Annotated in this window: 58 protein-coding genes and 1 pseudogene (2 of these 59 running past the window's edge); 28 read left to right on the forward strand and 31 right to left on the reverse strand. The window is 66.1% G+C overall.

Annotated features, from left to right (window positions below):
- From QOL68_RS09790 to QOL68_RS09805, 4 genes are all read left to right on the forward strand, one after another.
- Positions 1-75, forward strand: partial view of a DsbA family oxidoreductase gene (locus QOL68_RS09790; protein WP_282948539.1) — the end only. 615 nt of this gene lie to the left of the window's left edge; only the last 75 of its 690 coding nucleotides appear in the window; the start codon falls outside the window, past its left edge; its stop codon occupies positions 73-75.
- A gap of 58 nt (positions 76-133) precedes the next feature.
- Positions 134-460: a hypothetical protein gene (locus QOL68_RS09795; RefSeq protein ID WP_282948537.1), complete on the forward strand. Its 327-nt coding sequence runs from the start codon at positions 134-136 to the stop codon at positions 458-460.
- Positions 461-748: 288 nt separating this feature from the next.
- The gene (locus QOL68_RS09800) at positions 749-1,312 is read left to right on the forward strand and encodes a thermonuclease family protein (protein WP_058457136.1); all 564 of its coding nucleotides are present in this window, start codon (positions 749-751) and stop codon (positions 1,310-1,312) included.
- Positions 1,313-1,448: 136 nt separating this feature from the next.
- On the forward strand, positions 1,449-1,688 hold the full coding sequence (locus tag QOL68_RS09805; protein WP_058457137.1) for a DUF2171 domain-containing protein: 240 nt from the start codon (positions 1,449-1,451) through the stop codon (positions 1,686-1,688).
- A gap of 238 nt (positions 1,689-1,926) precedes the next feature.
- On the opposite strand, the gene QOL68_RS09810 is transcribed toward QOL68_RS09805, so the two are convergent.
- Both QOL68_RS09810 and QOL68_RS09815 read right to left on the reverse strand, forming a co-directional pair.
- Positions 1,927-2,406 (reverse strand): hypothetical protein, encoded by a 480-nt coding sequence (locus tag QOL68_RS09810; protein ID WP_282948533.1) that lies wholly within the window; start codon positions 2,404-2,406, stop codon positions 1,927-1,929.
- 131 nt (positions 2,407-2,537) lie between these two features.
- Positions 2,538-2,702 (reverse strand): hypothetical protein, encoded by a 165-nt coding sequence (locus tag QOL68_RS09815; RefSeq protein WP_282948530.1) that lies wholly within the window; start codon positions 2,700-2,702, stop codon positions 2,538-2,540.
- A gap of 129 nt (positions 2,703-2,831) precedes the next feature.
- Here QOL68_RS09815 and QOL68_RS09820 point away from each other — a divergent pair, with 129 nt between their 5' ends.
- On the forward strand, positions 2,832-3,341 hold the full coding sequence (locus QOL68_RS09820) for a hypothetical protein (RefSeq protein WP_282948529.1): 510 nt from the start codon (positions 2,832-2,834) through the stop codon (positions 3,339-3,341).
- Positions 3,342-3,397: 56 nt separating this feature from the next.
- Here the strand turns inward: QOL68_RS09820 and QOL68_RS09825 are convergent, their stop codons facing one another.
- From QOL68_RS09825 to QOL68_RS09865, 10 genes and pseudogenes are all read right to left on the reverse strand, one after another.
- Positions 3,398-4,093, reverse strand: a complete 696-nt coding sequence (locus QOL68_RS09825) for a hypothetical protein (RefSeq protein ID WP_282948527.1) — start codon at positions 4,091-4,093, stop codon at positions 3,398-3,400.
- A gap of 216 nt (positions 4,094-4,309) precedes the next feature.
- Entirely contained in the window at positions 4,310-4,624 is a 315-nt protein-coding gene (locus tag QOL68_RS09830) for a GIY-YIG nuclease family protein (protein ID WP_282948525.1), read from the reverse strand.
- 174 nt (positions 4,625-4,798) lie between these two features.
- Positions 4,799-5,323: a hypothetical protein gene (locus QOL68_RS09835; RefSeq protein ID WP_282948524.1), complete on the reverse strand. Its 525-nt coding sequence runs from the start codon at positions 5,321-5,323 to the stop codon at positions 4,799-4,801.
- 138 nt (positions 5,324-5,461) lie between these two features.
- A pseudogene (locus QOL68_RS18960) lies at positions 5,462-5,707 on the reverse strand (HNH endonuclease); the annotation flags it as partial.
- A complete protein-coding gene (locus QOL68_RS09840; RefSeq protein ID WP_282948523.1) occupies positions 5,629-5,859 on the reverse strand; it encodes a hypothetical protein in 231 nt (76 codons plus the stop codon). The pseudogene QOL68_RS18960 and the gene QOL68_RS09840, both read right to left, overlap by 79 nt.
- 115 nt (positions 5,860-5,974) lie before the next feature.
- Positions 5,975-7,039 (reverse strand): ribonucleotide-diphosphate reductase subunit beta, encoded by a 1,065-nt coding sequence (locus QOL68_RS09845; protein WP_058457461.1) that lies wholly within the window; start codon positions 7,037-7,039, stop codon positions 5,975-5,977.
- A gap of 69 nt (positions 7,040-7,108) precedes the next feature.
- Positions 7,109-7,486: an endonuclease domain-containing protein gene (locus QOL68_RS09850; RefSeq protein ID WP_058457462.1), complete on the reverse strand. Its 378-nt coding sequence runs from the start codon at positions 7,484-7,486 to the stop codon at positions 7,109-7,111.
- Between the two features lie 67 nt (positions 7,487-7,553).
- Complete coding sequence (locus tag QOL68_RS09855; protein ID WP_282948521.1) at positions 7,554-9,506, reverse strand: ribonucleoside-diphosphate reductase subunit alpha; 1,953 nt, start codon at positions 9,504-9,506, stop codon at positions 7,554-7,556.
- Positions 9,507-10,162: 656 nt separating this feature from the next.
- Positions 10,163-12,454, reverse strand: a complete 2,292-nt coding sequence (locus tag QOL68_RS09860; RefSeq protein ID WP_282948519.1) for an EAL domain-containing protein — start codon at positions 12,452-12,454, stop codon at positions 10,163-10,165.
- A gap of 115 nt (positions 12,455-12,569) precedes the next feature.
- Positions 12,570-14,312, reverse strand: a complete 1,743-nt coding sequence (locus QOL68_RS09865) for an acyl-CoA dehydrogenase family protein (protein ID WP_282948517.1) — start codon at positions 14,310-14,312, stop codon at positions 12,570-12,572.
- A 72-nt stretch (positions 14,313-14,384) separates the two neighbouring features.
- On the opposite strand from QOL68_RS09865, the gene QOL68_RS09870 reads away from it, so the two are divergent.
- Positions 14,385-15,317 carry an L-threonylcarbamoyladenylate synthase gene (locus tag QOL68_RS09870; RefSeq protein WP_282948515.1) on the forward strand — a complete coding sequence of 311 codons (933 nt, stop codon included), beginning with the start codon at positions 14,385-14,387 and terminating at the stop codon, positions 15,315-15,317.
- Positions 15,318-15,407: 90 nt separating this feature from the next.
- Here the strand turns inward: QOL68_RS09870 and QOL68_RS09875 are convergent, their stop codons facing one another.
- From QOL68_RS09875 to QOL68_RS09895, 5 genes are all read right to left on the reverse strand, one after another.
- Positions 15,408-16,310, reverse strand: a complete 903-nt coding sequence (locus QOL68_RS09875; RefSeq protein ID WP_282948513.1) for a DMT family transporter — start codon at positions 16,308-16,310, stop codon at positions 15,408-15,410.
- A 72-nt stretch (positions 16,311-16,382) separates the two neighbouring features.
- Complete coding sequence (locus QOL68_RS09880; protein ID WP_282948510.1) at positions 16,383-16,751, reverse strand: hypothetical protein; 369 nt, start codon at positions 16,749-16,751, stop codon at positions 16,383-16,385.
- On the reverse strand, positions 16,751-18,352 hold the full coding sequence (locus QOL68_RS09885) for a S10 family peptidase (protein ID WP_282948508.1): 1,602 nt from the start codon (positions 18,350-18,352) through the stop codon (positions 16,751-16,753). Before QOL68_RS09885 ends, QOL68_RS09880 begins: the two co-directional genes overlap by 1 nt.
- Before the next feature lie 110 nt (positions 18,353-18,462).
- Positions 18,463-19,242, reverse strand: coding sequence for an SDR family NAD(P)-dependent oxidoreductase (locus tag QOL68_RS09890; RefSeq protein WP_282948506.1), 780 nt, complete (start codon positions 19,240-19,242; stop codon positions 18,463-18,465).
- Between the two features lie 10 nt (positions 19,243-19,252).
- Positions 19,253-19,747, reverse strand: coding sequence for a thioredoxin family protein (locus tag QOL68_RS09895; protein WP_282948504.1), 495 nt, complete (start codon positions 19,745-19,747; stop codon positions 19,253-19,255).
- A 56-nt stretch (positions 19,748-19,803) separates the two neighbouring features.
- Here QOL68_RS09895 and QOL68_RS09900 point away from each other — a divergent pair, with 56 nt between their 5' ends.
- The 4 genes from QOL68_RS09900 (at position 19,804) to QOL68_RS09915 (ending at position 24,007) form a co-directional block, all read left to right on the forward strand.
- A complete protein-coding gene (locus QOL68_RS09900) occupies positions 19,804-21,321 on the forward strand; it encodes an acyl-CoA carboxylase subunit beta (RefSeq protein WP_282948502.1) in 1,518 nt (505 codons plus the stop codon).
- Positions 21,322-21,438: 117 nt separating this feature from the next.
- Positions 21,439-22,596: an acyltransferase family protein gene (locus QOL68_RS09905; protein WP_282948500.1), complete on the forward strand. Its 1,158-nt coding sequence runs from the start codon at positions 21,439-21,441 to the stop codon at positions 22,594-22,596.
- A gap of 11 nt (positions 22,597-22,607) precedes the next feature.
- The gene (locus QOL68_RS09910; protein WP_204991714.1) at positions 22,608-22,808 is read left to right on the forward strand and encodes a hypothetical protein; all 201 of its coding nucleotides are present in this window, start codon (positions 22,608-22,610) and stop codon (positions 22,806-22,808) included.
- A 77-nt stretch (positions 22,809-22,885) separates the two neighbouring features.
- Positions 22,886-24,007: a S41 family peptidase gene (locus tag QOL68_RS09915; RefSeq protein WP_282948497.1), complete on the forward strand. Its 1,122-nt coding sequence runs from the start codon at positions 22,886-22,888 to the stop codon at positions 24,005-24,007.
- A 19-nt stretch (positions 24,008-24,026) separates the two neighbouring features.
- Here the strand turns inward: QOL68_RS09915 and QOL68_RS09920 are convergent, their stop codons facing one another.
- The gene (locus QOL68_RS09920; protein WP_282948495.1) at positions 24,027-24,494 is read right to left on the reverse strand and encodes a nuclear transport factor 2 family protein; all 468 of its coding nucleotides are present in this window, start codon (positions 24,492-24,494) and stop codon (positions 24,027-24,029) included.
- A 332-nt stretch (positions 24,495-24,826) separates the two neighbouring features.
- Between QOL68_RS09920 and QOL68_RS09925 the strand changes: the two genes are divergently transcribed.
- Positions 24,827-25,576 (forward strand): class I SAM-dependent methyltransferase, encoded by a 750-nt coding sequence (locus tag QOL68_RS09925; protein WP_282948493.1) that lies wholly within the window; start codon positions 24,827-24,829, stop codon positions 25,574-25,576.
- 6 nt (positions 25,577-25,582) lie between these two features.
- Here the strand turns inward: QOL68_RS09925 and QOL68_RS09930 are convergent, their stop codons facing one another.
- A complete protein-coding gene (locus QOL68_RS09930; RefSeq protein ID WP_058457474.1) occupies positions 25,583-26,068 on the reverse strand; it encodes a GNAT family N-acetyltransferase in 486 nt (161 codons plus the stop codon).
- A gap of 31 nt (positions 26,069-26,099) precedes the next feature.
- Complete coding sequence (locus tag QOL68_RS09935) at positions 26,100-26,516, reverse strand: hypothetical protein (RefSeq protein WP_282948490.1); 417 nt, start codon at positions 26,514-26,516, stop codon at positions 26,100-26,102.
- Positions 26,517-26,933: 417 nt separating this feature from the next.
- Here QOL68_RS09935 and creD point away from each other — a divergent pair, with 417 nt between their 5' ends.
- Entirely contained in the window at positions 26,934-28,421 is a 1,488-nt protein-coding gene (gene creD, locus QOL68_RS09940; protein ID WP_282948489.1) for a cell envelope integrity protein CreD, read from the forward strand.
- Between the two features lie 134 nt (positions 28,422-28,555).
- On the opposite strand, the gene QOL68_RS09945 is transcribed toward creD, so the two are convergent.
- The 4 genes from QOL68_RS09945 to QOL68_RS09960 all read right to left on the reverse strand — a co-directional run bounded on the left by QOL68_RS09945 (position 28,556) and on the right by QOL68_RS09960 (position 33,694).
- The gene (locus tag QOL68_RS09945) at positions 28,556-29,704 is read right to left on the reverse strand and encodes an alpha-hydroxy acid oxidase (RefSeq protein WP_282948488.1); all 1,149 of its coding nucleotides are present in this window, start codon (positions 29,702-29,704) and stop codon (positions 28,556-28,558) included.
- Positions 29,705-29,728: 24 nt separating this feature from the next.
- Entirely contained in the window at positions 29,729-31,003 is a 1,275-nt protein-coding gene (locus tag QOL68_RS09950) for an FAD-dependent oxidoreductase (protein ID WP_282948486.1), read from the reverse strand.
- Positions 30,984-32,636, reverse strand: a complete 1,653-nt coding sequence (locus QOL68_RS09955) for an amidohydrolase (protein WP_282948484.1) — start codon at positions 32,634-32,636, stop codon at positions 30,984-30,986. The genes QOL68_RS09950 and QOL68_RS09955 overlap by 20 nt, the downstream gene beginning before the upstream one ends.
- Positions 32,637-32,815: 179 nt before the next feature.
- Positions 32,816-33,694 carry an NAD(P)-dependent oxidoreductase gene (locus tag QOL68_RS09960; protein ID WP_282948482.1) on the reverse strand — a complete coding sequence of 293 codons (879 nt, stop codon included), beginning with the start codon at positions 33,692-33,694 and terminating at the stop codon, positions 32,816-32,818.
- Between the two features lie 57 nt (positions 33,695-33,751).
- On the opposite strand from QOL68_RS09960, the gene QOL68_RS09965 reads away from it, so the two are divergent.
- Complete coding sequence (locus QOL68_RS09965) at positions 33,752-34,999, forward strand: threonine ammonia-lyase (RefSeq protein WP_282948480.1); 1,248 nt, start codon at positions 33,752-33,754, stop codon at positions 34,997-34,999.
- On the forward strand, positions 34,996-35,388 hold the full coding sequence (locus tag QOL68_RS09970) for an acyl-CoA thioesterase (protein WP_282948478.1): 393 nt from the start codon (positions 34,996-34,998) through the stop codon (positions 35,386-35,388). The genes QOL68_RS09965 and QOL68_RS09970 overlap by 4 nt, the downstream gene beginning before the upstream one ends.
- A gap of 286 nt (positions 35,389-35,674) precedes the next feature.
- Here the strand turns inward: QOL68_RS09970 and QOL68_RS09975 are convergent, their stop codons facing one another.
- The 5 genes from QOL68_RS09975 to QOL68_RS09995 form a co-directional block, all read right to left on the reverse strand.
- Positions 35,675-35,995, reverse strand: a complete 321-nt coding sequence (locus tag QOL68_RS09975; RefSeq protein ID WP_282948476.1) for a hypothetical protein — start codon at positions 35,993-35,995, stop codon at positions 35,675-35,677.
- A 45-nt stretch (positions 35,996-36,040) separates the two neighbouring features.
- Positions 36,041-36,781, reverse strand: coding sequence for an esterase/lipase family protein (locus QOL68_RS09980; protein ID WP_282948474.1), 741 nt, complete (start codon positions 36,779-36,781; stop codon positions 36,041-36,043).
- A gap of 55 nt (positions 36,782-36,836) precedes the next feature.
- A complete protein-coding gene (locus tag QOL68_RS09985; RefSeq protein ID WP_282948472.1) occupies positions 36,837-38,012 on the reverse strand; it encodes a PQQ-dependent sugar dehydrogenase in 1,176 nt (391 codons plus the stop codon).
- A gap of 73 nt (positions 38,013-38,085) precedes the next feature.
- Complete coding sequence (locus QOL68_RS09990) at positions 38,086-38,721, reverse strand: sigma-70 family RNA polymerase sigma factor (protein ID WP_282948470.1); 636 nt, start codon at positions 38,719-38,721, stop codon at positions 38,086-38,088.
- Positions 38,721-38,975 carry a hypothetical protein gene (locus QOL68_RS09995; protein ID WP_058457314.1) on the reverse strand — a complete coding sequence of 85 codons (255 nt, stop codon included), beginning with the start codon at positions 38,973-38,975 and terminating at the stop codon, positions 38,721-38,723. Before QOL68_RS09995 ends, QOL68_RS09990 begins: the two co-directional genes overlap by 1 nt.
- A 143-nt stretch (positions 38,976-39,118) precedes the next feature.
- Between QOL68_RS09995 and QOL68_RS10000 the strand changes: the two genes are divergently transcribed.
- From QOL68_RS10000 to QOL68_RS10010, 3 genes are all read left to right on the forward strand, one after another.
- Positions 39,119-39,532 carry a BLUF domain-containing protein gene (locus QOL68_RS10000; RefSeq protein ID WP_282948468.1) on the forward strand — a complete coding sequence of 138 codons (414 nt, stop codon included), beginning with the start codon at positions 39,119-39,121 and terminating at the stop codon, positions 39,530-39,532.
- A gap of 144 nt (positions 39,533-39,676) precedes the next feature.
- Positions 39,677-40,231, forward strand: a complete 555-nt coding sequence (locus tag QOL68_RS10005) for a sigma-70 family RNA polymerase sigma factor (protein WP_156416633.1) — start codon at positions 39,677-39,679, stop codon at positions 40,229-40,231.
- Between the two features lie 41 nt (positions 40,232-40,272).
- Positions 40,273-42,033, forward strand: a complete 1,761-nt coding sequence (locus QOL68_RS10010) for a tetratricopeptide repeat protein (protein WP_282948466.1) — start codon at positions 40,273-40,275, stop codon at positions 42,031-42,033.
- On the opposite strand, the gene QOL68_RS10015 is transcribed toward QOL68_RS10010, so the two are convergent.
- Positions 42,030-42,824 carry a response regulator gene (locus tag QOL68_RS10015; protein WP_282948464.1) on the reverse strand — a complete coding sequence of 265 codons (795 nt, stop codon included), beginning with the start codon at positions 42,822-42,824 and terminating at the stop codon, positions 42,030-42,032. The genes QOL68_RS10010 and QOL68_RS10015 overlap by 4 nt on opposite strands.
- 270 nt (positions 42,825-43,094) lie before the next feature.
- Between QOL68_RS10015 and QOL68_RS10020 the strand changes: the two genes are divergently transcribed.
- From QOL68_RS10020 to QOL68_RS10055, 8 genes are all read left to right on the forward strand, one after another.
- On the forward strand, positions 43,095-44,570 hold the full coding sequence (locus QOL68_RS10020) for a sensor histidine kinase (RefSeq protein ID WP_282948462.1): 1,476 nt from the start codon (positions 43,095-43,097) through the stop codon (positions 44,568-44,570).
- Between the two features lie 60 nt (positions 44,571-44,630).
- The gene (locus tag QOL68_RS10025) at positions 44,631-45,881 is read left to right on the forward strand and encodes a putative DNA modification/repair radical SAM protein (RefSeq protein WP_282948460.1); all 1,251 of its coding nucleotides are present in this window, start codon (positions 44,631-44,633) and stop codon (positions 45,879-45,881) included.
- On the forward strand, positions 45,878-47,305 hold the full coding sequence (locus QOL68_RS10030; RefSeq protein WP_282948458.1) for a UdgX family uracil-DNA binding protein: 1,428 nt from the start codon (positions 45,878-45,880) through the stop codon (positions 47,303-47,305). Before QOL68_RS10025 ends, QOL68_RS10030 begins: the two co-directional genes overlap by 4 nt.
- Positions 47,305-48,318, forward strand: coding sequence for a ligase-associated DNA damage response exonuclease (locus tag QOL68_RS10035; RefSeq protein ID WP_282948456.1), 1,014 nt, complete (start codon positions 47,305-47,307; stop codon positions 48,316-48,318). Before QOL68_RS10030 ends, QOL68_RS10035 begins: the two co-directional genes overlap by 1 nt.
- A complete protein-coding gene (locus QOL68_RS10040; protein ID WP_282948454.1) occupies positions 48,315-49,883 on the forward strand; it encodes a cisplatin damage response ATP-dependent DNA ligase in 1,569 nt (522 codons plus the stop codon). Before QOL68_RS10035 ends, QOL68_RS10040 begins: the two co-directional genes overlap by 4 nt.
- 183 nt (positions 49,884-50,066) lie before the next feature.
- On the forward strand, positions 50,067-50,681 hold the full coding sequence (locus QOL68_RS10045; protein WP_282948452.1) for a superoxide dismutase: 615 nt from the start codon (positions 50,067-50,069) through the stop codon (positions 50,679-50,681).
- Between the two features lie 168 nt (positions 50,682-50,849).
- Positions 50,850-52,229 carry an L-serine ammonia-lyase gene (locus QOL68_RS10050; RefSeq protein WP_282948450.1) on the forward strand — a complete coding sequence of 460 codons (1,380 nt, stop codon included), beginning with the start codon at positions 50,850-50,852 and terminating at the stop codon, positions 52,227-52,229.
- A 13-nt stretch (positions 52,230-52,242) separates the two neighbouring features.
- Positions 52,243-52,533 (forward strand): hypothetical protein, encoded by a 291-nt coding sequence (locus QOL68_RS10055; RefSeq protein WP_283404292.1) that lies wholly within the window; start codon positions 52,243-52,245, stop codon positions 52,531-52,533.
- A gap of 147 nt (positions 52,534-52,680) precedes the next feature.
- Here the strand turns inward: QOL68_RS10055 and QOL68_RS10060 are convergent, their stop codons facing one another.
- The gene (locus QOL68_RS10060; RefSeq protein ID WP_282948447.1) at positions 52,681-52,974 is read right to left on the reverse strand and encodes a hypothetical protein; all 294 of its coding nucleotides are present in this window, start codon (positions 52,972-52,974) and stop codon (positions 52,681-52,683) included.
- A gap of 343 nt (positions 52,975-53,317) precedes the next feature.
- On the opposite strand from QOL68_RS10060, the gene QOL68_RS10065 reads away from it, so the two are divergent.
- The 3 genes from QOL68_RS10065 to QOL68_RS10075 form a co-directional block, all read left to right on the forward strand.
- Positions 53,318-54,430 (forward strand): S-(hydroxymethyl)glutathione dehydrogenase/class III alcohol dehydrogenase, encoded by a 1,113-nt coding sequence (locus QOL68_RS10065; protein WP_282948445.1) that lies wholly within the window; start codon positions 53,318-53,320, stop codon positions 54,428-54,430.
- A 142-nt stretch (positions 54,431-54,572) separates the two neighbouring features.
- Positions 54,573-55,433, forward strand: coding sequence for a formyltetrahydrofolate deformylase (gene purU, locus QOL68_RS10070; protein WP_282948443.1), 861 nt, complete (start codon positions 54,573-54,575; stop codon positions 55,431-55,433).
- 50 nt (positions 55,434-55,483) lie between these two features.
- Positions 55,484-55,500, forward strand: the beginning of a protein-coding gene (locus tag QOL68_RS10075; protein WP_058804174.1) for a VOC family protein. Its footprint extends 361 nt past the window's final position; only the first 17 of its 378 coding nucleotides appear in the window; the start codon lies at positions 55,484-55,486; the stop codon falls past the right edge of the window.

Below are 55,500 nucleotides of genomic sequence, written 5' to 3' on the forward strand. Positions count from 1 at the left end.
ATGGTGCCGGGCGCGCAGGATCCCGACATGTTCATCCGCGTGATCGAGAGCAAGGTGCTGGCCGCGGCGGCCTGAGGAACGGCCCGGTCCCGCCGCGCGTTATCTGTTGATCCTGGCAATGGAGGCGATGACGATGGCCGACGACCCCCGTGACGATGAATCCCTTGATGGCGATGACCAAGCGCCCGAAGCGCTGAACCGCGAACAGGAGGACGAGGACGCGCAGGCGCAGACGGTCGCCGAGGCGGCGCGGCGCGAACGCCCGCTGGGGGAGAGCCGCAAGGCGAAGGCGCGCTACGAGGATCGCGACACGCCCGATCTGGTCGATCATATGCGCCAGATGGAGCGGTCGGGCCGAATCGACATGGACGCCTATCGCGGCGAACGCAGCGACGATGACGAGGACGGCGAACTCGGCGAGGACGGGATCGACGATGACGCGCCGCGCGGCGCGCCCTGACGGCCGGCGCCTAACGCCGGTTTCGGATCAGGTCGGCGAGCGCGATCGGGCCGAGGACGAGCAGGAAGCTGCCCACCATCGCGGTGAAGATCAGGACGGGGCCTTGCAAGAGCGGATTGGTCATGACGGGTCTCCTTGACTGGTGACCCCGTCTGGCGCCGCGCCGCGCCTTTTTCTTTGATATCGGTCAAAACGGTGCCGCGCCGGATACGATCAGTGGCGTTTGCCAGCCATGGCGGAGCCGCCGCGTTGGGACTTTGCTAAGCCCTTTCGGGCAGGCTGCCCGCCATGGCCCACCGTCGATATGTCCGAAAACCGCCGCGCCCCGGGCGCCGTGCCTATCCGAAGCGGCCGCGGCGGCGGCGCAGCTTCGGGCTGTCGCTTGCGATGGTCGTCGCGGGCGGATTCGTCGGCACGCTGGGTGCGCTGAACATGACGCCGGGCGGACGCGAGGCCGCGGCCGGCATCCCGCTGCTCCGCGAGGGGGCCGCGGCGCCCGACACGCTCTCGGCCCGCTTCGGGCTCTGCCACAGCGGCGGCGGGCGCAATTGCGTCGTCGATGGCGACACCTTCTGGTTCGAGGGGCAGAAATATCGCGTCGCCGACATCGACACGCCCGAGACACACCCCGCGCGCTGCGCCGAGGAAGCCGAACTGGGCGAGGCGGCGACCGGGCGCCTGCTCCGCTGGCTGAACGCCGGCGCCTTCACGCTCGAAAGCGTCGATCGCGACACCGACCGCTATGACCGCAAGCTGCGGATCGTCACCCGCGGCGGCGACAGCGTCGGCGACATGCTGGTGGGCGAAGGGCTCGCGCGGCGGTGGGAGGGACGCCGCCGCCCCTGGTGCTGACCGGCCAGCTGGTGGCGGTGCCGATCGCGGCGCCGACCCTGTCCGCGGGGCGCTTCGTCGGAGGGGGTGGAGCCGACTCGCCTTTCGGGCGTATGGTGAATGCGCTCCCCCTCCCGGAGCGGCAAGGAGACAGACGATGGCCGAACATGACCACAGCGCGATCAAGGAAGATATGAATGTCATCGGCGCCGACGGCGTCCATCTGGGCACGGTCGACCATATCGACGGCGAACGCATCAAGCTGACCAAGGCCGACAGCGTCGACGGCAAGCATCATTATCTTCCCGCCGGGCTGGTCGCCGCGGTCGAGGGCGACACGGTGCGCCTGTCGGCCACCGCCGCCAACGCGATCGACCTGTTCGAGGAAGCCGAATAGTCCATCCCCCGGACATAGATGGCGGGGGCGCAATCCGGCGTCCCCGCACCTTGAAACTGGCCCGCCCTGTCCCCTGGGGCGGGCCGTTTTCATAGGGCAAAGCCGGCCCGAAAAGCATGACCCAAACCGACAAAGGAAACGGAGCCGGGGTGGTTCGTCCCGGCTCCGTCCTGTGCCCGCGTCCACGATTTTCCCGCGAGGGGCGACCCACGCGGAAGCGGGCGGTGGGGAAGGCGCGTCAGTGCGACTTGGCGTCCGCGCTGGCCTGCGCACTGCCGTGCGCATGGGCCGCGATCTCGGCGCGCGACAATTTGGTCACCAGCGGCCCGGTGACGCTGTTCGCCTTGCTGTAAAGCGCCGCGAGCGGGATGTTGTAGAGCTTGCCGCCGTCGACCACGACCGCATTGTCGCCGTCGAGGCTCTGGACGGTGCCGATGCTGTTGCCCTTGGCATCGGTGATCTGCGCGCCGGCGCGGACCTGTTCGCGGGTCGCGGCGGTGAGCCTTGCCGAGTCGATCGCACCGTTGACGGCGCCGTCGGCGCGATCGACGCTATTGCCGAGCTGGCCGGTGACGTTGCCGACGGTGTTCCCGACCGCGCCGGTGCCGACCTGCGCCGTCGTGTCGACCGTGCCGCCGACCACTCCGCCAACCTGCGCGATGGCGGGGGCGCCGAGCAGCGCCGCACCCGCGGCGAGCAGCGTGAGGGAATTGCGCATGGGGTGTCTCCTGTCCTGCGGGCAGCCGGGAGCGGCCGCTCGTCCGGCAAGAGAAACCGGCGGATGCGGCGAATGTTGCGCGGGCGGGCGACGGGGCGCCGCGCGTACGCGACGAACCGCCCGCCGATATTTCAGTGCGTTTTGACGGACTTGCCGGCGAGCTTGTTGCCAACCAGCTTGTTGAGCGTCGCGATCCGCATTCGCGCCGCGCTCCAGTCGCGTTCGGGATGCGCCTGGATCTGCGCGAGCAAGGTCGCGAGCTCCTTGCGGCGGTCGCCTTCGGTTACGGCCTGCATGGGCTTTCTCCTTTCGCCTTGCTTATAGCATCGCTGCGACGCTTTTGCAGGCGGCTCGCCGCGCGGCCGGGGCGCATTGTCCCGCGCCTCGCGACTGGCGCGGCGCCCCCGCCATCCCTATCTGTCGGCATGATGCAATATCGGGACCGGAAGATGATCGTCGTCGCGCGGCTGAAGGCGAAGCCGCTGCTCGCGGGGCAGGTGATCGCCGTGCTGGCGTTCGTCGCGCTCGCGTGGGGGCAGGCGGCGCCGGTGCGCGCCGACGGGGCGGGGGCGATGATCCGCGCGCTGCTGTTCGGCGATGCCGTGGCGACGGTGGCGATGCTCGCCGCGGCCTTCGCCTTCTGGACGTGCCTGCGGCTATGGCGCCAGCGCGAGAGTTACGTATTCCACGATGGCGTGCGGCTCTATCGCGGCAGCAGCCTGTCGTGGCCGCTGGCGGCGATCCGCGACGTGGTGATCGAGCGCGACCGGCTGGGCTTTCCCGTGCTGCGGCTGGTCGTCGACGACGACAGCGAGGTGACGCGCGCCCTGGTGCCGCTGCCGCTGCTCGACGGATCGGCCGAGGCGGTGCGCGGCGGGGTCTTGTTCGCGGCGGGCGGTCTGCGCGGGGTGCCGGTCGGGGTCACGGTGAATTGAGGGGGCGCGGCGGCGGTTCGCGCCCCGCCGAGTTTCGGGCCAAAGTTCAGTAAAGTTCAGCCTTGTGGCGGTCCGGTTTCGGCATCGCGGGGGAGGGCCGCGAGCCGCTCGTCGGCATCGCCGGCGTCGTCGCGATACCAGCGCGGCAGCTCGCCATCGCTCAGATCGGCGACCTCGAGCGCGACCGCCAGGTCGTCGGGGGCCATCAGCGCGGCGGGCGCGGCCGGCGGGGCGGGGTGGAGATGCGCCAGCGCCTCGGCCACCGGCGGGGCGGCGGGCGCGGTGTCGGTTCGCGGCGCGGCGGCCGTGCGAAGACAGTCGGGGCCATAGGCGCGCAGCAGGAACATGAGGAGCCGGTCGCTCTGGCGCAGGCGGCGGCCGACGCGGTTGCCGTCGCGGTCGAACACCGGCTCCTCGCTGCCGATCAATGCGCGTTCGAACGCGGCGTCGATCAGTTTCTTCGACGCGGCCTCGATCGCGGCGCACCAGGCGCGGTCGAACGCCTCGGCGCCGGGCGAGCGGCGCAGGCGATAGGCGGAGGATTCGGACATGCCGACGGCGCGCGCGGCATTGGCGACCGACCCGCCGTCGGCGAGCGCCTCGATAAAGGCGCGCTGCTTGTCCGGCGACCAGCCGTCCTTGCGGCGCTTTTTCAGCACCGGCACCCAGTCATAGGCGGCGGGGTCGTGGCCGTGCGCGTCGAGCGCGGGGGCGGCGGGATCGGGCGAGGGGATGGGGGCGATGTGGCTCATCCGCCAGTTTGGAGCATGGCGGGGGAATGTAGGAAAGGGGGTTTGGGGGTGGGGTGTGCGAAATAGGATTCGGGGGTGATCGAGTCTCACACAAAGACACGAAGACGTTTGACATTCCCCCCTTCGTCACCCCGGACTTGATCCGGGGTCCATGCTTCGGCCGCGGCTATGGATCCCGGATCAAGTCCGGGATGACGATGGTAGGGAAGGTGGCGCTTACCCGCCCAGCGGCGGCAGTCCCAATTCCTCCGCCAAGTCGCGCCAGTCGGGATTGCCTGCCTCGATCAGCTCGATCTTCCATTTGCGCTGCCAGTTCTTGATCTGCTTCTCGCGCGTGATCGCCGCGTGCATCGTCCCGGCGAGTTCGAACCAGACGAGCGTCTTGACGCCGTAGCGCTTTGTGAAACCGTCGAAGCCGCCGTCCCGATGCTGGCAGATGCGCTGGATCAGGTGCGAGGTGACGCCGGTGTAGAGCGTGCCGTGCCGCGCACTCGCCATGATATAGGCGCAGGGCTGGAAGTCGGCGTGCATGGGGTGGAGGCTAGGGCGGCGATGGACCCCGGATCAAGTCCGGGGTGACGAAGATTGGGTCGAACCGGATGCTTCTCTTCACATCGTCATGCCGGACTTGATCCGGCATCCATGGGGTCGGGAGATGTGTAGCTGTTTGAGAATTGGCTAATTGGTTGCCGTGTTCGCGGTAGTTCAACGTGATTTAAGAGTCTCCAGAAGAGAGAATGTCGGCGTTCCGACGACAGCTACGAAAGGCGTGACACCGTACCTCCCAAACAGCTGTACCTGTGCAACGAGATAGCCATTTTGCAAGTTTAGCTGAACATGGTGGAGAGCCGAGCGGAGCGGCCAATGCTGTTCTTTGTCGCTCCCGACCAGCGTTGATATATAGGGATCGCGGTTCCGAACGACATCGCACAGCAAGGGCTCGAATTGATCCAGCCCCAACATGGCGACCGCCGAACCGTGGGCTATCTTGGCCACGAATTTACAGATTGCATCCGGCCCGAACTGTATGAAATTTGCTTGGCGCAATCCGTCAGGTCGCCGTTCATCCGGAACCGGCCCATTGAGGTGCCGTACGCAAAATCCGACCACATCAAATGTCGGAGAAGGCTCCAAGCTCGACAATAGCCGAGGCGGCGCAAAGACCGGGAGTATGATTTGCGCGGGATGATCTGCAACGGGCAGGTTTTCCCATTCCAGATTGTCGGTCAAGTCTGGCCACTGTCCCGCATCACCGCGAAACACGCCCATTCTTAAATCGGTGGGTCGATGGCCGGACGGGAGTCTTAGGAACGTCCTGGCCTGGATGAACGTGTAGTTCAGAACCGGGGGTTCATATTCCTTCACCTTCATCTGGCAGGGCGCGCACGACGCTTCTGGGAGAATAACCTCGCCACCTAAGGCTCGAGGAATGATATGCTCGTCAGTGAGTTTGCCACTCGTTTGGCCGCAGTAGATGCAGCGCCCAACTGGACAGTATAGCTCTTTATCCGGAAGTACCCCTAATTTCAATTGCTTCAAACCGAAAACCCGCCCGCATTGCGCCGGTTCGAGCTTGCCGCCAGCACCTTCTTGCCCGTCGGGGTCAGCGCCCATTTCGCGCCCTGTTGCACCACCAGACCCAGCGCGACGAGTTCGTCGCGGACGGGGTCGGTCTGCAGTTGCGGGCGGCGGTTCGAGAGGCCTTCGAGCGTCGCGCGCTGGGGCTGGCTGAGGGTCAGGAGTTTGAGCTTTTTCTTGTCGGTCATTTTGGCCTCTGACTTCTTGTTTTGTCTCGCGGGGCGTTTTGGCCTCGCTGGGCCCCGGCTTTCGCCGGGGTTCGCGAAGGTAACGCCCCTCCCACAAGGGGAGGGGTTTGGAACATTATTCGGCGGCGATGCCCGCCTTGGCGAACATATCTTCGCCCTCGTCGCTCGCTTCGATCGCCGCGGCGCCGTCGTCGTTGGCTTTCGCCTTCTTGCGGTTGTCGAAGCTGGTCCAGACCTGGTTCCAGTCGCCGCGCGTCGCGGCCTTGCTGTATTCGGTGGCGCGGGTTTCGAAGAAATTGGCGTGCTCGACGCCGTTCAAGAGCGGGGCAAGCCAGGGGAGCGGGTGCTCGTCGATCATGTAGATCGGCTGGAAGCCGAGCTGCCCCAGGCGCCAGTCGGCGATGTAGCGGATGTAGCGCTTGATCTCCTTCGGCGTCATGCCGGGGACGGGACCCTGTTCGAAGGCGAGGTCGATAAACGCGTCCTCGAGCCGCACCGTCTTCTGGCAGCAGTCGATGATGTCTTCCTTCACCGCCTTGGTCAGGCAATCGCGTTCCTTGACGAAGGCGTGGAACAGGCGCGTGATCCCCTCGCAGTGGAGGCTTTCGTCGCGCACCGACCAGCTGACGATCTGGCCCATGCCCTTCATCTTGTTGAAGCGCGGGAAGTTCATCAGCATCGCGAAGCTGGCGAAGAGCTGCAAGCCTTCGGTAAAGCCGCCGAACATCGCGAGGGTGCGCGCGATATCCTCGTCGCTGTCGACCCCGAAGGTGCCGAGATAGTCGTGCTTCGCGCGCATCTCGTCATATTCGAGGAACATGCCATATTCGCTCTCGGGCATGCCGATCGTGTCGAGCAGGTGGCTGTACGCCGCGATATGGACCGTTTCCATGTTGCTGAACGCGGTCAGCATCATCTTGATCTCGGTCGGCTTGAACACGCGGCCATATTTGTCGTGGTAGCAATCCTGCACCTCGACATCGGCCTGGGTGAAGAAGCGGAAGATCTGCGTCAAGAGGTTGCGCTCGTGATCGCTGATCTTCTGCGCCCAGTCGCGGCAATCCTCGCCCAGCGGCACTTCCTCGGGCATCCAGTGGATCTGCTGCTGGCGTTTCCAGAAATCATAGGCCCAGGGATATTCGAAGGGCTTGTAGGTCTTGCGGGCTTCAAGCAATGGCATCGGCGTACTCCAGTCGAAACTCGGTCCAGATTCCCTCTCCCCTTGTGGGAGAGGGAGGGGCCCAAGGCGTCAGCCTTGGGAGGGTGAGGGGGTGAGTGCGGTTTCAACCAGCATCAGCACGCCCTCGATATTCGTCATCACATCGTCATTCCAGAAGCGGATCACCCTGTATCCTTCACCCTCGATGAAGCGTGTCCGCGCTTCGTCGTAGGCGACCGCTTCGCCATGCTGTCCTCCGTCGACCTCGATCACCAGCCGCGCGGCGTGCGATGCGAAATCGGCGAAGAAGGGCCCGAGAGCTTGCTGGCGGCGGAACTTTGCGTGAGGAAAAGCCTCTCGCAAGGCGCGCCACATGCGCTTCTCGGCATCGGTGGCTTCGCGGCGGAGCGTGCGCGCTCTTTCGGTCGTCCACCGGGGGAGGTCGGCCTTGCGGCCTCTTCCCCTCACCCTCCCATCGCCGCTCACGCGGCGACGGGCCCCTCCCTCTCCCACAAGGGGAGAGGGGTTTTATGCTTTACTGACAAGCCAGACACTCGTCGTAATCGGTGCTTTCGGCGCTGAGTTCATATTTCGGCGCTTCGGCGGTGTTGTCAGCCTCGACCCCGCCCGCGAAGCCGGCGCGCTGCACCGATTTCGAGCGGAGATAGTAGAGCGATTTGATGCCGAGTTCCCACGCGCGGTAGTGGAGCATCAGCAGGTCCCATTTCTCGACGTCGGCGGGGATGAACAGGTTCAGCGACGCGGCCTGATCGATATAGGGCGTGCGGTCGGCGGCGAGTTCGAGCAGCCAGCGCTGGTCGATCTCGAAGCTGGTCTTGTAGCAGTCCTTCTCGTCCTGCGTCAGGAAGTCGAGGTGCTGGACGCTGCCGCCCTTTTCGAGGATCGAGTTCCACACTGCGTCGCTGTTCTTCGCCTTGTCGACGAGGAGCGCCTCGAGGTGCGGGTTGCGGATCGAGAAGCTGCCCGAGAGCGTCTTGTGCGTGTAGATGTTCGCGGGGATCGGCTCGATGCACGCGCTGGTGCCGCCGCAGATGATGCTGATCGACGCGGTCGGCGCGATCGCCATCTTGCAGCTGAAGCGCTCCATCACGCCCTGATCGGCGGCGTCGGGGCAGGGGCCGCGTTCCTTGGCGAGCAGCATCGACGCCTGATCGACCTGCGCGCGGATATGCTTGAAGATGCGCAGGTTCGACGACTTCGCCATCGCGCCCTCGAACGGCAGGCCGCGCGCCTGCAGGAAGCTGTGGAAGCCCATGACGCCGAGGCCGACCGAGCGTTCGCGGCTGGCGCTATATTTGGCACGCGCCATTTCGGGCGGGGCGCGGTCGATATAGTCCTGGAGGACATTGTCGAGCATGCGCATGACATCCTCGATGAACAGCTTGTCGCCGTTCCATTCGTCCCAGGTTTCGAGGTTCAAGGACGAGAGGCAGCAGACCGCGGTGCGATCGTTGCCGAGATGGTCGCGCCCTGTGGGTAGCGTGATTTCGGAGCAGAGGTTCGAGGTCGAGACCTTGAGCCCAAGGTCGCGATGATGCTTCGGCATCATGCGGTTCACCTGGTCGATGAAGATGATGTAGGGCTCGCCCGTCGCGAGGCGCGTTTCGACGAGCTTCTGGAACAGCGAGCGCGCGTCGACGGTGCCGCGGACGCTCTGGTCCTTGGGGCTGCGGAGGTCGAATTCCTTGCCGTCGCGCACCGCTTCCATGAACTCGTCGGTGATGAGGACGCCGTGGTGGAGGTTCAGCGCCTTGCGGTTGAAGTCGCCCGAGGGTTTGCGGACCTCGAGAAACTCCTCGATCTCGGGGTGCGAGATGTCGAGATAGCAGGCGGCCGAACCGCGGCGGAGCGAGCCCTGGCTGATCGCGAGGGTGAGGCTGTCCATCACGCGGACGAAGGGGATGATGCCGCTGGTCTTGCCGTTGAGGCCGACGGGTTCGCCGATGCCGCGCACCGCGCCCCAATAGGTGCCGATGCCGCCGCCGCGGCTGGCGAGCCAGACATTCTCGTTCCAGGTGCCGACGATGCCCTCGAGGCTGTCGTCGACCGAATTGAGGTAGCAGCTGATCGGCAGGCCGCGGCCGGTGCCGCCGTTCGAGAGAACGGGGGTGGCGGGCATGAACCACAGCTTCGAGATATAGTCGTAGAGGCGCTGCGCATGATCCTGGTCGTCGGCATAGGCCGAGGCGACGCGCGCAAAGAGGTCCTGATAGGATTCGCCGGGGAGGAGGTAGCGGTCCTCGAGCGTCTCCTTGCCGAAGTCGGTGAGCAGCGAATCGCGGCTGCGGTCGACGGCGACGTCGAATCGGCGCGCGTGCACCGCGGGCTCGCCCGAATCGTTAAGCTTCGCAGGCGTTTCCGCCTTGCCCTCCGCCTTCGATTCGGTGGCCGCCGGGGCGTCCGTCTTCGTCAGTTCCATCGTTGCCACGTCGTTCGTCTCCACCCGCTCTGTTTCGCGAAAATCCATCTAGATCGCCCCCATTTCCCGACGCGCGCGCAGCGCGTTTGTTCCCGTCCTGTTCGACTCGGGGCGAAGCCCCAGTCTTAGCATCTCCAGCGACCGTCGGGGCACTTATTTTCGGGCGCAGAAGGGGTTTTCCCGTGTCCATATGGGATGGACGACGGAAATCCGCCACTTCCGGCCAAATACTATTTGTTGGGGTGCCCCCGTGGTCTACCCACCATCCATAGTGCCACGTCGGCGCGTCGATGCAAGACGCTAAATGACAGCTTCGCGACTCAACTCGTCGATATTTTGATTCGCTTCGTCGACGGGATCGCACACTTCACAGCGCGATCGCCCGCGTTTCCGCGGGGTTTGGCGCGCTGTGGCAAAAGAGGCACGGCGGCCCGAAAAAATTCGGGGGGTGACCGCAACGTCTGGTGGGCATTCGGCGGGCATAGAAAAAGGGCCCCGGAAACATCCGGGACCCTTTTGATCTCTATCCTGGCTTACGCGTCGCCGCCGCCGTTACCGGTGCCGCCGCCGCCCAGGAACTTCCAGAACCAACCCATGTCAGATCTCCTGTTGGCACTGCCCACGAAGAACAGTTAACGCAGCATATACCTTAATCGATATGGTAAAGCGAGTCTTAACCTTAACAATTACGGCCATTTTGGCGGCTAGGCGGTGCGGCTTTGCGGGGTGGCGGCGAGGCTGTTGACCAGCTCGGAAAATAGTTGCGGCTTTCCAAGCAGATATCCCTGGCCGATATCGCAGCCCAATTGTTCGAGCAGGGCCAAAGTCGGTGCATCTTCAATGCCTTCGGCCACCGCGACGGCGCCCAGGCGATGCGCAAGTTCGATCGTCGATTTGACGACCTCGAGGTTGCGCTGCGAATCGCGCATCGTCATCACGAATCGCTTGTCGATCTTGATCTCGTCGGCTTCGATTTCGGTCAGATATTCGAGGTTCGACTGGCCGGTGCCATAATCGTCGATCGACAGGCGGATGCCGGAACGGCGGAACTGGGCGAGCGTCTGGCGCGCCTCGCGGCTGTTTTCGATCTGCGCGGTTTCGGTGACCTCGATCGTGAGCAGTTCGGGCGGCAGATGATGCGCGGTGAGCATGACGCGGATCGTGCCGACAAGGTCGCGATGGTCGAGCAAGGTCGCCGACAGGTTCACCGACATATGCGCCGATATGCCCCGCTCGCGCAGCTGCGCCGCCGAGCGGATCGCCTGATCCATCACGAACAGGGTGAGGCGATAGATGTCCTGGCTCTTTTCGGCCTGGACGATGAACTCGTCGGGCGGGATCGGCCCGCGCGTCGGGTGCGTCCAGCGCACCAGCGCCTCGATCCCGACGAGCCGCTTCGACGCAATCTCATATTGCGGCTGGAAGGCGACCCAGATGTCGCCGCCGGTGAGCGCATCCTCGAGCTGCGAGTGGAACGACAGCTGCCAGCCGGCATCCTCCTTTTCGCGCGGCGTATATTTGGTCCACAGCGAGCGCGTGCGAATCGACTGTTCGGCGGCGACGAGCGCGGCGGCGAGGCGCTGCGCGTTCGACCCCTCGAACTCGTCGTTGACCCCGAAAGCTATCGCGACGTCGACGCGGAGCTCGCCGATCGTCAGCGGCGCGTTGAACAACGCGGCGAGCCCCGCGAGCTGCCCCTCGATCTGGCTGTGCTGATAATAAGGGACGAGCCACGCGAAGGTGCCGTCGAGGTCGTGGTGCAGCACGGTGCCCTGCGAGGCGAGTTGCAGGCGGCGGGTGACCTGTTCGACGAGCTGGCCGATGCCGTCGCCGGGGATGAAGGCGGCGAGATCCTCGAAATTGACGACCTTCGCGGCGACGACGGTCGCGCTGCCGAAAGGCGTTTGCGAGCGCAGCGCCTCGAAATTGGGAAGCCCCGACACGGGGTTTTCGCGCTGTGCCGAGTCGCGGCGACGGGTGCGCGACACATTGGCGCTGAGCGTTGCGATCAGGAAGCAGGCGGCGCCGATCTGGGTCGACACGAGCGAAAGGCTGAGCGCCACCTTGGCGGCGATCAGGGCGAGCGTCATCGCGAAGGCGATGCGAACGAACCAGCGGCCGTGGCGAAAAGCCAGCGACGCCATCATCGCCACGAACGTCAGCGCAAGCCCGGGCAGGAAGCCGAGATCGATGGGAGTGCCACGCTTCAACGCTTCACCGGCGATCAGGTGAATATAGGCGCCCGCCATGGTGTCATGGCCGGGCAGGAAATGCTGGTCGAACGCCGCCGAATTTGTCGGCGCGAAAATGACGTCTTTACCGCGAAGTTCCTTGGCGCCCACGCGGCCCGTGAGCAGGTCGACCGCACTATATTCCTTTATGGTCGAAGTGTCGTAGGAATAATCGAGCTGAAACACCGACGGCTTGTCGAGCGGACGGTTGGCAAGCAGCGCGGCGAAGCTGGGCAGGACGCGGCCGTCGACCGACACCGCAAGCGGCACCCGCCAGACTTGCCAAAATTCATACTCCCAACAGATACAGGCGCGTTTTGCCCGATCCCCCATCGAGGCGGGAGGCCAATAGTCGACCTTGACCTCGGTGCCTTGTATTTTGGCCGCGGGAACCGCGAGGATGATCCGGTCCCCCATCTGATGCACGGCCGCGGCGACCTTTAGCAGATCGGGGTCGGTCAGCCGACGCCGATAGGAAAAGTCAACGAATAGGCGCTTTGCGCCGGCAGCGTTGATAGCGCGGATGATTTTTGCGTGATTGGCAACGGTGAGCTCCTGATTCTGGAGCGATTGCAGCGTCTTGTCATCGACGCCGACGACGACGGTTTCGCCCGATACCGGGCGCCACGCGACGCGGCCGATCGACGCCTCGATGACGCGGTCGACGGGCTCGCCGACCGACGACAGGCCGACGACGACGCTGAGCAGCAGCGACAGGCCGATCGTGCGCCAGCTGATAATCAGACTCTTTACCGGAATGGGCACGCACGTCTCCAGCAATTGCCGGAACGTCCTAGCCGCCGATGGTTAGCATCGCGTTAATTATGAATCTTTCCGCGCCCTCCGGCAGGTCGCCGGAGGGCGCGGAAATCCTGATGTTTCAGGCGATCGCGGGAACGGGCGCGAGCGCTGCGTCGCCGGCGAGCGCGGACGCCGCGAGGCCGGTCGCCGCGGGCACGATCTGCTGGAGGTAGAAGCGCGTCGAGACGAGCTTCGCCTGGAGGAAGGCGGCGTCGCCTTTGCCCGATGCCAGCGCGGCCTCTGCCACCTTGTGCTGCGTCGCCATCAGCCAGCCGCAGGTCGCGGTCGACAACATGGTGAGATAGGGATAGCTGCCCGCGAGCCGGTCGGCGATGCTCGCGGTTTCGAGCCAGCCGGTAACGTGGCGGCACGCCTCGGCGAGCTGCGCCAATTCGGGGAAATCGGCGGCGCCGCGCGCGATATCGTCGATCAGCGAGCGTATCCCGTCGCCGCCCGCCATGCCGAGCTTGCGCCCGACGAGGTCGGCGGCCTGGATGCCGTTGGTGCCCTCGTAGATCGGGGCGATGCGCGCATCGCGATAATGCTGCGCGGCGCCGGTTTCCTCGATGAAGCCCATGCCCCCGTGGACCTGCACGCCGATGCTCGCGACCTCGCAGCCGATGTCGGTCGCGTGCGCCTTGGCGAGCGGGATGAGCACCTCGGCGCGCAGCGCGGCGGCTTCGTCGCCGAGCTTGCCGAAATCGGTCTGCGCCGAGGCGTAATAGATGAGCGCGCGGGCGGCTTCGGTCTGCGCGCGCATCCGCCAGAGCATCCGCTTGACGTCGGGGTGGTGTTCGATCGTCACCGGGGTGCGGTCGGCGCTGCCCGCGAGCGACGACTGGACGCGCTCGGCGGCATAGCGCTGCGCCTGTTGCAGCGCGCGCTCGGCGATCTGGACGCCCTGGCAGCCGACCATCAGCCGCGCGTTGTTCATCATCACGAACATCGCGCGCATGCCGCCCATCTCGTCGCCGACGATCTCGCCGAGGCAATCCTCGCCGTCGCCATAGACCATCACCGCGGTCGGTGAGCCGTGAATGCCGAGCTTGTGCTCGATCGAGGCGCAGTGGACGCCGTTCGAAATCGTCGGATTGCCGTTCGCGTCGAGGCGATATTTGGGGACGAGGAAGAGCGAGATGCCGCGCGTCCCCTCGGGCGCGCCGGGGGTGCGCGCGAGGACGAGGTGGACGATATTGTCGGTGAGGTCGTGCTCGCCGAAGGTGATGAAGATCTTTTGGCCCTTGATCCGGTACAGGCCCGCGTCCGGTCCTTCGGTGACCTTTTCGGCGGTCGAGCGGAGCGCGCCGACGTCGCTGCCCGCGGCGGGCTCGGTGAGGTTCATCGTGCCGTTCCATTCGCCGGTGACGAGCTTGGGCAGCCAGGTCTGGCGCTGCTCCTCGGTGCCATAGGCCATCAGCGCGTGGATCGCGCCGGGGGTCAGGATGCTGCAGAGCGTGAAGCCCATATTGGCGGTGCCGAGCGCCTCGATCACGACGGTCGCAAGCGTGAAGGGCAGATCCTGCCCGCCATATTCGCTGGGGCCGTCGAGGCTGCCCCAGCCGGCCTCGACGAACTGTTTATAGGCTTCCTTGAAGCCCGGGGGCATGGTGACCTTGCCGTCCTGCCATTTCGGGTTGTTCGTGTCGCCGACGCGGTTGAGCGGCGCGTAAACCTCGGCCGCGAAGTCGCCGATGCCGGTGACGATCGCCTCGACCATGTCGGGGGTCGCGGCGGCATATTTGTCATGGGCGGCCATCGCGTCGATGCGCGCGATATGGTCGAGGACGAACATCTGTTCGGTGACGGGCGGCGTATAAGTCATGCGGTGCCGACTTTCCTGATGAATATCGTTGCGCGGGCGCTATAGCGCGGCATGGCCGACGATCAAACGCCCATGACCACCCTTATCTGTCCCTTCGGCCCGGAGGCAATCGCGCGCGCCGGGGGGCTGATCGGGGAGGGGCTGCCCGTCGCGGTGCCGACCGAGACCGTCTATGGCCTTGCCGCCGACGCGCGCAACGCAGAGGCGGTCGCGCGCATCTATGCCGCGAAGGGACGGCCCGATTTCAACCCGCTGATCGTCCATGTCCCGAGCCTTGCGGTCGCCGCGACGCTGGGGGTGTTCGGCGATGCGGAGCGCAAGCTGGCCGAGGCCTTCTGGCCGGGGCCGCTGACGCTCGTCGTGCCGCGCACGCACGACTGCCCGGTCGCGCGTATCGCGACGGCGGGGCTCGACACGATCGCGATCCGCGTGCCCGCGCACCGCGCGATGCGCGCGCTTCTCGAGGCGACGGGGGCGCCGCTCGCGGCGCCGAGCGCCAATGCGAGCGGGGGTGTCAGCCCCACGAAAGCCGCGCATGTCCTGACGAGCCTTGGCGGGCGGATTGCGCTGGTGATCGATGACGGGCCGACGAGCGCGGGCGTCGAGTCGACGATCGCGCGGGTGAAGGACGGCGCGATCGAGATCCTGCGGCCGGGGCCGGTGACGGCGGCAATGCTCGGCGCGGCGAGCGGCGTGCCGGTGACGGGCGCGACGGGTTCGAAGATCGTCGCGCCGGGGATGCTCGCGAGTCACTATGCGCCGGGGAAGCCGGTGCGGCTGGGCGCGGCGGACTTTGCGGACGAAGAGTTCGGGATCGGGTTCGGCGATCTTTCGGGCGATTATAATCTGAGCGCGGCGGGCGATTTGACCGAGGCAGCCGCGCGATTGTTCGATGCGCTTCATGCGGGGGCGGCGAGCGCGAAGACGCGGATCGCGGTCGCGGCGATTCCGGGCGAGGGGCTGGGCGCGGCGATCAACGACCGGCTGGCGCGCGCCGCGGTTTAAGCCCCCCTCCCGCTTGCGGGAGGGCCTGTTTCGGCAACGCCCGACATCGACATGCCCTCCCCCGACCGCTCCCATAAATGGGAGGGGAGATCAGGCGGCAGCCGGCTCGACGGGATCGCCGTGCGGGGTCTTGCGCGCGACGATCAGGCAGGCGGCGACGATCAGCAGTGCGCCGGCGATCGTCGGCAGGGTGACCGGCTCGTTGTAGAAGATCCAGCCGAACAGCATCGCCCAGAGGAAGCCCGTATATTCGGTCGTCGCCAGAATCTGCGCCTCGGCGCGCGCATAGCCCCAGCTCAGGAGCAGCAGCGAGACGGTCGCGAGGATCGCGGCGCCGGTGATCGCGGGGGCGTGGTCGATGCCGGGGACGACCGCGAACCACGGCGCGCCGAAGGCGAGGAAGAGCGTCACGAAGAAATTCTGGAAGAAGGCGATCTCCATCGGCTCGGCCATCTTCGCCTGCCGCCGCGCGAGGATGAGATTATAGGCGTAGAAGATCGCCGAGAGGAACACCGCGCCGACCGCGAGCAGCGCTTCTTCGCTATAGGAGCCTTGCCCCAGCTTGCCCGCGACGATGATGACGACGCCGACGAGCCCCAGCATCGACGCGGCGATCGAACGCGGGCCGATCGTCTCGCCCAAAAAGATCGCGGCCATGTAGAGCGTCATCAGCGGCGCGACGAAGGCGAGCGCGATCGCCTCCGCCATCGGCAGACGGGCGAGCGCCCAGAAGAAGGTGATCGCCATCCCCGCGACGAACAGCGCGCGCCACGCGTGGATGCGCATCGTCGTCCGGTCGGGGAGCGCAGGACGCATCGCGAGATAGGCAAGGCCGCTGAGCAGGGTGCCGGTGCCGGTGCGCCAAAGCACCGCGTTGTAGGCGCCGATATCGATCGACAGCCGCTTCATCAGCACGTCCATCGCCGAAAAGGTCGCGATGCCCGCGCAGGCGACGAGGAAGGGCAGGACGGGGGAGGCCGAATCGGGACGCATGGTGGGGCTTTAGCGAGGCCTTTTATCCTGCGCGAGGCATGTCATCATTTTCGACCGACGGCCGATCGCGACTTAATAGACGATCATGTCGGAAGGGTTGTCCGAGGGCCGGATATGGCCGCACTCAAATGGACCTTCCATCGAATGCAGGATCAACCGCTGGCCATCGTCGAAAATGAGGGAGAGCTGCAACGGCGCAACGTCAAGAGACTCGATGGTTCTGGCGATCAGGCGGTGCAACAGGAGCGGCGGACCCTTATGAGCCGTGCAATCATAGCGACTGGAATGCTCAGCCCCCGCCACATGATCGAATTCGTACTCGATCTGAATTCCGCCACCGTTCAAGAAATGCAACTGCACCGAATGGGGGTCGAGGCAAACCTGCCCCAGCTCTTTTCCGATCAGGAAATTGAGGTCGGCGGCTGGCGGGAAGCGGTGCATTATTCGCCAATCCCGTCGGTCCGCCGGATGAAGTCGCCGACGTCGCGGTGCATCTCGGCGAGCAGCGGGACATTGACGTAGATCATGTGGCCGGCGGGGTAATATTGATAGGCGATGTTCGCCTGCAGCTCCTTCGGGACGGGCAGGTGCTGCAGTTCGAACCGGCCCGCATAATAGGGCGTCGACACGTCGAAATAGCCGCCGGTCACGAGCAGCTTCATCTTCGGATTCTGCTTCATCGCGACGGCGAGGTCGGGAAGGACGTTGGGCAGCGCGATCAGCGCGCGGCCGGCGCCGGGCGGCTGGTGCCTGTAGTCCCAGCTTTCATAGACATCGAGCGCGCCCTCATAATGCTGGCCCGCGCCATAGCCGAGCGTGCCGCGCGCATAGTCGTTGAAGGCCGCGGTATAGGCCGCGCCGATCGCCGCGCCCTGCGGGTCGTTCGAGGCGACCTTCGAGAGCGGGTCGAGCGTGATGCCGGTGAAGCGGGTGTCGAGCGTGCCGGTGGTCAGCCCCTTGTCGGCGAGCAGTTCCTTTTGCAGCGCGCCATATTCGATGCGGAGATTGGTCCTGAGCAGATAAGCGACCGGCAGGCCGGTGTAGGCGTGGAGCCGCGCCGCGATTGCCTCGCGCTCTGCGTCGGGGAGGCTGTTCCCCTTCATCAGCGCGAGAGCATAGTCGCTCGTCGCGAACGTCTCGACCTCGCGAAGGAAGGGCTCGAGCTCGCGTCCCGCGCCCGCGCGCTTGTGATACCAGGCGGTCGCGGCATAGGTCGGGAGCGCGACGACATAAGGCAGATCGACGCCCGGGTTCGCCTGCGGATCGTCGGGCAGGAGATCCCAGTTCAATATGTCGGAGAGCAGGATCACGCCGTTGAGGTCGATGTCCTGTCGTTGCAGCGCGAGCGTCATCCCGGCGGCGCGCATCGTGCCGTAGCTTTCGCCGAAGATATATTTGGGCGATTTCCAGCGGCCATATTTCGACAGGAAGTCGCGGACGAAGACGGTGAAGGCGTGGATGTCCTGGTCGACGCCATACCACGCCTTTTCCTTATCCTTGCCCGCGACGCGGCTGAAGCCGGTGCCGGGCGCGTCGACGAAGACGAGGTCGGAGGCGTCGAGCAGGCTGTAGGCGTTGGGAATTGTGCGATAGGGCGCGGAGCCGTGGACCAGATCGGGCGTTTCGACGCGCATCGGCCCGAAGGCGCCCATGTGCAGCCATAAGGTCGGTGACCCGGGGCCGCCGTTGAAGAGGAAGGTGATCGGGCGGTTCTCGGCGGGCGCGCCGTCCTTGAAATAGGCGGTGTAGAACATCGAGGCTTCGGATGCGGGGACGTCGCCGCCGGCATCCTTGTCGCGCTTGCGTTCGTTTGGGAGGGTGTCGGTCCAGCCCTTCGGATGGACGATGAGCGTTCCCGCGATCGCCTGATACGCAATCGCGGAGCCGCCCACCGTGACCGAGCCTGACGAGCGGGCTTCGGCCGGCGTGAAATAAGGCTGGTCGGCGGGTGCGGTTTCGGACGCGGGGCGCGGTTCCTTCGACTGCGCGGCGGCGCAGCCGGCGAGCGCGAGGGCGAGAGTGGCGGCTGTGACGAACTTCATTTGATCGATCTCATCTGCATTGGTCCGTCATTGTGAGCGGAGCGAAGCAATCCAGGGTGGCTTGCCCCCTCTGGATTGCCACGCGGCTTCGCCGCTCGCAATGACGAGCGTTACCGGAACGAGGCCTGTCCGGCGCCGTCGATGTTGAGCTTTTGCCCCGAGCAATAGGGGTTCGCCTCGCTCACGAACCAGACGACGGCGGCGGCGACATCGTCGGGGGTGGGGACGCGGCCGAAGGGGAATTTGGTGTCGAGGTGATGGATGTCGTCGTTGCCGGTGATCGCGCGCGCGAGGCGTTCGCCCATGTCGCTGACCGTCAGCGACGGTGCGACGATGTTGACGCGCACGCCGTTCTTCACCTCCTCCTTCGCGAGCGTGAGCGCGAGCGCTTCGCCCGCCGCCTTCGCCATATTGTAGGGCGCGCCATTCGGGGCGTGGTGGAGCGTCGCGATGCTCGAGATGATGACGATGTCGCTGCGGTCGTGCTGGCGGAGTTGCGGCAGCGCGAGGCGCGACAGCCGGTGTGCGCCGACGGCGTGGATCGCGAGCAATTTCTCGACCTCGGCGGCATCGGTATCGGCGACGCTCCGGCCGCGGCTGGCGATACCCGCATTGTTGACGAGGATCGACAGCGGACCGAAGTCGGCTTCGATCGCCGCGACCATCGCGGCGCTGGCCTCCTCTTCGGCGACCGAGGCCTGATAGGCCTTCGCCTTGCGGCCGAGCGCCTGAATCTCCGCGACGGTTTCGGCGGCGGCGTCGCCGTCGCGGGTGTAGTTGACCGCGATATCCGCCCCCGCCTTCGCGAGCGCCAGCGCGATGCCGCGCCCGATCCCGCGCGAGGCACCGGTGACGAGCGCGGTGCGGCCCGCGAGGTTCATGTCGGTCATCGCTCTCTCCCTATCGCATCAGTTCTGCATAGATTTCGTCGTCGCTGCGGCTCGCGGCGTTGCGCCATCGGGGTGCGGCCTTGCGGTTGCGCACGCGGCCTTCGGCATCGAGGATCGCGACGGTCGGCGTTCCCCTGATCCGGAAGCCGAACCGCCTCGGCACATCGGGGTTGCGGCCGAGGCCGCGGACGTGCGGCATGCCGATGTCGGCATAGACGATCGCGTAGCGGTCGCGGACGCGAGCGAAACGGTCGGTCGCGAGCAGGTTCGCGAGCCAGGCGCTGTCGTGGCATTCGTTGGCGCCCATGACGAGCAAAACAGGCTTGCCGGAGAGCCTGGCGTTCGCCAGTTCGGCGTCGATCTGTGCGATCGGGTCGGCGGCGCGATTGAAGGCCTCCGTCTTATAGGGATCGATGACGCCGGGGATCGTCCGCGTTTCGGCCGCCGATACCGCCCCGAGGGGGAGCATCGCGGCTGCGAAGGCGAAAGCGATGTTGCGCATCATGGCGCGACGATAGGTTTCGGATGACGTTTCCGTCAACGTAAGATAGCCTCCCTTCCATGAGCTGGGAAAAAGAAGTGGGCGAGCTCGGACAGCGCCGGGCGATGGCCGAGAAGATGGGTGGGGAAGAAAAGGTCGCGCGGCAGCATAGTCGCGGCAAGATGGACGCGCGGGCGCGGCTCGCGGGTATCGTCGATCCGGGCAGCTTTCGCGAGATCGGCAAGATCGCAGGGCGCGGCCGCTATGGCGCAGACGGCGAGCTGGAAGATCTGGCGGCGTCGAATTTCATCTTCGGCCGCGCGAATATCGACGGCCGGCCGGTCGTTGCCAGCGCCGACGATTTTACCGTGCGCGGCGGCGCGGCCGATGCGGCGCTGCACCGCAAGTTCGTGCAATGCGAGGCGATGGCGCACGAATATCGCCTGCCGCTGATCCGCATGATCGACGGCACCGGCGGCGGCGGGTCGGTCAAGACGCTGGAGGAGATGGGATATACCTATATCCCTCATGTTCCCGGCTGGGACCAGATCATCGCGAACCTCGACACGGTGCCGGTGGTCGCGCTCGCGCTGGGGCCGACCGCGGGGCTGGGCGCAGCGCGCGTCGTCGCGAGCCATTACAGCGTGATGGTGCGCGGGCTGTCGCAGCTCTTCGCGGCGGGGCCGGCGGTCGCGGCGGCGATCGGCGACACGCTCGACCGCGAGGAACTGGGCGGGAGCGATGTGCATACGCGCAACGGCGTCGTGGACGACGAGGTGGCGAGCGAGGCCGATGCCTTTGCGGCGGCGCGGCAGTTCCTGTCCTATCTGCCGTCGTCGATCCATGATCGGGCGCAGCGCACGCCGTGCAGCGATCCGGTCGACCGGCGCGAGGAGAGCCTGCTGTCGGTCGTGCCGCGCGAGGCAAAGCAGGTCTATTCGATGCGGCGCATCGCGAATGCGGTGTTCGATACGGGCAGTTTCTTCGAGATGGGCGCGCGTTGGGGGCGGGCCGCCATCACGGCGTTCGCGCGGCTCGACGGCTATCCGGTTGCGGTGCTGGCCAGCGACCCGTCGTACCTCGGCGGATCGTGGGACGCGAAGACGAGCGAGAAAGCCGAGCGCTTCGTCAAGCTCGCCGACCAGTTCCGGCTGCCGATCGTCCATCTGGTCGACAATCCTGGCTTCATGATCGGCGGCGAGGCCGAGCGGACGGGGACGATCCGCTATGGCGTGCAGGCGATGAACGCGATCTACCGTGCGACCGTGCCGCTGGCGTCGGTCGTCGTGCGGCGCGCCTATGGCATTGCGGGCAGCGCGATGTCGAACGCCGAGCGGTTCCAGTATCGTTTCGCGTGGCCGTCGGGCGACTGGGGCAGCCTGCCGATCGAGGGCGGGGTCGAGGTCGCGTACAAGAGCGAGCTCGAGGCGGCCGAGGATCCGGCGGCGCATCTGGAGGCGATCCGCGAGCGGCTCAATCGCGTGCGCTCGCCGTTCCGGACGGCGGAAAAATTCGGGGTCGAGGACATCATCGACCCGCGCGATACGCGGCCGCTGCTTTGCGAATTTGCGGATTTGGCGTGGCGAGTGGTGAGGTAGCCTCTCCTTGTCGTCATCCCGGACCCTTCGACAGGCTCAGGACAGGCTTGATCCGGGATCTATTTGCGCGATGGTGTCTGGATCCCGGATCAAGTCCGGGAAGACGAGGGGAGGGGGATGGGACTGAGCATGACCGGCGGACGCCATTACGGGATGGACTGGCTCCGCATTGGTGCCTTCGCGCTGCTCATCCTCTACCATATCGGCATGTATTTCGTGCCGTGGCATTGGCATGTGAAGATCGATCCGACGATCGACTGGGTTGCGATCCCGATGCTGGCGACGAATGGCTGGCGGCTGGCGTTGCTGTTTCTCGTGTCGGGCTATGCCAGCGCATCGCTTTCGGGCAAGCTTGGCGGGGCGGGGGCATTCGCCCGGTCGCGGAGCGCGCGGCTGCTGATCCCGCTCGCCTTCGGCATCGTTGTCGTCATTCCGCCGCAGCCGTGGATCGAGCTGGCCGGCCAGCATGGCTATCCGCACGGCTTTCTCCATTTCTGGCTGCACGATTATTTCCGGTTCGGCGCGCTCGACGGGATCATCCTGCCGACCTGGCAGCATCTGTGGTTCGTCGTCTATCTGTGGGCCTATACGATGCTTGCCGCGGCACTGCTGGCGCTCGTCCCGGGCGAGACGCGCGCGAGGGTCGCCGATGCCGGCGCGCGGCTGCTGCGCGGCTGGGGTTTGCTGATCGTCCCGATGCTGTGGTGGCTCGCGGTCTATGGCGCCTTTCCTCACCATGACGAGACCCACGCTTTGCTCGACGACGGGCCGTCGCATCTCCATTATCTGATGGCGTTCGGGGTCGGCTGGCTGCTGCGCGTCCGCCCGGTGCTGTTCGACAGCGTAGCCCGCTGCTGGCCGGTCGCGGCGGTGCTGGCGGTGCTTGCCTTCGTTCCGATCGCATGGGTCGAATGGACCTGGCCGGGCGATACGATCGCGCCAGACTGGGTTTTCCTGCCCTATCATGCCGCGCGGCAGGTGCAGGGCTGGGCGACGATCGTCGCGCTGGTCGGGATTGCCGACCGTTTCTGGAACCGCGATCATCCGAAGCGCGCGATGCTCGCCGAGGCGGTGTTCCCCTTTTACATCATCCACCAGACGATCATCGTCGTCGCGGGCTGGTACCTGCTGCACGCCGGGGTCGCGGCGCTGCCGTCTTTCCTGATCCTGCTGGCGGCAACGGTGACCGGATGCTGGCTTTTCTATGCGATCGGGCGCAGCATCGGCTGGCTGCGGCCGCTGATCGGATTGCAGCGGAGACAAGAAGGCAGATAGGGGAGGGACTGATGGGCGCACTCAAGGGTATCATGGCGATCGTCGGGATCGCGGCGATTTTGGTTGGCGGGCTGTGGATATTGCAGGGGCTGGACATCGTGCGCTGGCCGGCGAGCAGCTTCATGCTCGGCGATCCGACCTGGACGCGCAATGGGGCGGTGCTGGCGGTGGTCGGCGCCGTGCTCGTCTGGTTCGCGCGGCGCCGTCCGTAGTCGACTACAAACGTAGTTGATCTGTATTGTAACTCTGATACACCTCGCGCCGAACCGGGAGTGGATTGGAGACAGAGATGATTCGTTCCTCGCGCCTTTTGCCCGGCCTGCTCATGGCCGCCGCGATGATTGCAGTGCCCGCGATCGCACCGCCGACGGCGTTTGCGGCCGACGAAGCGGCCGCTGAAAGCATCGGCGATGCGGTGGCGGAGAAATATGCCGCGCTGCTCGAACGCGACTATGTCTATCCCGAGACGGGGAAACGCTATGCCGCGGCGCTGCGCGCGGGGATCAAGGCCGGTCGCTACCGGACGCTGACCGGCGAGGCGCTGGGCGCGGCGATCGACGCCGATGTGAATGGGGTCGCGCCCGACGGCCATTTGCGGCTGCGCGTTCCCGAAGGCGCGGCGGCGGCGCCGGCCGCTTCCGGTGCTGCGGCGCCGACGACTCCGCGCCCGCGCAAGCCGCCGGTCGAGCAGGCGGGCTGGATCGCGCCGGGGATCGCCTTCATCCGCTTCAACCTGTTTCCCGACGATGCGGCGGTGACCGAGGCGGCGGCGAAATTCATGGCCGACCATGCCGATGCCAAGGCGATCATCTTCGATATCCGCAGTCACAATGGCGGCGGGCTCGAGCAGATGGACGTGATCTTTCCGTGGCTGTTCGCCGAGCCGACGCGGCTGGTGACGATGGCGACGCGCGCCTCGGTCGACGCCGAGGGCGGATCGCCGATCGACGGTGTCGCTTCGCTGCGCCTTGTGAAGGGCGACCCCGGCATGGTTGCGCGCGAGCATTGGGCGACGCCGAATGGCGACAAGAGGCTGCACAAGGCCAAGGTCTATGTGCTGACCTCGGGCGCGAGCGGATCGGCGGCCGAGCATTTCGCGCTGGCGATGAAGCACACGCATCGCGGCATCCTGGTCGGCGCGCCGACCGCGGGCGCCAATCATTTCGGGCGCGGCGAGGAATTGGGCGGCGGCTATGCGGCTTTTATCCCGGTCGGGCGCACCTATGACCCCGCGACCGGCAAGGATTGGGAAGGCGACGGCGTGCAGCCCGACATCGCGGTGCCGCCCGCCGACGCGCTGGTCCGGGCGCTGACCGACCTCGGCGTCGCGCCGGCGGAGGCGAAGACGCTGTCCGACGCGCATATGCCGGCGTGGCCGATGGAGCGGCGGAAACCGCGCGGGGCGCGCTGACCGCCGCTCCGCCGCCGCGCTATTTCTCGAGCGAGAAGCTGGTCGAGGAGAGGAATTTCCAGCCCCCGCCGCTGCGCACCAGCGTCTCGACGATTGCTTCCTTGCCCCAGTCGGGCTTGTCGGTGCCGCGCTGCGCGACGATGGTGAGCGCATAGGTCACGACCGCCGTGTTGCCGCTGAGTGAGATCGACTGCGGCGCCAGTTCATATTGCAGCACCTTGCCCTGCGAGTTCTGGAACTTGGTCCAGCGGACGGTCGCGTCCTTGCCGCGCGGGGCGGCGAATTCGGCCGACCACGTGACCATTTGCGGATCGGCGTATTCGGCGGGCCATTTGCCGTTCTGCGCGACATCGTCGACCCAGCTTTGCTGGACGAATTTCCACACTTCGCCCTGTTCGGCGGACCAGGTGGGCATCTGGGCGTGCGCCTGCGGCGCCGCGCCCATGAGCAGGAGGGCCGCCGAAGCGGCAAGCAATTTGATGGTCATGCGATTTCCCCGTCGTTGCCGGTCCCCGTATCGGGTGACCGAATCGTTCGCAAAAAAGCGCGAACTGCCCGCGGCCCGGCGGCAGGGAACCATGAATTGCACTGGCAGGCAAATGTCGGCGGTAAGTGACTGGAATCGCAGGATTTCGGGGCGGCACCGATCGCCTCATGCGCGCGCGACGCCGCCCGTCGTTCGCCCGTCCGTCGGCTTCGCATGTGTGTTGATCGAATAATACAGTAGGCGGCCGCGCGATTCATCTAGACCGGCGATGCATCCAATCGCCGCGTTGCTCGCGTCTAGCCGATGTCCAATCGACTCTCAGGGAGGTTCCTATGCCGATATCGCCATCACTCCGCCGCCGCTCGGCTTTTCTGGCCGCCTGCAGTCTCGCGCTCGGTGCCGTTGTCGCCTTGCCTGCGATGTCGGGCGTCGCGGGAGCGGCTCTTTCCCGGCCCGACCGCCCGGCCAGCGACATTGCGCAGGACGCGCTGCGCAAGCCGGCGATGATGATGAAATTCACGGGGGTCCGGCGCGGCCAGACGGTCGTCGAAATCCTGCCGGGCGCCGGCTATTTCACCCGCGTCTTTTCGAATGCCGTCGGGCCGACCGGCAAGGTCTATGCTGCCGCGTCGCGCGAGTCGGACGAACTCAAGGCGCTCGTTCGCGAACCCGGGCGCCAGAACATCAGCCTGCACGTCGGATCGCTTGCCGAGATCGCGCCCGCCGGTTCGGCAAACCTGGTGTGGACGTCGCGCAACTATCACGACCTCAAGGGATCGAAAGCACCCGCGGATGCGGCGGCAACGGTCAACAAGGCGGCCTTCGCAGCGCTGAAGCCCGGCGGCTATTATGTCGTGCTCGACCATAGCGCGGCCGCCGGATCGGGCTTTCGCGACGTCGACACGCTGCACCGCGCCGATGCGGACGCGGTGAAGGCCGAAGTGTTGCAGGCGGGCTTCGTCTTCGATTCTGAAAGCAAGCTGCTCGCGAACCCCGGCGACGACCGGAGCAAGCCGGTGTTCGATCCGGCGATCCAGGGCAAGACCGATCAGTTCGTCCTGCGGTTCCGCAAACCGAAATAAGCGCGGTCAGGCGGCGCTGGCGGCAAGACCGGTCAGCGCCGCCCCGTCGACGCGCATCACAGTCCATTCGTCCATCAGCTTCGCGCCGAGGCTTTGGTAGAAGCCGATCGACGGGGTGTTCCAGTCGAGCACCGACCATTCGAGGCGCGCGCAATCGCGTGTCACGCAGAGTGTCGCGAGATGCGCGAGCAGCGCCTTGCCGAGCCCCGAGCCGCGCGCGCCGGGGCGCACGAACAGATCCTCGAGGTAGATGCCGGGGCGCCCCTCGAAGGTCGAGAAATTGTGGAAGAAGAGCGCGAAGCCCTGCGGCTGCCCGTCGATCTCGCCGATGATCACCTCGGCATAAGGGCGCGGGCCGAAGAGTTTTGCGCCGAGCTTCGCCTCGTCGAAGCGGACCTCGTGCGCGAGCTTTTCATAGTCGGCGAGGTCGCGGATGAACTGCGCGATCAGCGGCAGGTCGGCGGGCGTGGCGGAGCGGATCGAGAGGGTCATGCCGCTGCTCTGTCGGGCGGCGGCGCGGCTGTCAAATACGCTTTCGCCCGCGCAGGATGAGCAGCGCGGCGATAATGAGCCCCGGCTGGCCGAGTACGGCGGGCGCGTCGGCCCAGAAGGTCGCGGGGCCGCAGATGCCGGCGGCGACCTCATAGAGATGGAGCAGGCCGTGCAGCGCCAGCCACAGCCCGCCGATGACCGCAGCGCGCCAGCGGAGGACCGGGTTCGTGGCGGCGTAGAGCAGGATCAGCCCCGACGCCGCATAGGCGAGGCCGATGTCGCGGATGAAATGGGCGTTCGGCGGACCGGTGGTGACGACGGTGGGGATGAAGACATACCAGTCGAGCGGCTTTGCCAGCATGAAGAGGCCGTTGGCGACCGTCGTGATGGCGGCGATCAGCAACAACAGTTGGACCAGCCGGTCGAGCGCGTCGAATTTTTCGGGCATGTGAGCCTCCCCCCGCGATGTTTTCGGTGATGCTAGAGGGTGCGGTCGGTGTTTCAAAGGCGATGTTGCGGTGGGGTGTCGGGTTTCGGGCGAGAGATGGCATTTGCGACCGTTCGGGATGCGATGGCAGGAGTCGACCGGAGGCTGGCCTGTCGTTCATCGTCACCCCGGACTTGATCCGGGGTCCATGACTTCGCCGCCGCCGTGGATCCCGGATCAAGTCCGGGATGACGAATGAGGATCAGCGAACGTCCGCTCACCACCCCAAACCCGCCGTAGGTGCACACCATGCCCAACACGGCGCTTCGGCGGAGTGCGGATCGCCAACTCGGTGGCGCTTCGTCTCAACACGGCTTGACGCTATCGGTGAACCGTGCAATTTCATCGACGAGTTGAAGTAGCTGGAGCGAAACCCCCATGCCTCAAGCGTCTCAATCCCCCCAAAGCGTATCGGTTCCCCCCATTCCCCCCGCCCGCGGCGGCGGCGAGCGTAGCCCCGGCGTCAAGCTGGTGATCGCGGTGCTGATCGCGGTCGCGCTGATGGTGCCCTTGCTGATGGTCTATGGCCTGCTCTGGGATCGCCAGCAGCAGGCCGAGACCGCGCAGGCGTCGATCGGGCAGGGCTGGGGCGGCCAGCAGACGATCGGCGGCCCGGTGATCGTGATCCCGTACCGCGCCACCGAAACGCAGACCGTGCAGGAAAATGGCCGCGACGTGACGCGGACGGTCAACACGATCCGGAATCTCTATCTGTCGCCGCAGGCGAACAAGGCCGAGGTCGCGATCAAGCCCGAGAAGCGCAAGAAGGCGATCTACGAGACCGTCGTCTATGAAAGCCAGATCGCGGGCAGCGCCGATTTCGTACTGCCCGCCGATATCGCGCGCTATGGCGTGACGCGCGAGGCGCTGATGCTCGACCGCGCCGAGGTGCGCCTCGGCGTCAGCGACGCGCGCGGGCTGGTCGACGGCAACAGCCTCGCGGTGAATGGCACGCCCGTGCCGCTGCAGCCGGGCAAGGGGCTCGCCTCGACGGGCAATTCGGGCACCTTCGCCTTCGTCGACTGGACCGCGGGCGCGCCGCTCAAGGTCGATTACAGGATCGGCGTGCGCGGGCTTGGCGATTTCAAGCTGATCCCGCGCGGCGTCGACACGCGCTGGACGGTCAAGTCGAGCTGGCCGAACCCGAGCTTCGGCGGCGATTTCCTGCCCGCGAAGCGCAGCGTGACGGCGAGCGGCTTCACCGCGACCTATGCCATCCCGAACCTCGCATTGGGTCAGGCGCAGGTGTTGACCGGCGACCTGTCGCCGCCGGTCGCAACCAATTACGGTACGCGTGATGCCTATGCCGTCGAGGTGTCGGCGCCCGCCGCGAACGATGGCAGCGGCACGATGGAGGCCTCGGGCGGCACCGCGAAGGCGATCGCGATCAGCCTGATCGAGCCCGTCGACCTGTACAGCCAGGTCGATCGCAGCATCAAATATGGCTTCCTGTTCATCGGCTTCACCTTTGTTGCCTTCCTGATGTTCGACATCATCGCGGGCGCGCGGGTTGCGGCGGCCGAATATCTGCTGACCGGGGTCGCGTTGGTGCTGTTCTTCGTGCTGCTGCTGGCGTTCGCGGAAGTGATCGGCTTCACGCCGGCCTATATGCTCGCGTCGGCAGGGATCATCGGGCTGCTCACCTTCTACAGCGCGGCGGTGCTGAAAAGCTGGAAGCGCGCGCGCTTCCTCGCGGCGATGCTGATCGGGCTCTATGCCTTGCTCTATGTGCTGCTCAACCTCGAAGCATACTCGTTGCTGATCGGGTCGGTGCTGATGTTCTTCGCGCTCGCGGGCGTGATGTACATGACGCGCAACATCGACTGGGGCGGGCTCGGCAAGAAGGAGGAGGTTGCGGCGGCGTAGGCGAAAAATCCTCCCTGTCGCGAAGCGATGGGGAGGTGGCAGCCCGCAGGGCTGACGGAGGGGCTGCCGCGTTGCGGCCCCTCCACCACCTTCGGTGGTCCCCCTCCCCACGACTTCGTCGCAGGGAGGATTTTTTACCGCCAGCGCAGATTGTGGGAGCCGAGATCCGCGAGGGTCTTGGCCCCCATCAGTTTCATGCCGCGCTCGATCTCGGCGCGAAGCAGGCCGACCGCGCGGCTGACGCCGTCCTCGCCCGCCGCGGCGAGCGCATAGAGATAGAGACGCCCGCCCGAGCAGGCTTTCGCGCCGACCGACAGCGCCTTCAGCACATGCGTGCCGCGCGTGATGCCGCCGTCGCAGATCACCTCGATCCGGTCGCCGACCGCGTCGACGATCTCGGCGAGGGCGTCGAAGGGCGCGATGCTGCCGTCGAGCTGGCGCCCGCCGTGGTTCGAGACCATGATCGCGGTCGCGCCGATATCGACCGCGCGCTTCGCATCCTCGACCGCGGCGATGCCCTTCAGGCAGAAGGGGCCGTTCCACTGCTTGCGGATCGCCTCGGCGCGCTTCCAGTCGAGGCTCTGGTCGAGCATCGAGGTGAAATATTCGGCGACCGATTTGGGGACGCTCGAGCCTTCGGAGACGTGCGTCGCAAGATTGGGCAGGCTGAATTTTTCGCGGAGGACATAGTTGAGGCCCCAGCCGGGCTTGATCGCATAGCTCAGCATGTTGCGCGCCGTGAAGCGCGGCGGCGAGGTGAACCCCGAGCGCAGGCAGCGTTCGCGGTTGCCGCCGACGATTGTGTCGACGGTGAGCGCGACGGCGTCGAATTTCGCATCGCGTGCGGCGTCGAGCATCGCCTTGTTGAGCCCCTCGTCGTGGTGGACGTAGAGCTGGAACAGCTTGGGGCCGTCGGTCAGCGCGCCCGCTTCGGCGAGGCTGATGGTGGCGAGGCTGGAGATACCGGCGACCGTGCCGGCGTTCGCTGCGGCGCGCAGCACGGCGCGTTCGCCCTGCCAGTGGAACAGGCGCTGGAGCGCGGTCGGCGAGAGGAAGAGCGGCATCGCCATCTCGCGCCCGAACAGCGTGGTCCGCATATCGATGCTCTCGACCCCGGCAAGGACGCGCGGAACGAGGTCGCAGCGGTCGAAGGCGTCGCGGTTGCGGCGGCGCGTCACCTCGTCGTCGGCGGCGCCATCGATATAGTCGAACACCGGCCAGGGCAGGCGGCGCTTCGCGAGCGCGCGGAAATCGTCGATATTGTGGCAGTCGGTCAGGCGCACCCCGGTTCCCCGTTCGTTGTTAAGTCAGAACACCGTCCGCGCGGCTACCGCACCCTTGGTCGCATAGCTGAAGCGCGGTTCGACCGGCAGCGCGGGGTCGAGGATATGCGCGGCGACACGCTTGCCCACCGCGGGTCCGTTCTTGAACCCGTGACCCGACCCGCCGCCGACCAGCCAGATGCGGTCCTGTCCGGGCAACCGGTCGATCAGATAGTCGCCGTTCGAGCTGTTCTCATACTGGCAGACGCGCGCCCCGATCAGCGGCGCGTGGGTGAGGCCGGGGAAGCGCTGCGCGAGATAGGCGCGCGCCTCGGCAATGCCTGCGGGGGTCGGGGCGCGGTCCTGCGTGTCGGGGTCGACGACGGGACCATGCACGTCGATCGCGATCTTGAATCCCGCGCCCTCGATGTCGGGGATGCCATAGACGATGCGGCCGTTGTTGAAGTCGGCCCAGACGGGAAGCTCGGCAGGGGTGAAGCGCGTGTCGCCCTGCGGCGCGCCGAAATGATAGACCTCCTGCCGCGTCGCGACGATCTTGCCGCCGAGCTGTTGCGGGAAGAGTTCGGCAAGCCAGGGGCCGGCGCAATAGACGAGATGGTCGGCGGTGCCGCCGTCGGGCAGACCGTGCTTGCGGATCTTCTTGGCGATCAAGGGGGCGGGCATGACGACGCGCTCGACCTCGACCTGCGCGTCGGCGATGACTTCCTGCACGCCGCGCCCGGCGATCAGCGCGCCGCCATCCTTTTCGAGGATGCCGGTCTCGCCCTGATAGAATTGGATCTGGCGCCAATTGTCCTGCAGCCAGCGCACGTCGCCATGATCATGATCGACGCGGTTCGCCTTGAACCAGTCGAGCGATTGCCGCGTGTAGCTGTCACCCTGCGGCGCGAACCAGAGGACGCCGGTGTTGTGGAAGATCGGCAGGCTCGCGGTGTCGGACAGGTCTTTCCAGTACGGAAGCGACTCCTTCGCCATGTCCGAGTAAATGGTGTCGGCGCCATAGCCCATGCGAATGACGCGGCTCTCGCCCCCCGACGAGGCGCGCCAGTGGCCCGCGCCATAGGCGTCGAACAGCCGGACCGACTTGCCCGCGCGGACGAGGTGCCACGCGGTCCACGCGCCGAATACGCCCGCGCCGATGATCGCGACATCGACGTGCTGGATCTTCGGGCGCGCGGGTTTGCGCTTTTTCGATGGACGCCCTTTGCGCTCGGCGGCGGCCGCGGTCGCGACAGGGAGCGCGGCAAGGCCAGTCAGTACGGCGCGGCGCGACGGCACGTCACCGGCCAACGGTCGCACCCTCGCTCTTCTTGTAATAGCGATAGCCGCCGATCCAGGTTTCGAGCGGGGTCATCTTGCGGATCTCGTCGGGGCTGGCGAGCAGCGGATCGGACTCGAGCATCACGAAGTCGGCGCGCATTCCGGGCATCAGCGTGCCGAGCCGGTCTTCGGCGAAGGCGGCATAAGCGGCGGTGCGCGTGAAGCCGTCGAGCGCGGTCTCGCGCGTCACCGTCTCCTCGGGGCGCCAGCCGCCAAGGGGCTGGCCCGCGGCGTCGGTGCGCGAAATCGCGGCGGCGATGCCGGGGAAGGGGTTGGCGCTCTCGACCGGCACGTCGGAGCCGAAGGCAAGGCGGACGCCGGCCTTTTCCATGCTGCGCCACGCATAGGCGCCCTTCAGCCGGTCGGGGCCGAGGCGGGCTTCGGCCATCATCCGGTCGCTGGTCTGGTGCACGGGTTGCATCGACGCAATGACCTTGAGCTCGGCGAATTTCGGGATGTCGAGCGGGTCGACGATCTGGGCATGTTCGATGCGCCAGCGGCGTTCGCCGGGCAGGTCGCGGGTGAGGTCGGCGATGGCGCTCAACGCCTCGGCATTGGCGGCGTCGCCGATCGCGTGGATCGCGACCTGAAACTTGTCCATCGAGGCGCGCACCATCTTGTTGCGGAGCTGCGCGGGAGTGAGCAGGGGCAGACCCTTCTGCCCCGGCGCGTCGCTGTACGGCGCCTTCAGCCACGCGCCGCGCGAGCCGAGCGCGCCGTCGAGATAGAGCTTCACCCCGACCATGCGCAGCTTGTCGTCGTAGAGCCACGGCGTCGGTTCGGACCCCGCGATGATTGCCATATTGTCGATGTCGCCACCGTAGGAGAGAATGCGCACCGCGAGCTGCTTCTTGTCCCCGGCGCGGCGGTACGCCTGCCATTCGGCGATCGTCGTGCCCATGTCGGCGATGCTCGTAATCCCCTGCGATATCAGCTTCTGCTGCGCGAGGAGGAAGGCGCGGTCGAGGTCGCGCGCCAGCGGCTTGGGCTTCGCGCCGTCGATCAGGCCCATCGCGGCGTCGACGAAGACACCCGAGGGTTTGCCGCCCGCCATTTCGATGCGGCCGCCCTCGGGAGCTTTGGTAGCGGCGGTAATCTTTGCGGCGGTCATGGCCGCCGTATTGGCCCAGCCGGCGTGGCCATCGACGCGTTCGAGCCAGACCGCGCGGTCGGGGACCGCGGCGTCGAGATCGGCGGCGGTCGGGAAACGGCCGAGCCCCCATTTTTCCTGATTCCAGCCGAAGCCAATGATCCACGGCATTTCGGGATTTTCGGCGGCATATTTGCGGATCGCCGCCTGTGCCTCGGCGAGACTGTTGGTGCCGCTGAGGTCGAGCAGCATCAACTGGAAGCCGAGGCCCATGACATGGCCATGCGCGTCGATCAGGCCGGGGATCAGCGTGCGGCCCTTGCCGTCTTCCTTGAAATCGGGGCGTTCGGGGCGCTTGTCCTTGCGGTCGAGGAGCTGCTTGACCTTGCCGTCGCTGCCGATGACGAGGCCGGTGAAGCGGACGAGCTTCCCGTCCTTGTCGAGCGTGATGCCGTTGACATTGTCGACGAGCGTGTCGGCGTGCGCGGGGGTTGAGATGGCCAGGGCGAGCAGGGCTAACAATCCCCTCCCGCAAGCGGGAGGGGCAGCGAGACTTGCGAGCTTGCTCGCTAGTCGCAGCGGGGTGGGCAGGATGCGAGGTAGGCTGGCCCTCCCCGCTGCAACTAGGCCCGGCTGCGCCGGACCGAGTTTCGCTGCCCCTCCCGCAAGCGGGAGGGGAGGGGTTTGTTCGATCCGGCGGCTCATTTCGGCAACCTCGTCACGAGCGAGCTGGTGTCGCGGCGGCCGTTGCCGAGTTTCTGCACATCGGCGTAGAATTGGTCGACGAGGCTGGCGACCGGCAAGGTCGCGCCGTTGACGCGCGCTTCCTCGATCGCGAGGCCCAGATCCTTGCGCATCCAGTCGACCGCGAAGCCGAAGTCGAATTCGTCCTTCGCCATCGTGCCCCAGCGGTTGAGCATCTGCCAGCTCGCCGCGGCGCCGCCCGACACCGCCTCGAACACCTTGTCGGTGTCGAGGCGCGAGGCCTGCGCGAAACGCAAGGCTTCGGAAAGACCCTGCAGCACGCCGGCGATCGCGATCTGGTTGACCATCTTCGTCGTCTGCCCCGCGCCGGGGCCGCCGATATGGACCATGCGCGCCGAATAGGATCGCATCACCGGCTCGGCCGCCGCGAAGGCGGCCTTGGTGCCGCCGCACATCGCCGACAGCGTGCCGTTCTGGGCGCCCGCCTCGCCGCCCGAGACGGGGGCATCGACGCAGAGCAGCCCAAGCCCGTCGGCCTCGACCGAGAGCTGGCGCGCGATGCGCGCGGAGACGGTCGTATGATCGATGAACAGCGCGCCCTTCTTCATCGCGCGAAAGGCGCCGTCGCGGCCGAGCGTCACCTGCGCGAGATCATCGTCGTTGCCGACGCAGGTCAGGACGACGTCGGCGTCTGCCGCGGCCGCGGCGGGGGTCGATGCCGCCGCGCCGCCATAGGTCGCGACCCAGGCATCGGCCTTCGACCGGGCGCGGTTATAGACGGTGAGGTCGTGCCCCGCCTTTGCGAGGTGCCCCGCCATCGGCCCGCCCATGACGCCGGTGCCGATGAAGCTGATGCGCAATTTCTGTTCGCTCATATGGGGTCCATAGCATTGTTTGCTTCGCGCGCCAGATGGGCTAGGGCCAGCCGCGTTATGACAGACCTCGCAACCGCTCCCGCTGCCGATCTTCCGGTGATCTCGCTCGACGATGTCCGTGCGGCTGCGGCGCGAATTAACGGCGCGGTCGTGCGGACGCCGACGCTGAAATCGCAGACGCTCTCCGAGCTGGTCGGCGCCGAAGTGTGGCTGAAGTTCGAGAATCTGCAATTCACGGCGGCGTACAAGGAGCGCGGCGCGCTCAACGCGCTGCTGCTGCTCAGCGACGAGGCGAAGGCGCGCGGCGCGATCGCGGCGTCGGCGGGCAATCACGCACAGGGCCTCGCCTATCATGGCAAGCGGCTCGGCGTGCCGGTGACGATCGTGATGCCGAAGACAACGCCGCAGGTGAAGGTGTCGCAGACCGCGAGCCACGGCGCGACGATCGTGCTGCACGGCGAGACGTTCGACGACGCCTATGCCCATGCGCGCGAACTGGAGGTCGAGCGCGGGCTGACCTTCGTCCACCCCTTCGACCATCCGCATGTCGCGGCGGGACAGGGGACCGTGGCGCTCGAAATGCTCGAGGATGTGCCCGAGATCGACACGCTGATCGTGCCGATCGGCGGCGGCGGGCTGCTCGCAGGGATGGGCACCGCGGCGCGCGGGATCAAGAACGACATGCGCCTCGTCGGTGTGCAGGCCGAGCTGTATCCGTCGATGTACGCCGAGCTCAACGGCGTCGACATGGCGTGCGAGGGCGACACGCTGGCCGAGGGTATCGCGGTCAAGGAACCGGGGTCTTACACCCGTAAGCTGGTCGCCGAACTCAACGACGATATCGTGCTGGTGGCCGAGCGGCACCTCGAGCGCGCAGTCAGCCTGCTGCTGCAGATCGAAAAGACGGTGGTCGAGGGCGCGGGCGCCGCGGGACTCGCGGCGATGCTGGCGCATCCCGAGGAATTTGCGGGGCGCAAGGTCGGGCTGGTTCTGACCGGCGGCAATATCGACACGCGGCTGCTCGCGAACGTGCTGCTGCGCGACCTTGCGCGGTCGGGCCGCATCGCACGCCTGCGCATCCGCCTGCAGGACCGCCCGGGCGCGCTGTTCAAGGTGATGAAGCTGTTCGACGAGAAACAGGTCAACATCATCGAAATCTATCACCAGCGTATCTTCACCACGCTGCCCGCCAAGGGCCTGATCACCGACATCGAATGCGAAGCGCGCGACCGCGAGCATCTCGACAGCCTCGTCGCCTCGCTGCGCGATGCGGGCTATATGGTGACGACGGTCGAGCTGGCGTGAAGGAATTCACCCGCGAGTTCGTCGCGACGCCCGAGAGCATCGACGAGCTTGGTCATGTCAACAATGCGGTGTGGGTCCAGTGGATCCAGCAGGTCGCGACGGGGCATTGGGACGCCGCTGCGCCGCAATCGCATAAGGACACTTTTGTCTGGGTCGTGGTGCGGCACGAGATCGACTATCTCCGCGCGCTCGGCCCCGGCGAGACGGTCACCGCGCGGACGTGGGTCGCCGACAAGCCGCAGGGCGCTAAGTTCGACCGCTTCATGGAATTCACCGGCGCGGACGGAAAGGTGCATGTCCGGGCACGGACGGTATGGGCGCTGCTCGACAAGGCGAGCGGTCGGCCGCTGCGCGTGACCGACGAGATTGTCGCGCCGTTTTTGGGGTAGGGCGGATTTGGCAGTGGATTCCAGACATTCGTCACCCCGGACTTGATCCGGGGTCCACGACTTCAACGCCGCGATGGATCCCGGATCAAGTCCGGGATGACGAAGAAAGGAATATCCTCCCTGCGGCGCAGCCGTGGGGAGGGGGACCGTCGCCGCAGGCGATGGTGGAGGGGCGGCAACGTCGCGCCATTTGCGCCTCCGTCAGCGCTTCGCACTGCCACCTCCCCATGGCTTCGCCACGGGGAGGAACCAAACGGCAACCTCCGGTCGCAACCCGCCGTTCGCTCTAGCGCTCGCTGATGATCCGCCGCCGTTCGATCCAGCCTTCGGCGCAGGTCGAGCCCGCACGCGCCGGGCGGCTGCCGATGCCGCCGCAGCTGTGGCGGCGGTCGGCGAAGCGGACGAAGATCCATACGCCCCGCGACCCGCAGAGAAAAACGGGCTGACCGGGCTTTACCCGCGCGGTGCGGCGGGCGCCGGGCGAGGGGGCGAGCGACACCCAGATACGCGTTTCGCGCGGATCGCCCGCGATCCGGCCGAGCGAGCACGCCGGCGCGGGAGCGCCCTGCATCATCAGGGCGATCGCGGCGGTCGTGACGGTCAGCATGGAATCATTGTCCTTCGAAGGGGGGAGACGCCGCCGCTTGCCCGATCAACCTATCTCTTCGGTTAACGCCTTGACGATAGCCGCCACAGACGTCGGCGCATAGGCGAAGCCCATGTGGCCGCAATCGACCTCGACCTGCCGGTCGCTTTCGTGCGGCGCCCCGCGCGCGCTGTTCACCGCGATCACGCCGTCGTGCCGCGACCAGAGCGCGAAGGTCGGCATCGAGGGGCGCGGCGCCGGGTGGAAGTCGATCGGCGGATTGTCGACCGGGTGGCGCGCGACGAGATGGTACAGCCGCCAGGCGCGGTTGGCGCGTCGGCTGCCCGAAAAAGGCGAACCGAGCGTCACGACGCGCGCGACCTTGTCGGGATGATGCTTGGCATATTCGCGTGCGTAGATGCCGCCGAGGCTCCAGCCGACGAGCGCGGGGGCATAACCGGTGCGGTCGATGATCCACTGCACGCGGCTGTCGATGCGCTCGATGATGTCAGGAGTCGCGCCGCGATTGAAGCCGAGGCCCCAGGCGTAGCAGCGAAACCCTGCGCGGCGGAGGTCGCCGCGCAGCGCTTTGGTGGCCCAGTCGCCCGAAAGGAAACCGGGCAGCACCATCACCGGCGGATGCTCGCTGTCGGGATTGGGTTCGGGCGGCATCGGCCGGATACGGCCGGCGATCGCGCGCAGCAGCGCCCCGACCTCGCGCCACAGCAGCGAGAGCGGCGGGGGCGCGTCGGGATCGGGAATGCGCGCGGGCCATTCGGCGCGCCGGGTGAGGAAGCCGCGGATCATTATTGGCGCCTATACCAGATTTTGTGCCCCTGCGAAGACGGGGGCACGGCACGGCTCATCCCTTGGGAACCAGCCGCAGCAGCTTGCCGTCTTCGCCATCGGTCAGCAGCCAGATCGACCCGTCGTCGCGCACCGCGACCTCGCGGATGCGGGTGCCGAAATCCCAGCGGTCGGATTTGTGAAGCGTGTCGCCGTCGATCGCCATCCGGATCAAACCCTCGCCCGACAAGGCGCCCATCAGCAGGCTGTTCTTCCAGCCGGGATAGAGATCGCCGCCGTACCACACGAGCCCGGCGGGCGAGACCGACGGGTTCCACCACAGTTTGGGCGCCGCGAATTCGGGGCGGGTCGGATGATCGGGGATGTCGCGGCCGTCATAATGGTTGCCGTTCGATACGATCGGATAGCCATAATTCGCTTTTGCCTCGACCAGATTGACCTCGTCGCCGCCCTTCGGCCCCATTTCCTGCTGCCAGAGCTTGCCCGTGCCGTCGAAGGCGAGGCCGAGAATGTTGCGGTGGCCGAGCGACCAGATCTGCGCGGTCACGCCGCCTTGCGCGGCAAAGGGATTGTCGGCGGGGATGCTGCCATCGGGATTGAGGCGGACGATCTTGCCGAGATTGGACTTCATGTCCTGCGCGGGATCGAACTTCTGCCGCTCGCCCGAACCGATGAAGAGATATCGGCCGTCGGGCGAGAAGGCGAGGCGGTGCGAATAATGACCGCGGCCGGTAACTTTGGGATCCTGCTTCCAGATGATCTGCAGGCCGTCGAGGTGCGGCGCGGCGCCCTGTACGAGGTTCGCCCTGGCGACGACCGCGCCTGCGGTGCCGCCTTCGCCGGCTTCCGCCCAGCTGAGGTAGATCGCGCCGCTGGTCGCGAAGTCGGGCGCGAGGATCACGTCGCCGAAGCCGCCCTGACCGCCATAGGCGACTGCGGGAACCCCCGCGACGTCAAGCGTCGGGCCGTCCTCCTGCCACAGTTTGAGCTTGCCCGACCTCTCGGTGACGAGCGCCTGCTTGCCGCGCGGCAGGAAGGTCATCGCCCAGGGTTCGTCGAAGCGGGCGATCTCGCGGACCGCGAAGGGCGCTTCGGTGAGCGGGGCCGCGGGCTGTGCGCCCGAAGCGTCGAGGCTCACGCTGTCGGCGGGCGCGGCGTTGCTTGTCGTGCCGGCCGAGCAGGCGGCAACGATCATCGCCGCGGAGAGGGCGGCGGCGGAGATTGTCTTCATGGATTGGCTCGCTTTGCTGGGGGGAGGCAGAGAATCTAGTGTGGCGCGCCCCGGCGGCAATGTCGAGAGGGGGTCAGCCGCCCGACGCCTCGCGGCGCGCGGTGATTTCCTCGACGCTGTCCATGATCGCGTCGATCGCCTCGCTTGCGGGCGGGGCATCGGCGCGCTTCTGCGAGAACTGGCCGCTGTCCATGATCGCCTCGAGCGCCGAACGCGCGCGCGACACGCGGCTCTTCATCGTGCCGAGCGCGCAGTCGCAGATGCTCGCGGCTTCCTCGTAGGACATGCCGCCGGCGCCGACGAGGATCAGCGCCTCGCGCTGGTCCTGCGGCAATTCCATCAGCGCGCGTTGCAGGTCGGTCATCTCGCCGGCGTCCTCCTGGCTCGCTGGGGTCGACAGCGTGCGTTCGACCGCAACCTCGTCATAGTCGCCGTGAAATTTGTTACGCCGCATCTGCGACAGGAAGGTGTTGCGCAGGATGACAAAGGTCCACGCCTTGATCGACGTGCCGCGCTCGAAGCGCTCGCGCGAGGCCCAGGCCTTGACCATCGTGTCCTGCGTGAGATCGTCCGCAAGGTCGGGGTTGCCCGACAGGCTGCGGCCATAGGCGCGCAAATGGGGAATGACGCCCGCCAGCAGGGCCTTGAACTCGCTGTCCGAAAGGGAGCTATTGTCCTGCGGCAGCGGCGCAGTGCTGGTTCGCGCCATTATTGTTCGGGGCTCTCGTGGTCGAGCTTCGCAAGCAGGTCGAGCATATCGGCGGGCAATTGTTCGGCGACGATATTGCCGTAGATCATCCGCAGCTTGGCGCTCACCGGCTCGGGCGACTGGCGGCCCGTCAGCGTACGGTGCCACTGGTCGCTGCCGGTGCCGGGGAAGCTGCCGTTCGACCGGCGCGGTTCATCCTGCCCGATGACAGGGCGGTCCTTTCCGTTGAACCTGTTGTTGCCGTGCGTAGCCATGCCGAAGCAACGACGGAATGCGCCGCTGGTTCCCGCTTTGGTTGTTTTTTGCGACGAACGCGTTGCCATGAAGCAACACTGCTCTTATTCGGACCGGCGTGAGGGGTCACATCTTTCCCGGCCCATGCCCGGGAAACAGGAGCGTGACCACCTTGATTTCAGTGATTTACGTCAGCGTCGCCGATCCGTTGATCCGCGAAGAAGATATTGCCGCAATTCTGCTGAGCGCCCGGCGCAACAATAGGCGGGACGGACTCACCGGCGCGCTCATCTATAATGGCCATAATTTCATGCAGCTGCTCGAAGGTCCGGCGCGCGAGGTCGATGCGTGCCTCGATACGATCCGGGGCGACGCGCGCCACAGCGGAATGGTCGAGGTGAGGCGCCGCGCGATCGACGTTCGCGAGTTCGCCGAATGGTCGATGCTCTATTGTCCCGGCTTCGAGGGATATGACGAGGATCTGGCCCGACTTGCCGCGAACCGCCGGCTCGATCCGCAGGACGAGCGGATGATGGCAAACTTCATTGCGCTGGGCCGTCGCCGCGCGACATTCTGACCTGCGCTACCCTTGCATTGAAGTTTCAAGGCGCTAAGCCTTGGACAAGGTTCAGTAGAACCCGAGCATATAAAAGGCCCTGTTATCAGCGACGTTACGCCCAGCCCCCTCGACGATGCCAGCTTCAAGCGCGAGCTGGCAGCTATGCTCCCGCATCTGCGCGCCTTCGGCCGCAGCCTGACGGGGAACGCCGACCTCGCCGACGACCTGGTGCAGGAGACGATGCTGAAGGCGTGGAAGGCGCGCGCCAGCTATATCCCGGGGCCGTCGAGCATGAAGAGCTGGGCCTTCGTGATCCTGCGCAACTGTTTCCTGTCGCAGATGCGGCGGAAAAAATTCACCGCCGACTATGACGAGCTTGCCGCCGAGCGTCTGCTCGTCGCGCCCGACGACCAGAACGACAGCCTGCATCTGGCCGACGTGCAGCGTGCATTGTTGCTGCTGCCGGTCGACCAGCGCGAGGCGCTGATCCTGATCGGCGCGGGGCAGCTGTCCTATGAGGAAGGCGCGGAGATTTGCGGCTGCGCGGTGGGGACGATGAAGAGCCGTGTGTCGCGTGCACGCACGGCGCTCCACGCGATCCTGGAGGGCGGGGACATGCCGCTGCGCAGCGACGACCCGCTGGCGCCGAGCGAAGCCTTTGCGTCCATCATGAGCGATATCGACCAGCTGACCGGCGGCGGGCCTTCGCCGGACTAGCGACGCTTTCCTTTCATCGGGCTGCAGGGCAGGGTGATCATATGGATGGTTCGATCGTGATGCGCTCCCCCGCCGGATTTGCGATCGCGCTCGTCCTTGCGCTGGCCTTCCCTGCGGCCGCCAATGCCTCGACGGCGCCGGGTGCCGAACCGATCGTCGTCGAAGGCCAGCGCGAAACGCGCGTCGACTGGAAGCGCGCCGAAAGCCGGCATGTCGTGATATTCAGCGATGGCGGCGAAGCCGAGCTCAAGAAGACCGTCAACGATGTCGAGCAGCTCCATCAGCTGCTTGCGCGGCTGTATGGCGCCCAGGCGGCGGCGGACGGCGCCGCGAAGCTCAAGATCATATTGGTCGATTCCGAGGCGACCTATCGGCGTATGGCGCTTGGCCACCTGCGATCCGAAGAGGGGCCCTATGTGCGGTCGTTCGCCGAACAGCGCTATTACGATCCGCGCGATGATGGCGCGCTGATCGTCGTCCCGCGCGCCGACCAGGTCATCGACCTCGATACATCCAGAGCCCGCGAGGCCGATTGCCAGGATATCGAATTCGAACTGTTGATGGTGGGGAAGACCTGCGGCGATGTCGTACTCCGTCCCACGCCCGTCGCGCGGCCGTGGGAATCGGTGCTGTTTTCGGCCTATGCCCAGCATTTCATCCTGAGTTATCTGCCTGCGGGCTATCCGCGCTGGTATATGGACGGCATCGGCGCGCTCTTCTCGACCGCCAAGATCGGGCGCGATGGTTCGCTCGATTATGCGAAGCTCTCGCTCGTCAATGCGCAGATCTTCCGCTCCTATGGGCGGCTGAACGTCGGCGACGTACTGACCGGGCGCTATCTCGCGGACCCCAGTCGGCGGATGGAGTGGACACCGTTTCATGCGGCCCTGCTCGTCCATTTTTTCGTCTATGGCGACATCAAGGCCGAGCGCCGCACCCAGTTTCAGTACTATATGAGCGCGATCCATCGGGGCGTACCGATGGCCGACGCCGCCGAGGTGTTCGGCGACATGCGAAAGCTGCAGTTCGAGATCGGGGCCTATATCGTGCGGAGAAGCCGGTCCTATGCGCGGACGCGCCCGACCGCCCTGCCCATCGAGCAACCCTCGGTCACCGTGCTGTCCCCCGCGAGCGCGGCGATGATCGAAGCCAGCCTAGAGCTCGAATCGCGCCTGCCGGCGGGCGGAGGGAACGGCGATGCCGAAGGCTGGCTGGCGGAGGTTCGCACCGCCGCCGAAAAATTCCCGCGCGACGCCGACGCGATGCTGACGCTCGCCCGCGCCGAATGCCGGAGCGGTCGCTATCGCGAGTGCCTCGACGCGGCGGAACGGGCTCTCGCCAGCTCGCCCGACGATGTCGACGCGCTCAGTTGGAAGGGGTTGGCCCAGGCCAACGAAGCCTTGGCGAAAGCTGGGGAGGTGCGATCGGCGGAATTGAAGATCGCCCGCGCGACGATCGCCCGCGCGATCACGCTCGATGGCGAGGCGCCGCTGCCGCACATCGCCTATTTCCAAAGCTTCGCGATCGCCGGCGAGCCGGTGCCGGACGACGCGATGGAAGGAATGGCGAAGGTCGTCCGGCTGGTGCCGGCAGCGCCGGGGCCGCGGCTGGCGCTGGGCAGGGAGCTGATCCGGAAGGGGCAGCCCGAACTCGCCCGTAAGCTGTTGAGCCCGGTGCTTTTCGGCCCATATGATTCGCCCGAGCGCAAGGCGGCGGCGGAATTGTTCGCGTCGCCCGCGGATATCCCTGCGCCCGCGGGCGCCGACGCCGGGGCGGGTCGCCCGCTGATCGCGACCCCCTAGGCCGCCAGTTGCGGCGTAAATAGCAGGCTCTGGCTGATCGCGGCGCGGACGGTGTTCCGGCCGAAGGGTTTCGAAATTAAAAAGGTCGGCTCGACACGGTGGCCGGTGAGCAGCTTTTCGGGAAAGGCGGTGATGAAGATCGCCGGCACCGGCGCGATCGCCAAAATATCCTGCACCGCATCGATCCCCGACGATCCGTCGGCGAGCTGGATGTCGGCGAGGACGAGCCCCGCGTCGCTGTTTTCGAACGCCGCGACCGCATCCTCATGCGTCGTCGCGACACCCGCGACATCGTGGCCGAGGTCGCGGACGATCTGTTCGAGGTCCATCGCGATCAGCGGCTCGTCTTCGATGATCAGCACCGATGTGCGTGCCTCGCGGTCGACCTCGTCCACCGCCTCGGCGAGCAGGGTTTCGACCATCGCACTGTCGGCGCCGGTGATCGCCGCGGTCTCCTCGACCGAAAAGCCTTCGAGAGCGGTCAGCAGCAGCATCTGGCGGCTGAGTGGGGTGATGCGCGCGAGGCGGCGGTTGGCGGCGCGAACGAGGGGGTTCTCGCCCTCGTCGCTGCCCTCGCCATCCTCGATGAAGGCGCTTTCCCAGATGCGGTGGAAATTGCGGTAGAGGTCGATGCGCGTGTCATCCGAGACGCGGAACTCGTCGGGAGCGGCGACGATGACTTCGAGCGTCGTATGCACGAAATTGTCGCCATGTTGCTGGCTGCCCGTAAGTGCGCGCGCGTAGCGGCGCAGAAAGGGCAGGTGCCCGCGGATTTCGTCTCCCAGCGTCATATCAAGGCTCCCTCCAATCGTAGGAATACGCTTTGCCGCGCCGACGGGTTCCGCTTGTGCGATACGAAAAGCGTCCCTTCTTGCTGCAACTTGTCGGTCGGGAATGCGTAGAGTCTGCCGAGCCGTGATGATATTTGCGTGTAAGCGGTAGGAATTGCTCTATTTTCTCCGCAGTGTCGTAACCGCGCTTTTTGGGAACCCTTTTCTATGGCAGAGCAGCCTGGGGCCAGTGCCGGTACGATGGCTCCGCAAGCAACGGAGGGGCGGATCTTGGCGGACGGCGGCGAAGGCGACGCGGTGACGCGCGAGGCGTGGCGGCTGGAAACCCTTCGCGAATACCGACTGATGGATACCGCCCCCGAGGCGGCTTTCGACCGTGTGACGAAGCTCGTCGCGGACTTGTTCGATGCGCCGATCGCGCTTGTCACGCTGGTCGACGATTGCCGCCAATGGTTCAAGTCCGCGCATGGGCTGACGGTCAGCGAAACGCCGCGCGACATCAGTTTCTGCCAATATGTCATCGCCGGCGACGCACCGCTCGTTGTGACCGACACCGCGGCCGACCCGCGCTTCGTCGACAATCCGCTGGTAACCGGCGAGCCGTACATCCGCTTCTATGCCGGGGTGCCGCTGCGCGCGTACAACGGCATGGTAATCGGGACGCTGTGCGTGATCGACCGCAAGGTGCGGGCGACCCTCGATCTCCGCGAGATGGAACGACTCGAGGACTTCGCCGCGATCATCATGGCCGAGGCCGATCTGCGCCGTATCGTCGTCGAGCGCGACGACGCCCGCCGGACGCTGGAGCGCGCGCTCGATTTCTCCGGCATCGCAAGCTGGCGATACGATGCGCGGGCCGATGCGGTCACCTGGCGCGGGGCCGTCGCCGAACTCTGGGGCGCCGACTATGCCTCGGCACTCACCAACCGAGAGGGCGTGTTCGCACGCATTCATGCCGAGGATCGCGCGCGCGTCGAGGTCGCGATCAACGAGGCGGTGGCGAGCGGCACCTCCTATTCGGTCGAGCATCGCATCGATCATCCCGAGCGCGGGGTCCGCTGGCTGGGGATCCGCGGCGACTGGGACGTGCGCGACGACGATGCGATCCTTACCGGCGTTTGCATCGATATCACCGAACAGAAGAGCCGGCAGGAAAATGCCACGCTGCTGATGCGCGAACTGCACCACAGGATGCGCAACCTGTTCGCGACGGTCGGCGCCATCATCTCGCTGAGCCGCCACGCCGCGCGCGATGTCGACGATTATGTCGAACGGATCAGCAGCCGCCTCGACGCGCTCAACCGCGCGCAGAATGTACTGCTCGGCGCCAATTTCATGACCGGGTCGATGCACGCGCTGCTGCGCGAGGTCGAGGCAAGCTTTCCGCGCATCCGCTGGTCGGGCCCGGATCTGCTGCTGCCCGAAAATGCACTTGTCGCGATGGCCCTGCTATTCAACGAACTTGCGACCAATGCGGTGAAGCATGGTGCGCTGACCGGCGCCGACGGGCAGGTCGACGTGAACTGGTCGCAGGATCCCGAAGGCAGCGACCCGCGCCTGTTCCACCTGACCTGGGCCGAAAGCGGCGGCGCACTGACGGTCGCCGAGCCCGAACGGACCAGCTTTGGCACGCTGCTGATGGAGCGCAGCGTGAAGAATAATCTGGGCGGCACGATTGAGCGCGACTGGAAACCGGACGGGCTGGTCGTCGACATCACCTTGCCCGCACGTTGGCGCGAGGCATAAGCGCGACAAGCGCGACCCGATCGATTTGTTCTTTCTATGTTCTCATGCTAGGCATGGGCCATGTCCGCGAAACCGATTCTAGAAAAGCTGGCGGTGCTGGCCGATGCGGCGAAATATGATGCGTCCTGCGCGTCGTCGGGGACCGTGAGGCGCGATTCGGTCGGCACGAAAGCTATCGGGTCGACCGAGGGCATGGGTATTTGCCACAGTTACGCGCCCGACGGGCGGTGCATCTCGCTGCTGAAAATCCTGCTCACTAACTTCTGCATTTACGACTGCCGTTTCTGCATCAACCGCGCGTCGAGCAATGTCGAGCGCGCGCGCTTCAGCCCGCAGGAGGTCGTCCGGCTGACGCTCGATTTTTACAAGCGCAATTATATCGAAGGACTGTTCCTGTCGTCGGGGATCATCCGCTCCGAAGATTATACGATGGAGCAGCTTGTCGAGGTCGCGCGCATCCTGCGCGAGGAGCATCGCTTTGGCGGCTATATCCATCTGAAGACGATCGCGGGCGCCGACCCCGGGCTGATCGCGCTTGCGGGGCTTTATGCCGATCGCTTGTCGACCAATGTCGAACTGCCGACCGAGGCGGGGCTTTCGAGCTTTGCGCCCGAGAAAAAGCCCGAAACGATCCGCAAGACGATGGCGTCGGTGCGCGTCGGTGCCGAGGATGCGATTGAGGCCGCGAAGAGCCGGCTGATCGGCAAGGCGAAGCCGCCGCGCTTTGCGCCTGCGGGGCAATCGACGCAGATGATCGTCGGCGCCGACGCGTCGCGCGACGACGACATCCTCAAGACCGCGACGAACCTCTATTCGGGATACCAGCTCCGCCGCGTCTATTATTCGGCGTACAGCCCGATCCCTGATGCCAGCCAAGACCTGCCGCCCGTCCGCCCGCCGCTGATGCGCGAGCACCGGCTCTATCAGGCCGACTGGTTGCTGCGCTTTTATGGTTTCGAGCGCGCCGAAATCATGGAGGGCGCGCGCGGGGGAATGCTCGATCTCGCGATCGATCCCAAGCTCGCGTGGGCGCTCCAGCGGCGCGAAGCGTTTCCGGTCGATATCAACCGCGCGCCGCGCGAATTGTTGCTGCGCGTGCCGGGGCTGGGGACGCGCGCCGTCGACCGCATCGTCGCTGCGCGGCGGCTGGGCAAGCTCAGGCTCGGCGATCTCGCTAAGCTGACCGCATCGGTGAAGAAGGTCCTGCCCTTCATCGTGACGCCCGACTGGCGGCCGGGCAAGCTCACCGACAGCGCCGACCTCCGCGCCCGCTTCGCGCCGCCAGCGGAGCAGCTGGCGCTCGCGCTGTGAGGGAAGTGGTCCTGAAAGAGCCCGGCGACTTCGCCGAGTGGCGGAACGCGGCAAGGGGTTTGCTTGCGGGCGGCATTGCGCCCGACGACGTAAGCTGGCGCGGTAGCGCCGAAGGCGCGTCGCTGTTCGGCGATAAGGCAGTGGCAGCGCCAGCGGGCGCGGTGTCGCTGCCGCGCGAACTGCTCGAGATCGCGGAGCGCGTCATCTGCCATCGCGACCCGGAAACGGCCGCGCGGCTCTACCGCATCATCTGGCGCGCGGCGCGCGACCGGCAGTTGCTCGCGCGAACGACCGATTCCGAAATCGACTGGCTGCGCAAAGCCGACAAGGCGATCCGCCGCGACGTCCACAAGATGCACGCCTTCGTGCGCTTCCGCCGGCTCGGCGAGGAGGCGGGGCGCGAAAGTTTCGCGGCGTGGTTCGAGCCGACGCATCGCATCCTCCGCCTGACCGCGCCTTTCTTTCAGCGGCGCTTTTTCGGGATGGACTGGGCGATCGTCACCCCCGACGCGCGCGCGATCTGGCAGGACGAAACGCTGACTTACGGGCTCGGCGGGACGAGGGACGAGGTGCCCGACAGCGACGTCGTCGAGGATCAGTGGCGCACCTATTATGGCGCGATCTTCAACCCCGCGCGGGTGAAGATCGACGCGATGCGCGCCGAGATGCCGAAGAAATATTGGAAGAACCTGCCCGAGGCGCAGGATATCGCGCCCTTGCTCGCGGGCGCCGAGGCACGGGTGGAACGCATGCGCGAAGCGGCCGTTTCGATGGCGAACCCCTTGACCGACAAATGGCGGACGCGCGTGCCCGAAGACTTGCTCCCCGATGATGATGTGAAGACGCTGGCGGACGTCGCGCGCGCGGTGGATCGCTGCACGCGCTGCCCGCTCTATTGCAACGCGACGCAGGGCGTGGCGGGCGAGGGGCCCGAGCGCGCACGGATCATGCTCGTCGGCGAACAGCCGGGCGATCAGGAGGATCTGCAGGGGCGGCCGTTCGTCGGGCCGGCGGGGCAGGTGCTGAACGAGGCGCTCGAAGAGGCGGGGCTCGACCGGACACGGCTGTTCCTCACCAACGCGGTCAAGCATTTCAAGTTCGAGCCGCGCGGCAAAAGGCGGCTTCACCAGAACCCGACGACGGGAGAAATCGACATCTGCCGCTGGTGGCTCGACAAGGAACGCGCGCTGGTGCAGCCCGACCTGATCGTTACGCTGGGCGCCAGCGCGCTGCGTGGGGTGACGGGCAAGAGCGCGAGCATCAAGTCGATGCGCGGCGCGGTGCACGAACTGGAGGGGGGCACGAAATTGATCGCGACGATCCATCCCTCCTTCCTGCTGCGCTTGCCTGACCGCGAGCGAGCCGCGAAGGAGCGCGCGCTGTTCGTCGCCGACCTTGCGCTCGCCCGGAAACTCGCCGCCTGATGGCGAAGTCCAGGACCTGGATCGAGCCGCACCCGAGCGGCATCTATGTGAAGCCCGCCGATGTGTGGATCGATCCCTCGCGCCCCGCCCCGCGCGCGGCGGTGACGCATGGCCATGCCGATCATGCGCGCAGCGGGCATGGCGCGGTGTTTGCGACCCCCGAGACGCTCGCGATCATGGCGCTGCGCTACGGCGTCGATGCCGAGGCGAGCCACAACCAAGCCTTCCCTTATGGTGACGGGTTCGAGTGCGGCGGGGTGCGTTTCAGCTTCCATCCGGCGGGCCATGTGCTCGGCAGCGCGCAGATCCTGATGGAATATCAGGGCGAACGGATCGTCGTCACCGGCGATTACAAGCGCCGCCCCGACCCGACCTGCGCGCCGTTCGAGGTCGTGCCGTGCGACATCTTCGTCACCGAGGCGACCTTCGGCCTGCCGGTGTTCCGTCACCCGCCGACATCCGACGAGATCGCGAAGCTGATCGGCGCGGTGCGCGCCGAGCCCGATCGTTCGGTGCTCGTCGGCGCCTATGCGCTCGGCAAGGCGCAGCGCGTGATCGCCGAGCTGCGCGGCGCGGGTTGGGATGCGCCGATCTACATCCACGGCGCGCTTGAACGCATGTGTCAGCTCTATGCGCTGCACGGCGTCGATCTGGGCGAATTGCGGCTGGTGAGCGAAACCGACAAGGCCGAGATGGCGGGGCAGATCGTGCTCGCGCCGCCGTCGGCACTCAACGATCGCTGGTCGCGGCGGCTGCCCGATCCGGTGACCGCGATGGCGTCGGGCTGGATGCGCGTGCGCCAGCGCGCGCGGCAGCGGATGGTCGAACTGCCGCTGGTGATCTCGGACCATGCCGATTGGGATGAGTTGACCACGACGATCAGCGAGGTGAACCCGAAGGAAAGCTGGATCACCCACGGCAGCGAGGATGGCTTGCTCCGCTGGTGCGAGCTCACGCAGCGCAAGGCACGCGCGCTGCATCTGGTAGGCCGCGATCTGGAGGAGGAGGCGTGAAGCGCTTCGCGGCCCTGATCGACCGGCTGATCTACACGCGCTCGCGCAATTCGAAGCTCGCGCTGATCGTCGATTATTTGCGGCATACGCCCGACCCCGATCGCGGCTGGGCGATCGCTGCGCTGACCGAGAGCCTGGACTTTCCGGCGGTGAAGGCGGGGACGGTGCGGACCTTGCTTGCGACGCGGGTCGATGAGGAATTGTTCCGCCTGTCGCGGCATTTCGTCGGCGACACCGCCGAGACGGCGGCGTTGCTGTGGCCCGATGCGCCGGGGAAGAAGGCAGATCTCAGCGTGTCGGAGGCGGTCGATGCGCTCGCTGCGACCAGCCGCAGCGACGCGCCCGCAGCGGTCGCGTCGCTGCTCGACCGGCTCGACGCCGACGGGCGCTATGCGCTGCTCAAGCTGGCGCTCGGCGGGATGCGCGTAGGGGTGTCGGCGCGACTTGCGAAGCAGGCGTTCGCGCAGGCGTTCGACGTGCCCGTCGACGATGTCGAGGAGCTGTGGCACGCGATCCCGCCGCCCTATGCGCCGCTGTTCGCGTGGGGCGAGGGCAGGGCGGAGCGACCCGACCTGAAAAACGTCGCCTTCTTCCGTCCCTTCATGCTCGCGCATCCGTTGGAGGAGGAAAGCGTCGACCTCGCCGATTATGCCGCCGAGTGGAAATGGGACGGCATTCGCGTCCAGATCGTCCATGGCGGCGGCGAGACGCGGATCTACAGCCGTGGCGGCGAGGAGATCAGCGGCGCTTTCCCCGAACTGGTCGCAGCGTTCGATCAGGATGCGGTGATCGACGGCGAATTGCTCGTGCGCGGCGAGGTTCAGGGCGGCGAAGCGGCGAGCTTCAACGCCTTGCAGCAAAGGCTGGGGCGGAAGGTGGTCTCGAAGAAAATGCTCGCCGACTATCCGGCGTTCGTGCGCGTCTATGATTTGCTCGCGGTTGACGGCAATGATCTGCGCGCCCTCCCGTGGACCGAACGGCGACGGCAGCTCGAAGCCTTCGTGCCGCGCCTCGCCGGCAGCCATTTCGACCTGTCGCAAGTCATCGACGCGACCGACTTCGACGACCTCGCCGAACGCCGCGCCTGCGCGCGCGACGCCGCGATCGAGGGCGTGATGCTCAAGCGCCGCGATGCCCCTTATGTCGCCGGGCGCCGCGCCGGGCTGTGGTATAAATGGAAGCGCGATCCGCTCACCGCCGACTGCGTGATGATGTATGCGCAGCGTGGCAACGGACGCCGCGCGAGCTTCTATTCGGACTATACCTTCGGATGCTGGTCCGACGCGGGCGAATTGCTGCCCGTGGGCAAGGCCTATTCGGGCTTCACCGACGAGGAATTGAAGTGGCTCGACAAGTTCGTGCGCGACAACACGCTGAACCGCTTCGGCCCGGTGCGCGAGGTCGAAAAGTCGCTGGTGCTCGAAGTCGCGTTCGATTCGATCCACGCGTCGAAGCGCCACAAGTCGGGGCTCGCAATGCGCTTCCCGCGCATTTCGCGCATCCGCCGCGACAAGCCTGCGGAGGAAGCCGACCGGATCGCAACGCTGCAGGCGATGGTGACTTAACTTGCCCTGTCTCGTCATCCCGGATCAAGTCCGGGATGACGAAGGTGGAGACGTCGGCTCGAACTGACGAGGATGGTAAAGCCGTCGGTTGGACGGAGAAAAATTCCCCGTCACATCCTTGCAACCCACGGCCACGATACCGAGTTAAAGGCCGCAAAGACCCCAAAACAAATGGAGACTGCCATGACGATCGCCCATCCTCCTCTCCCCTATGCTCTCGACGCGCTCGAGCCGCATATCTCGGCCGACACGCTGGCGACGCACCATGGCAAGCATCACAAGGCCTATGTCGACAAGACCAACGCCGCGATCGAAGGCACCGAACTGGCCGACAAGAGCCTTGAGGAAATCGTCCACCACGCCGAAGGATCGGGCAACAAGGGCCTGTTCAACAATTCGGCGCAGGCGTGGAACCATGCCTTTTATTGGGAAAGCCTGAGCCCGACCAAGACCGCGCCCGCCGGCGATCTTGCTGCTGCGATCGAGCGCGATTTTGGCTCGCTGGACGATCTCAAGAAGAAGCTCAAGGACACCGCGGTCAACCATTTCGCGTCGGGCTGGGCGTGGCTGGTCGCCAAGGACGGCAAGCTGTCGGTCACCGACACGCACGATGCCGGTACCGAACTGACCGCGGGGATCAAGCCGCTGCTGGTGATCGACGTATGGGAACATGCCTATTACATCGATCGCAAGAACCTGCGCCCGGCCTATGTCGATGCGGTGGTCGACGAGCTGCTCAACTGGGACTTCGCGGCGGAGAATCTCGCGCGCGAGACGACCTGGACCTATCCGGCGTAATTTGCCCATGAAGAAGATCGTGTGTCCCCGCGAAGGCGGGGACCCATCTCCTGTGGGCTCCAAATAGCGCGGACCGATGATGGGCCCCCGCCTTCGCGGGGGAACACAGATTTTTGGCGGCAGCTTTGGCCGCTATCGTCACGCTGTCTCCTCGCCTATAGCGCCGCCATGACGATCAGCCTGTTCGAACTCTTCAAAATCGGTGTCGGTCCCTCGAGCTCGCATACGGTCGGGCCGATGGTCGCCGCGCGCCGTTTCACCGTGTGGCTCGACGAGGCGGGGCTGCTGACAAAGACCGCGCACGTCGAGGCCGACCTCTACGGCTCGCTTGCGCTGACCGGGAAGGGCCACGCCGCCGATACCGCGATCGTCGCGGGGCTGGCGGGCGAGATTCCGGCCTCGACCAGCCTCGCCGCGATCAGGGCGCATTGGGACCGGGCCGAGGGTGAAGGCTTCCTCTATCTGCTCGGCCGCCAGCGCGTCCGCTTCCAGCCGAAAAACGACCTGCATTTCCAGATGCGCCAGCGCCAGCCGTTCCACAGCAATGCGCTGAGCTTCACCGCGCGCGCCGGCGACGGCGAGATCATAGCCAAGCGCATGTATTTCTCGATCGGCGGCGGGTTCGTCGTCGACGAGGACGAGGCGGGGCGCAACAGCCGCGGCGCCGAGGATGAGGTCGAACTTCCTCACGCCTTCACCTCGGGCGCCGACCTGCTCACCATGGGCGCGGCGTCGGGCAAGAGCTTTGCCGAAATGATGCTCGACAACGAGTTGGTGCATCGCAGCCTCGACGAGGTGAACGCCGGGCTCGACGCGATCGCGGGCGCGATGGACGCGTCCATCGACGCGGGCTGCTGCAGCACCGGAATTTTGCCGGGGGGCCTCAAGGTCAAGCGCCGCGCGCCGCAGATCGCCGCCGACATCCGCGCACGGCACGAACAGAATCTGTCCGACCCGATGGCGATGATGGACTGGATCAACCTGTGGGCGATGGCGGTGAACGAGGAAAATGCCGCGGGCGGCAAGGTCGTCACCGCGCCGACCAACGGCGCGGCGGGGATCATCCCGGCGGTGATCCGCTATTATAGGCGCAGCTATCGCGGCGACGCGGCGGGGGTGCGCACCTTCCTGCTCGCCGCGGGCGCGGTCGGCGCGCTCTACAAACGCAATGCCAGCATCTCGGGCGCCGAGGTCGGCTGCCAGGGCGAGGTCGGCGTCGCTTGCTCGATGGCGGCGGCGGGGCTGACCGCCGCGCTCGGCGGTACCAACGCGCAGGTCGAAAATGCCGCCGAAATCGGCATGGAGCACAACCTCGGCCTCACCTGCGACCCGATCGGCGGGCTGGTGCAAATCCCGTGCATCGAACGCAACGCGATGGGCGCGATCAAGGCGATCGACGCGAGCCGCATCGCGATGATCGGCGACGGCACGCATGTGGTGAGCCTCGACACGGTGATCGCGACGATGCTGCAGACGGGCCGCGACATGCGCGATAAGTATAAGGAGACGTCGAAGGGCGGGCTGGCGGTTAGTGTGGTGGAGTGTTGAGATTATGGCTTGGATGTTCGACCAACAACCTAATGTCGCCTGCATCACAAGTAAAAAGGTGATTACCGGCGCGCCGGTGCTCGTGGCCACGCACTACGAAGATGATCATTCATGGGCGTTCCTAGATGGAGCAGAATTCGATCCAGTAAACGCGATGGTAGTTGCTATGTCGACAGTGCTGGAGTTGCATCCAGAACTTCATGAATTGGCTCCTATGGTGCAACCTGGCTGGAGTGCCAGCCGTGTCGGCATTGGTCATCCTTGGGAAGTTCAGCGCGATCATTGGGAGCCGGATGACGCATAGCGATGGCTTGGCATAAATGGTTGTCGAGAAAATATAGACCGTTCGCCCTGAGCTTGTCGAAGGGCCGTTCTTTCTTTGAGCGTTGATTATAAGGACGGTGCTTCGACAAGCTCAGCACAAACGGATGTAGGCAAATCCTACGCCCCCTCACTCCGCCACAACGCCCCCCGGCAATTCCTCGCGCAATTTGTCGATCAGCAACCGCACCTTCGGCAGGAGGTGGCGGCGCTGCGGATAGACCACCCAGATCGGCTGCTCCTGCGGGCGGAGCGGGTCGAGGAGCGAGACGCGCGCGACTTCGCTTCCATCGTCATCCCGGACTTGATCCGGGATCCACAGCAGCGCTGAAGTCATGGCCCCCGGATCAAGTCGAACGAGCCACGTGTCTCGTTCGAGGGTGACGAAAGGGGTGGGGATGTTGGCCGACGGGCCGCGTTTCAATCATCGTCTCCCTGAACTTGGTTCAGGGTCCACGGCGGGACTTGTCCTCCCATGCTGCGCCCTTTTTGTTCACACAAAGACACAAAGATGCCGCGCCGAACGCAAAGCGGTTTCCTTCGCTACGGTGCGACCAGACGCACCGTTGACCGAATGAAGAGCTTGCCGGCCCCAGCCTTCCTCTTTGTGTCTTTGTGTGAAAAACAACTGGCGCCGGGTTGACTGGCGAGCGCCGGGCCATGGATGCTGAAACGAGTTCAGCATGACGAAGGTTGGGAACGCGACCCTCGCATCTTGCATTGCCGCCCCATTTGCCTGATTGGAGCGCCCGAGAAGGAGACCCACCATGAAGACCCGCGCCGCCGTTGCGTTCGAAGCGAAGAAGCCGCTCGAAATCGTCGAACTCGATTTGGAAGGCCCGAAGGCGGGCGAGGTGCTGGTCGAGATCATGGCGACGGGCATCTGCCACACCGACGCGTACACGCTCGACGGCTTCGACAGCGAGGGCATCTTCCCGAGCGTGTTGGGGCATGAAGGCGCAGGGATCGTGCGCGAGGTCGGCGCGGGCGTGACGAGCGTCGTCCCCGGCGACCATGTCATCCCGCTCTACACCCCCGAATGCCGCCAGTGCAAAAGCTGCCTTTCGGGCAAGACCAACCTCTGCACCGCGATCCGCGCCACACAGGGCAAGGGGCTGATGCCCGACGGCACGACGCGGTTCAGCTACAAGGGTCAGCCGATCTTCCATTATATGGGCTGCTCGACCTTCTCGAACTTCACCGTGCTGCCCGAGATCGCGGTCGCGAAAATCCGCGAGGACGCGCCTTTCCAGTCGAGCTGCTACATCGGCTGCGGTGTGACGACCGGCGTCGGCGCGGTGATCAACACAGCGAAGGTGCAGGTCGGCGACAATGTCGTCGTCTTCGGGCTGGGCGGCATCGGGCTCAACGTGATCCAGGGCGCGCGGCTTGCGGGGGCGAACAAGATCATCGGCGTCGACATCAATCCGGACCGCGAGGAATGGGGCCGCAAGTTCGGGATGACCGACTTCCTCAATAGCAAGGGCATGAGCCGCGAAGACACGGTTGCGGCGATCGTTCAGATGACCGACGGCGGCGCCGATTACACCTTCGACGCGACGGGCAATACCGAAGTGATGCGCACCGCATTGGAAGCATGCCACCGCGGCTGGGGCACCTCGATCATCATCGGGGTCGCCGAGGCGGGCAAGGAGATTGCGACGCGGCCGTTCCAGCTCGTCACCGGCCGCAACTGGCGCGGCACCGCGTTCGGCGGCGCCAAGGGCCGGACCGACGTGCCGAAGATCGTCGACATGTATATGCAGGGCAAGATCGAGATCGACCCGATGATCACGCATGTCATGGGGCTCGAGGATATCAACAAGGGGTTCGACCTGATGCATGCGGGGGAAAGCATCCGCAGCGTGGTGGTTTATTGAAGCGCGCCGGAGCGGCCATAAGCTGGTGTGTCCCCGCGAAGGCGGGGACCCATCTCCGAATGGTACCAAATGGCACGGGCGGATGATGGACCCCCGCCTTCGCGGGGGCACACGGCATTATTGAGCGAAGGGAGCGCATGTTTTGACCGGACCTTATGTCCTGACGTTCAGTTGTGTCGATGCGGTGGGCATCGTCGCCGCGGTGACGGGGCTGCTCGCGGAGCGCGACGGCTTCATCCTCGACAGCCAGCAATATGCCGACCTCGATTCGGGGCGCTTCTTTATGCGCGTCGAGTTCCGCGGTGCGGGGCCGCGTTTTCCGGCCGCCTTTGCGGGCGTGCAGGAAGCCTTCGCGCCGATCGTCGATCGCTTCGGCATGGACGCGCGGATCAGCGACGCCGCGGTCAAGCCGCGCTTCGTGATCGCGGTATCGCAGGGCAGCCACTGCCTGAACGACCTGCTCCACCGCTGGTCGACCGGCAACCTCGCGATCGACATCGTCGCCGTGGTATCGAACCACGAACATCTGCGCCGCCTTTCCGAATGGCACGGCGTGCCCTTCCATTATCTGCCCGTCAGCGACGCGAACCGTGCCGATCAGGAAGCGGCGATCCTCGACGTCATGGCGCGCGGCGGCGCCGAATATCTGGTGCTCGCGCGCTATATGCAGGTGTTGTCGCAGGATCTGTCGGCGAAGCTCGCCGGACGCTGCATCAACATCCACCACAGCTTCCTGCCGGGCTTCAAGGGCGCGAAGCCCTATCACCGCGCGCAGGAGCGCGGGGTGAAGCTGATCGGCGCGACCGCGCATTTCGTGACGAGCGACCTCGACGAGGGGCCGATCATCGAGCAGGCGGTCGAGCGCGTCGACCATCGCGACGGGGTCGACGAACTGATCCGTATCGGCCGGGACGTCGAGGCGCAGGTGCTGGCGCGCGCGGTGCGCTGGGTCGCCGAACAGCGCGTGCTGATCGATGGCCGCAAGACGGTGGTGTTTCGCTGACGAGGCTGGCACAGCTTCAGTATCGATTCGCAACGTAAAGGGAGAGAAAAATGTTCAGTCACGTCAT

The organism is Sphingopyxis sp. Geo25 (assembly GCF_949769135.1).
Classification (GTDB): Bacteria; Pseudomonadota; Alphaproteobacteria; order Sphingomonadales; family Sphingomonadaceae; genus Sphingopyxis.

Coding starts and splice junctions, on each gene's coding strand:
- QOL68_RS09795 (WP_282948537.1), top strand. CDS start 134: ATGGCCGACGACCCCCGTGACGATGAATCCCTTGATGGCGATGACCAA.
- QOL68_RS09800 (WP_058457136.1), top strand. CDS start 749: ATGGCCCACCGTCGATATGTCCGAAAACCGCCGCGCCCCGGGCGCCGT.
- QOL68_RS09805 (WP_058457137.1), top strand. CDS start 1,449: ATGGCCGAACATGACCACAGCGCGATCAAGGAAGATATGAATGTCATC.
- QOL68_RS09810 (WP_282948533.1), bottom strand. CDS start 2,406: ATGCGCAATTCCCTCACGCTGCTCGCCGCGGGTGCGGCGCTGCTCGGC.
- QOL68_RS09815 (WP_282948530.1), bottom strand. CDS start 2,702: ATGCAGGCCGTAACCGAAGGCGACCGCCGCAAGGAGCTCGCGACCTTG.
- QOL68_RS09820 (WP_282948529.1), top strand. CDS start 2,832: ATGATGCAATATCGGGACCGGAAGATGATCGTCGTCGCGCGGCTGAAG.
- QOL68_RS09825 (WP_282948527.1), bottom strand. CDS start 4,093: ATGAGCCACATCGCCCCCATCCCCTCGCCCGATCCCGCCGCCCCCGCG.
- QOL68_RS09830 (WP_282948525.1), bottom strand. CDS start 4,624: ATGCACGCCGACTTCCAGCCCTGCGCCTATATCATGGCGAGTGCGCGG.
- QOL68_RS09840 (WP_282948523.1), bottom strand. CDS start 5,859: ATGACCGACAAGAAAAAGCTCAAACTCCTGACCCTCAGCCAGCCCCAG.
- QOL68_RS09845 (WP_058457461.1), bottom strand. CDS start 7,039: ATGCCATTGCTTGAAGCCCGCAAGACCTACAAGCCCTTCGAATATCCC.
- QOL68_RS09855 (WP_282948521.1), bottom strand. CDS start 9,506: ATGGATTTTCGCGAAACAGAGCGGGTGGAGACGAACGACGTGGCAACG.
- QOL68_RS09865 (WP_282948517.1), bottom strand. CDS start 14,312: ATGACTTATACGCCGCCCGTCACCGAACAGATGTTCGTCCTCGACCAT.
- QOL68_RS09870 (WP_282948515.1), top strand. CDS start 14,385: ATGACCACCCTTATCTGTCCCTTCGGCCCGGAGGCAATCGCGCGCGCC.
- QOL68_RS09875 (WP_282948513.1), bottom strand. CDS start 16,310: ATGCGTCCCGATTCGGCCTCCCCCGTCCTGCCCTTCCTCGTCGCCTGC.
- QOL68_RS09880 (WP_282948510.1), bottom strand. CDS start 16,751: ATGCACCGCTTCCCGCCAGCCGCCGACCTCAATTTCCTGATCGGAAAA.
- QOL68_RS09885 (WP_282948508.1), bottom strand. CDS start 18,352: ATGAAGTTCGTCACAGCCGCCACTCTCGCCCTCGCGCTCGCCGGCTGC.
- QOL68_RS09890 (WP_282948506.1), bottom strand. CDS start 19,242: ATGACCGACATGAACCTCGCGGGCCGCACCGCGCTCGTCACCGGTGCC.
- QOL68_RS09895 (WP_282948504.1), bottom strand. CDS start 19,747: ATGATGCGCAACATCGCTTTCGCCTTCGCAGCCGCGATGCTCCCCCTC.
- QOL68_RS09900 (WP_282948502.1), top strand. CDS start 19,804: ATGAGCTGGGAAAAAGAAGTGGGCGAGCTCGGACAGCGCCGGGCGATG.
- QOL68_RS09905 (WP_282948500.1), top strand. CDS start 21,439: ATGGGACTGAGCATGACCGGCGGACGCCATTACGGGATGGACTGGCTC.
- QOL68_RS09910 (WP_204991714.1), top strand. CDS start 22,608: ATGGGCGCACTCAAGGGTATCATGGCGATCGTCGGGATCGCGGCGATT.
- QOL68_RS09915 (WP_282948497.1), top strand. CDS start 22,886: ATGATTCGTTCCTCGCGCCTTTTGCCCGGCCTGCTCATGGCCGCCGCG.
- QOL68_RS09920 (WP_282948495.1), bottom strand. CDS start 24,494: ATGACCATCAAATTGCTTGCCGCTTCGGCGGCCCTCCTGCTCATGGGC.
- QOL68_RS09925 (WP_282948493.1), top strand. CDS start 24,827: ATGCCGATATCGCCATCACTCCGCCGCCGCTCGGCTTTTCTGGCCGCC.
- QOL68_RS09930 (WP_058457474.1), bottom strand. CDS start 26,068: ATGACCCTCTCGATCCGCTCCGCCACGCCCGCCGACCTGCCGCTGATC.
- QOL68_RS09935 (WP_282948490.1), bottom strand. CDS start 26,516: ATGCCCGAAAAATTCGACGCGCTCGACCGGCTGGTCCAACTGTTGTTG.
- creD (WP_282948489.1), top strand. CDS start 26,934: ATGCCTCAAGCGTCTCAATCCCCCCAAAGCGTATCGGTTCCCCCCATT.
- QOL68_RS09960 (WP_282948482.1), bottom strand. CDS start 33,694: ATGAGCGAACAGAAATTGCGCATCAGCTTCATCGGCACCGGCGTCATG.
- QOL68_RS09965 (WP_282948480.1), top strand. CDS start 33,752: ATGACAGACCTCGCAACCGCTCCCGCTGCCGATCTTCCGGTGATCTCG.
- QOL68_RS09975 (WP_282948476.1), bottom strand. CDS start 35,995: ATGCTGACCGTCACGACCGCCGCGATCGCCCTGATGATGCAGGGCGCT.
- QOL68_RS09980 (WP_282948474.1), bottom strand. CDS start 36,781: ATGATCCGCGGCTTCCTCACCCGGCGCGCCGAATGGCCCGCGCGCATT.
- QOL68_RS09985 (WP_282948472.1), bottom strand. CDS start 38,012: ATGAAGACAATCTCCGCCGCCGCCCTCTCCGCGGCGATGATCGTTGCC.
- QOL68_RS09990 (WP_282948470.1), bottom strand. CDS start 38,721: ATGGCGCGAACCAGCACTGCGCCGCTGCCGCAGGACAATAGCTCCCTT.
- QOL68_RS09995 (WP_058457314.1), bottom strand. CDS start 38,975: ATGGCTACGCACGGCAACAACAGGTTCAACGGAAAGGACCGCCCTGTC.
- QOL68_RS10005 (WP_156416633.1), top strand. CDS start 39,677: ATGCTCCCGCATCTGCGCGCCTTCGGCCGCAGCCTGACGGGGAACGCC.
- QOL68_RS10010 (WP_282948466.1), top strand. CDS start 40,273: ATGGATGGTTCGATCGTGATGCGCTCCCCCGCCGGATTTGCGATCGCG.
- QOL68_RS10015 (WP_282948464.1), bottom strand. CDS start 42,824: ATGACGCTGGGAGACGAAATCCGCGGGCACCTGCCCTTTCTGCGCCGC.
- QOL68_RS10025 (WP_282948460.1), top strand. CDS start 44,631: ATGTCCGCGAAACCGATTCTAGAAAAGCTGGCGGTGCTGGCCGATGCG.
- QOL68_RS10035 (WP_282948456.1), top strand. CDS start 47,305: ATGGCGAAGTCCAGGACCTGGATCGAGCCGCACCCGAGCGGCATCTAT.
- QOL68_RS10045 (WP_282948452.1), top strand. CDS start 50,067: ATGACGATCGCCCATCCTCCTCTCCCCTATGCTCTCGACGCGCTCGAG.
- QOL68_RS10050 (WP_282948450.1), top strand. CDS start 50,850: ATGACGATCAGCCTGTTCGAACTCTTCAAAATCGGTGTCGGTCCCTCG.
- QOL68_RS10055 (WP_283404292.1), top strand. CDS start 52,243: ATGTTCGACCAACAACCTAATGTCGCCTGCATCACAAGTAAAAAGGTG.
- QOL68_RS10065 (WP_282948445.1), top strand. CDS start 53,318: ATGAAGACCCGCGCCGCCGTTGCGTTCGAAGCGAAGAAGCCGCTCGAA.